Origin of the sequence: Aeromonas molluscorum (genome assembly GCF_051376105.1) — a bacterium.
GTDB lineage: Bacteria > Pseudomonadota > Gammaproteobacteria > Enterobacterales > Aeromonadaceae > Aeromonas > Aeromonas molluscorum.
This window is the reverse complement of the sequence record NZ_JBPQCY010000001.1, coordinates 171,967-229,637: the sequence shown is the minus strand read 5'-3', so window position 1 is coordinate 229,637 and position 57,671 is coordinate 171,967. Positions and strand designations below refer to the sequence as shown.

The 57,671-nt window shown below is 57.8% G+C and carries 54 protein-coding genes (2 of these 54 only partly in view); 16 read left to right on the top strand and 38 right to left on the bottom strand.

What is annotated here, in order from left to right:
• Both prpC and prpB read right to left on the bottom strand, forming a co-directional pair.
• Positions 1-747 carry the 5' portion of a bifunctional 2-methylcitrate synthase/citrate synthase gene (gene prpC / locus ACSMDR_RS01010; RefSeq protein ID WP_436466720.1) on the bottom strand. Its footprint begins 402 nt before the window's first position, so 747 of the gene's 1,149 nt are visible here — the first part of the coding sequence; its start codon is at positions 745-747; its stop codon lies beyond the left edge, outside the window.
• Between the two features lie 10 nt (positions 748-757).
• Positions 758-1,645 (bottom strand): methylisocitrate lyase, encoded by an 888-nt coding sequence (gene prpB, locus ACSMDR_RS01005; RefSeq protein WP_436466719.1) that lies wholly within the window; start codon positions 1,643-1,645, stop codon positions 758-760.
• A gap of 148 nt (positions 1,646-1,793) precedes the next feature.
• Between prpB and ACSMDR_RS01000 the strand changes: the two genes are divergently transcribed.
• From ACSMDR_RS01000 to rsmF, 4 genes are all read left to right on the top strand, one after another.
• A complete protein-coding gene (locus ACSMDR_RS01000; protein WP_005907333.1) occupies positions 1,794-2,432 on the top strand; it encodes a paraquat-inducible protein A in 639 nt (212 codons plus the stop codon).
• 48 nt (positions 2,433-2,480) lie between these two features.
• Positions 2,481-3,083 carry a paraquat-inducible protein A gene (locus ACSMDR_RS00995; protein WP_436466718.1) on the top strand — a complete coding sequence of 201 codons (603 nt, stop codon included), beginning with the start codon at positions 2,481-2,483 and terminating at the stop codon, positions 3,081-3,083.
• Positions 3,084-3,135: 52 nt separating this feature from the next.
• Complete coding sequence (locus ACSMDR_RS00990) at positions 3,136-5,688, top strand: PqiB family protein (protein ID WP_436466717.1); 2,553 nt, start codon at positions 3,136-3,138, stop codon at positions 5,686-5,688.
• A gap of 167 nt (positions 5,689-5,855) precedes the next feature.
• Positions 5,856-7,292 carry a 16S rRNA (cytosine(1407)-C(5))-methyltransferase RsmF gene (rsmF, locus tag ACSMDR_RS00985; protein ID WP_436466716.1) on the top strand — a complete coding sequence of 479 codons (1,437 nt, stop codon included), beginning with the start codon at positions 5,856-5,858 and terminating at the stop codon, positions 7,290-7,292.
• Positions 7,293-7,475: 183 nt separating this feature from the next.
• Here rsmF and ACSMDR_RS00980 read toward each other — a convergent pair whose 3' ends face one another.
• The 15 genes from ACSMDR_RS00980 to yceD form a co-directional block, all read right to left on the bottom strand.
• Positions 7,476-7,748, bottom strand: a complete 273-nt coding sequence (locus ACSMDR_RS00980) for a RepB family protein (protein ID WP_436468165.1) — start codon at positions 7,746-7,748, stop codon at positions 7,476-7,478.
• Positions 7,749-8,040: 292 nt separating this feature from the next.
• Positions 8,041-8,982, bottom strand: a complete 942-nt coding sequence (locus ACSMDR_RS00975; RefSeq protein ID WP_436468164.1) for a tyrosine-type recombinase/integrase — start codon at positions 8,980-8,982, stop codon at positions 8,041-8,043.
• 417 nt (positions 8,983-9,399) lie between these two features.
• Positions 9,400-10,179: a TatD family hydrolase gene (locus ACSMDR_RS00970; protein WP_436466715.1), complete on the bottom strand. Its 780-nt coding sequence runs from the start codon at positions 10,177-10,179 to the stop codon at positions 9,400-9,402.
• 16 nt (positions 10,180-10,195) lie between these two features.
• A complete protein-coding gene (gene holB, locus ACSMDR_RS00965; RefSeq protein WP_436466714.1) occupies positions 10,196-11,143 on the bottom strand; it encodes a DNA polymerase III subunit delta' in 948 nt (315 codons plus the stop codon).
• A complete protein-coding gene (gene tmk, locus ACSMDR_RS00960) occupies positions 11,128-11,754 on the bottom strand; it encodes a dTMP kinase (protein WP_436466713.1) in 627 nt (208 codons plus the stop codon). The genes holB and tmk overlap by 16 nt, the downstream gene beginning before the upstream one ends.
• Positions 11,754-12,755 (bottom strand): endolytic transglycosylase MltG, encoded by a 1,002-nt coding sequence (gene mltG / locus ACSMDR_RS00955; protein WP_436466712.1) that lies wholly within the window; start codon positions 12,753-12,755, stop codon positions 11,754-11,756. Before mltG ends, tmk begins: the two co-directional genes overlap by 1 nt.
• Positions 12,745-13,551, bottom strand: coding sequence for an aminodeoxychorismate lyase (pabC, locus tag ACSMDR_RS00950; RefSeq protein WP_436466710.1), 807 nt, complete (start codon positions 13,549-13,551; stop codon positions 12,745-12,747). Before pabC ends, mltG begins: the two co-directional genes overlap by 11 nt.
• Positions 13,552-13,623: 72 nt before the next feature.
• Positions 13,624-14,865, bottom strand: a complete 1,242-nt coding sequence (fabF, locus tag ACSMDR_RS00945) for a beta-ketoacyl-ACP synthase II (protein ID WP_436466709.1) — start codon at positions 14,863-14,865, stop codon at positions 13,624-13,626.
• A 79-nt stretch (positions 14,866-14,944) separates the two neighbouring features.
• Entirely contained in the window at positions 14,945-15,181 is a 237-nt protein-coding gene (gene acpP / locus ACSMDR_RS00940) for an acyl carrier protein (RefSeq protein WP_042042492.1), read from the bottom strand.
• A gap of 157 nt (positions 15,182-15,338) precedes the next feature.
• Complete coding sequence (gene fabG, locus ACSMDR_RS00935; protein ID WP_436466708.1) at positions 15,339-16,073, bottom strand: 3-oxoacyl-ACP reductase FabG; 735 nt, start codon at positions 16,071-16,073, stop codon at positions 15,339-15,341.
• 13 nt (positions 16,074-16,086) lie between these two features.
• Positions 16,087-17,022 (bottom strand): ACP S-malonyltransferase, encoded by a 936-nt coding sequence (gene fabD / locus ACSMDR_RS00930; RefSeq protein ID WP_436468163.1) that lies wholly within the window; start codon positions 17,020-17,022, stop codon positions 16,087-16,089.
• Positions 17,023-17,102: 80 nt separating this feature from the next.
• Complete coding sequence (locus ACSMDR_RS00925) at positions 17,103-18,062, bottom strand: beta-ketoacyl-ACP synthase III (RefSeq protein ID WP_005908721.1); 960 nt, start codon at positions 18,060-18,062, stop codon at positions 17,103-17,105.
• Positions 18,063-18,069: 7 nt separating this feature from the next.
• Positions 18,070-19,089 carry a phosphate acyltransferase PlsX gene (gene plsX, locus ACSMDR_RS00920; RefSeq protein WP_436466707.1) on the bottom strand — a complete coding sequence of 340 codons (1,020 nt, stop codon included), beginning with the start codon at positions 19,087-19,089 and terminating at the stop codon, positions 18,070-18,072.
• A gap of 9 nt (positions 19,090-19,098) precedes the next feature.
• On the bottom strand, positions 19,099-19,266 hold the full coding sequence (gene rpmF, locus ACSMDR_RS00915) for a 50S ribosomal protein L32 (RefSeq protein WP_005908717.1): 168 nt from the start codon (positions 19,264-19,266) through the stop codon (positions 19,099-19,101).
• Positions 19,267-19,285: 19 nt separating this feature from the next.
• Complete coding sequence (gene yceD, locus ACSMDR_RS00910; protein WP_005908715.1) at positions 19,286-19,807, bottom strand: 23S rRNA accumulation protein YceD; 522 nt, start codon at positions 19,805-19,807, stop codon at positions 19,286-19,288.
• Between the two features lie 118 nt (positions 19,808-19,925).
• On the opposite strand from yceD, the gene ACSMDR_RS00905 reads away from it, so the two are divergent.
• Positions 19,926-20,507, top strand: a complete 582-nt coding sequence (locus tag ACSMDR_RS00905) for a Maf family protein (RefSeq protein ID WP_436466706.1) — start codon at positions 19,926-19,928, stop codon at positions 20,505-20,507.
• A gap of 205 nt (positions 20,508-20,712) precedes the next feature.
• Here the strand turns inward: ACSMDR_RS00905 and ACSMDR_RS00900 are convergent, their stop codons facing one another.
• A complete protein-coding gene (locus ACSMDR_RS00900) occupies positions 20,713-21,360 on the bottom strand; it encodes an HAD family hydrolase (RefSeq protein ID WP_436468162.1) in 648 nt (215 codons plus the stop codon).
• Complete coding sequence (gene rluC / locus ACSMDR_RS00895) at positions 21,357-22,301, bottom strand: 23S rRNA pseudouridine(955/2504/2580) synthase RluC (protein ID WP_436466705.1); 945 nt, start codon at positions 22,299-22,301, stop codon at positions 21,357-21,359. The genes ACSMDR_RS00900 and rluC overlap by 4 nt, the downstream gene beginning before the upstream one ends.
• A gap of 413 nt (positions 22,302-22,714) precedes the next feature.
• Here rluC and rne point away from each other — a divergent pair, with 413 nt between their 5' ends.
• Positions 22,715-25,978 carry a ribonuclease E gene (gene rne / locus ACSMDR_RS00890; RefSeq protein WP_436466704.1) on the top strand — a complete coding sequence of 1,088 codons (3,264 nt, stop codon included), beginning with the start codon at positions 22,715-22,717 and terminating at the stop codon, positions 25,976-25,978.
• Positions 25,979-26,252: 274 nt separating this feature from the next.
• Here rne and ACSMDR_RS00885 read toward each other — a convergent pair whose 3' ends face one another.
• A complete protein-coding gene (locus ACSMDR_RS00885) occupies positions 26,253-26,708 on the bottom strand; it encodes a YcgN family cysteine cluster protein (RefSeq protein ID WP_436466703.1) in 456 nt (151 codons plus the stop codon).
• A gap of 1,002 nt (positions 26,709-27,710) precedes the next feature.
• On the opposite strand from ACSMDR_RS00885, the gene ACSMDR_RS00880 reads away from it, so the two are divergent.
• Entirely contained in the window at positions 27,711-28,409 is a 699-nt protein-coding gene (locus ACSMDR_RS00880) for a TetR/AcrR family transcriptional regulator (RefSeq protein ID WP_436466702.1), read from the top strand.
• 70 nt (positions 28,410-28,479) lie between these two features.
• Here ACSMDR_RS00880 and sucD read toward each other — a convergent pair whose 3' ends face one another.
• The 8 genes from sucD to sdhC form a co-directional block, all read right to left on the bottom strand.
• Positions 28,480-29,352 carry a succinate--CoA ligase subunit alpha gene (sucD, locus tag ACSMDR_RS00875; protein ID WP_005896873.1) on the bottom strand — a complete coding sequence of 291 codons (873 nt, stop codon included), beginning with the start codon at positions 29,350-29,352 and terminating at the stop codon, positions 28,480-28,482.
• Entirely contained in the window at positions 29,352-30,518 is a 1,167-nt protein-coding gene (gene sucC / locus ACSMDR_RS00870; RefSeq protein ID WP_005896879.1) for an ADP-forming succinate--CoA ligase subunit beta, read from the bottom strand. The genes sucD and sucC overlap by 1 nt, the downstream gene beginning before the upstream one ends.
• 92 nt (positions 30,519-30,610) lie before the next feature.
• Positions 30,611-31,795 carry a 2-oxoglutarate dehydrogenase complex dihydrolipoyllysine-residue succinyltransferase gene (gene odhB / locus ACSMDR_RS00865; RefSeq protein ID WP_436466701.1) on the bottom strand — a complete coding sequence of 395 codons (1,185 nt, stop codon included), beginning with the start codon at positions 31,793-31,795 and terminating at the stop codon, positions 30,611-30,613.
• A gap of 33 nt (positions 31,796-31,828) precedes the next feature.
• Positions 31,829-34,639 (bottom strand): 2-oxoglutarate dehydrogenase E1 component, encoded by a 2,811-nt coding sequence (gene sucA / locus ACSMDR_RS00860; RefSeq protein WP_005896883.1) that lies wholly within the window; start codon positions 34,637-34,639, stop codon positions 31,829-31,831.
• A gap of 127 nt (positions 34,640-34,766) precedes the next feature.
• Positions 34,767-35,483, bottom strand: coding sequence for a succinate dehydrogenase iron-sulfur subunit (locus tag ACSMDR_RS00855; protein ID WP_436466700.1), 717 nt, complete (start codon positions 35,481-35,483; stop codon positions 34,767-34,769).
• Between the two features lie 170 nt (positions 35,484-35,653).
• Positions 35,654-37,420, bottom strand: a complete 1,767-nt coding sequence (gene sdhA, locus ACSMDR_RS00850; RefSeq protein ID WP_040318970.1) for a succinate dehydrogenase flavoprotein subunit — start codon at positions 37,418-37,420, stop codon at positions 35,654-35,656.
• A 1-nt stretch (position 37,421) separates the two neighbouring features.
• Positions 37,422-37,766: a succinate dehydrogenase, hydrophobic membrane anchor protein gene (sdhD, locus tag ACSMDR_RS00845; protein WP_005896890.1), complete on the bottom strand. Its 345-nt coding sequence runs from the start codon at positions 37,764-37,766 to the stop codon at positions 37,422-37,424.
• Positions 37,760-38,149 (bottom strand): succinate dehydrogenase cytochrome b556 subunit, encoded by a 390-nt coding sequence (gene sdhC / locus ACSMDR_RS00840; protein ID WP_005896892.1) that lies wholly within the window; start codon positions 38,147-38,149, stop codon positions 37,760-37,762. Before sdhC ends, sdhD begins: the two co-directional genes overlap by 7 nt.
• Before the next feature lie 434 nt (positions 38,150-38,583).
• Between sdhC and ACSMDR_RS00835 the strand changes: the two genes are divergently transcribed.
• Together ACSMDR_RS00835 and ACSMDR_RS00830 are read left to right on the top strand one after the other, a co-directional pair.
• The gene (locus tag ACSMDR_RS00835; RefSeq protein WP_005896894.1) at positions 38,584-39,870 is read left to right on the top strand and encodes a citrate synthase; all 1,287 of its coding nucleotides are present in this window, start codon (positions 38,584-38,586) and stop codon (positions 39,868-39,870) included.
• A gap of 99 nt (positions 39,871-39,969) precedes the next feature.
• Entirely contained in the window at positions 39,970-40,287 is a 318-nt protein-coding gene (locus ACSMDR_RS00830; protein ID WP_436466699.1) for a DUF4377 domain-containing protein, read from the top strand.
• A 66-nt stretch (positions 40,288-40,353) separates the two neighbouring features.
• On the opposite strand, the gene fbp is transcribed toward ACSMDR_RS00830, so the two are convergent.
• A complete protein-coding gene (fbp, locus tag ACSMDR_RS00825; protein WP_040318971.1) occupies positions 40,354-41,382 on the bottom strand; it encodes a class 1 fructose-bisphosphatase in 1,029 nt (342 codons plus the stop codon).
• A 424-nt stretch (positions 41,383-41,806) separates the two neighbouring features.
• Between fbp and ACSMDR_RS00820 the strand changes: the two genes are divergently transcribed.
• The gene (locus tag ACSMDR_RS00820) at positions 41,807-43,423 is read left to right on the top strand and encodes a peptide ABC transporter substrate-binding protein (RefSeq protein ID WP_436466698.1); all 1,617 of its coding nucleotides are present in this window, start codon (positions 41,807-41,809) and stop codon (positions 43,421-43,423) included.
• Positions 43,424-43,495: 72 nt separating this feature from the next.
• On the opposite strand, the gene ACSMDR_RS00815 is transcribed toward ACSMDR_RS00820, so the two are convergent.
• The 3 genes from ACSMDR_RS00815 to sixA form a co-directional block, all read right to left on the bottom strand.
• Positions 43,496-44,398: a DMT family transporter gene (locus tag ACSMDR_RS00815; RefSeq protein ID WP_436466697.1), complete on the bottom strand. Its 903-nt coding sequence runs from the start codon at positions 44,396-44,398 to the stop codon at positions 43,496-43,498.
• Between the two features lie 215 nt (positions 44,399-44,613).
• Positions 44,614-44,820, bottom strand: coding sequence for a DUF1107 domain-containing protein (locus ACSMDR_RS00810; RefSeq protein ID WP_005896903.1), 207 nt, complete (start codon positions 44,818-44,820; stop codon positions 44,614-44,616).
• Positions 44,821-44,937: 117 nt separating this feature from the next.
• Complete coding sequence (sixA, locus tag ACSMDR_RS00805) at positions 44,938-45,417, bottom strand: phosphohistidine phosphatase SixA (protein WP_436466695.1); 480 nt, start codon at positions 45,415-45,417, stop codon at positions 44,938-44,940.
• Positions 45,418-45,579: 162 nt separating this feature from the next.
• On the opposite strand from sixA, the gene ACSMDR_RS00800 reads away from it, so the two are divergent.
• Positions 45,580-48,354: an insulinase family protein gene (locus ACSMDR_RS00800; RefSeq protein ID WP_436466694.1), complete on the top strand. Its 2,775-nt coding sequence runs from the start codon at positions 45,580-45,582 to the stop codon at positions 48,352-48,354.
• Positions 48,355-48,664: 310 nt separating this feature from the next.
• On the opposite strand, the gene ACSMDR_RS00795 is transcribed toward ACSMDR_RS00800, so the two are convergent.
• Together ACSMDR_RS00795 and ACSMDR_RS00790 are read right to left on the bottom strand one after the other, a co-directional pair.
• Positions 48,665-49,312: a thiopurine S-methyltransferase gene (locus ACSMDR_RS00795; protein ID WP_436466693.1), complete on the bottom strand. Its 648-nt coding sequence runs from the start codon at positions 49,310-49,312 to the stop codon at positions 48,665-48,667.
• Between the two features lie 206 nt (positions 49,313-49,518).
• Positions 49,519-50,871, bottom strand: a complete 1,353-nt coding sequence (locus ACSMDR_RS00790) for a protein kinase (protein ID WP_436466692.1) — start codon at positions 50,869-50,871, stop codon at positions 49,519-49,521.
• A 257-nt stretch (positions 50,872-51,128) separates the two neighbouring features.
• Here ACSMDR_RS00790 and ACSMDR_RS00785 point away from each other — a divergent pair, with 257 nt between their 5' ends.
• The 5 genes from ACSMDR_RS00785 (at position 51,129) to ACSMDR_RS00765 (ending at position 54,853) form a co-directional block, all read left to right on the top strand.
• The gene (locus ACSMDR_RS00785) at positions 51,129-51,659 is read left to right on the top strand and encodes a MarR family winged helix-turn-helix transcriptional regulator (protein ID WP_436466691.1); all 531 of its coding nucleotides are present in this window, start codon (positions 51,129-51,131) and stop codon (positions 51,657-51,659) included.
• Positions 51,656-52,438: a HEAT repeat domain-containing protein gene (locus tag ACSMDR_RS00780; protein WP_436466690.1), complete on the top strand. Its 783-nt coding sequence runs from the start codon at positions 51,656-51,658 to the stop codon at positions 52,436-52,438. The genes ACSMDR_RS00785 and ACSMDR_RS00780 overlap by 4 nt, the downstream gene beginning before the upstream one ends.
• Positions 52,435-52,806, top strand: a complete 372-nt coding sequence (locus tag ACSMDR_RS00775; protein WP_436466689.1) for a DUF6616 family protein — start codon at positions 52,435-52,437, stop codon at positions 52,804-52,806. The genes ACSMDR_RS00780 and ACSMDR_RS00775 overlap by 4 nt, the downstream gene beginning before the upstream one ends.
• 403 nt (positions 52,807-53,209) lie before the next feature.
• Positions 53,210-53,974 (top strand): SDR family oxidoreductase, encoded by a 765-nt coding sequence (locus ACSMDR_RS00770; protein WP_436466688.1) that lies wholly within the window; start codon positions 53,210-53,212, stop codon positions 53,972-53,974.
• Between the two features lie 51 nt (positions 53,975-54,025).
• Positions 54,026-54,853: a bifunctional transcriptional activator/DNA repair enzyme AdaA gene (locus tag ACSMDR_RS00765; protein ID WP_436466687.1), complete on the top strand. Its 828-nt coding sequence runs from the start codon at positions 54,026-54,028 to the stop codon at positions 54,851-54,853.
• Between the two features lie 432 nt (positions 54,854-55,285).
• On the opposite strand, the gene ACSMDR_RS00760 is transcribed toward ACSMDR_RS00765, so the two are convergent.
• From ACSMDR_RS00760 to ACSMDR_RS00745, 4 genes are all read right to left on the bottom strand, one after another.
• Positions 55,286-56,077, bottom strand: coding sequence for an AbiTii domain-containing protein (locus tag ACSMDR_RS00760; protein ID WP_436466686.1), 792 nt, complete (start codon positions 56,075-56,077; stop codon positions 55,286-55,288).
• A 65-nt stretch (positions 56,078-56,142) separates the two neighbouring features.
• Positions 56,143-56,811: a hypothetical protein gene (locus ACSMDR_RS00755; RefSeq protein WP_436466685.1), complete on the bottom strand. Its 669-nt coding sequence runs from the start codon at positions 56,809-56,811 to the stop codon at positions 56,143-56,145.
• A gap of 72 nt (positions 56,812-56,883) precedes the next feature.
• Positions 56,884-57,303 carry a YkgJ family cysteine cluster protein gene (locus ACSMDR_RS00750; RefSeq protein ID WP_436466684.1) on the bottom strand — a complete coding sequence of 140 codons (420 nt, stop codon included), beginning with the start codon at positions 57,301-57,303 and terminating at the stop codon, positions 56,884-56,886.
• Between the two features lie 316 nt (positions 57,304-57,619).
• Positions 57,620-57,671, bottom strand: partial view of a hypothetical protein gene (locus ACSMDR_RS00745; protein WP_436466683.1) — the end only. Its footprint extends 230 nt past the window's final position; 52 of the gene's 282 nt are visible here — the last part of the coding sequence; its start codon lies off the right edge, out of view — the gene reads right to left on this strand; its stop codon occupies positions 57,620-57,622.

Here is a 57,671-nt window from a genome sequence, read left to right as displayed (position 1 = left end):
GGCCTGCGCCTCGTCTTGCCAGGGGTCAATCATGGCCATGGCGGCCTCGTTGGCGCCCCCGTGCAGCGGACCGCGCAAGGTGCCGATGGCGGCGGTGACACAGGAGAACATGTCAGACAGGGTCGAGGCACAGACCCTGGCGGCGAAAGTCGAGGCATTGAACTCATGCTCGGCGTAGAGAATGAGGGAGACATGCATGACCCGGCGTGCCAGCTCGCTTGGCGTCTCTTGATGCAACAGGGCGAGGAAATGCCCGCCCAGGCAAGCCTCTTTGGTCTCTGTGTCGATGCGCAGCCCCTCGTGGCTGAACTTGTACCAATAGAGCAATATTCCCGGAAAGGCGGCCAGCAGCCGATCGGCAACGTGGTGCTCGTGCTCGAAGCCATCTTCTGGCTCGAGATCGCCTAGCATGGAACAGCCGGTGCGCAGCACATCCATGGGGTGAGCATCGGCGGGTATCAGCTCCAGCACCTCAAGCAGGGCGTGCGGCAAGGTGCGCATGGCACGCAGCTGTGCCTTGTAGGCCTCGAGTTCGGCGCTATTGGGCAGTGAGCCTTTGAGCAGCAGATGGGCCACCTCCTCGAACTCGGCCCCCCTGGCCAGCGCCTGAATGTCATAACCGCGGTAGGTGAGCCCGGTGCCACTCTTGCCGACGGTGCAGATGCTGGTTTCCCCCGCGCTCTGACCCCGCAGGCCAGCGCCGCCCAGGGGTTTGTTCTCCCCGCGATCTTTTGCTACTTGTCCCATGACAGGCCTCCTAATCCTTGGATGTGAACAGACGATCCAGGGTCTGCTCGTAATGGTGGTAACCGAGGAAGTCATAGAGCGCCTCCCTCGTCTGCATTGTGTCAATGACGGCGCGCTGGTGACCGTCCGTGCGCAGCTGCTGATAAACATTGAGCGCCGCCTGATTGGCCGCGCGACTGGCGCTAAGCGGATAGAGCACCATGGCGACCCCATGGTCAGCCAGCGCCTGCTTGTCAAACAGTTCGGTTTTACCAAACTCGGTCATGTTGGCGAGAATGGGAACGCCTGCCGCCTTGGCGAACAGGTCGTATTGGCCTAAGTCCGTGACCGCTTCGGCGAAGATCATGTCGGCGCCAGCAGCCACATAGGCAGCCACCCGCTCCAGGGCTTGTCCTATTCCCTCGACGGCCAGGGCATCGGTACGGGCCATGATGACGAAGTCATCATCCAGCCTTGCATCAACGGCAGCCTTGATCCTGTCCACCATCTCACTCTGGCTTACCACCGCCTTGTTGGGTCGGTGGCCACAGCGTTTCTGGGCAACCTGATCCTCCATGTGGACGGCCGCGACCCCGGCTCGCTCGAAGGCGCGCACGGTGCGGGCTATGTTGAACGCACCGCCCCAGCCGGTATCTATGTCTACCAGCAGCGGTACTTGCGTGGCAGCCGTGATGCGCTCGGCATCGATCAACACATCATTCATCGAGGTCATGCCAAGATCCGGCAGGCCGTAGGAGGCATTGGCCACCCCGGCGCCTGACAGGTAGATGGCACGAAAACCACTGCGTTCTGCCATGAGCGCCATATAGGCATTGATGGTCCCCACTATCTGCAGGGGGGCTTCCTGAATGAGGGCGTCGCGAAAGCGGCGACCGGCCGAAGGGATGGGGCTGGACATCATGACTCCTTTCATTTGTCGGGTCAGACTATCTAATCATTACCTTTACGTTAACGTCAATTATACTTTCGTGGCACTGTTGTGACAGGCAAGACAGAACCTCGGTTTTAGGGTAAATTTCACCAACTCCTTCAACAGGTTAAAACGTATGTCGGATCCCAATAACCTGATCGTCTGTCCGGCCTGTGACTTGCTGATCGAACGTAAGTTATTGCCTCTGCGTCGTCACGCCCACTGTCCCCGTTGTCATCAGCATCTATATGGCCGCTATGCGTTCCGTCCTTCCCAGTTGATGGCGCTCACCATCACCGGCTTGCTGCTGCTGCCCTCGGCATTTTTCGAACCCCTGCTCTACTTGCGACTGGCTGGTGAAAGCTCACAGGCGACCCTGTTGCGCGGTATCCACATGCTCTGGCAAGCCAATGAATACCTGGTCGCACTCCTGGTATTCTGGTGCGCAGTCTTGGCGCCGACGGGACTGCTGGTTGGCATCTTTGCCCTCGCCTCTGGCCTGGCGACCCGGCTTGGCCTCATCTCCCCCATCCTCAAGGCGGTGGAGGTGTTTCGCCACTGGGCGATGTTGGAGGTCTATCTGGTCAGCCTGCTGGTTGCGCTGTTCAAGCTTATCGACATCGCGGATATCCGGTTGGGCGGGGGCTTGCTGAGCCTGTTTATCCTGATGCTGCTTAACATGACGCTGCTGATCTTGTTCAATCCCGCCCCTTATTGGGAAAAAGTGGCACTGGATCAGCCCCGCACTGAGGTCAAGCATGACGCGCAGCCTTGAACCCGGGAGCGAACTGATGCCAAGCACTGCGCTGCCAAAGGAGGCGAGATGACCAGCGCCCGTGAACTTGGCATGTGCCGCTGCCACCACTGTGGGCTCTTGGTGCGTTTCGAGGCGGGCCATATCTGCCCCCGCTGTCACAGTACCTTGCATGTACGCACCCCGAATTCCCTGCTCTGGTCATGGGGGTTACTGGCGCTGGCGACCTTCATGCTGTTGCCGGCCAACCTCCTGCCCATTACCCACTTCTACAACAAAGGGTTGTTGCAATCGGATACCATTTTTAGCGGTATCATGGCCCTCTATCGCAGTAAGATGTCAGGCATTGCCACCATAGTGCTGACCGCCAGTATCGTCGTGCCCATCATGAAGATCCTGGGATTAGGCTGGATCTGCTGGCAACTGCAACGCAAGAAGCCGGTGCGCCGCCGTCGTCAGTTGGTGATGTATCGCATCATAGATTTCATTGGTCGCTGGTCCATGTTGGACCTGTTTGTCATCTCGCTCATGGTTGCCCTGGTTGACCGCGGCGTGCTGCTCAATGTGCGGGCAGGCCCGGGGGCTACCGCCTTTGCCTGTGTCGTCTTGCTCACCATGTTGTCGGCCCGCATGCTGGATACCCGGTTGTTGTGGGACAAGGCGGCACGCTAAATGGGTCACTTTTTCGTTGTCTGGTCGCCCGCGCGGCCCATAAGGAGTCGGTATGATCGGGGCTGAACCCGTCATCAAGAAACATCGCTGGCTATCGCCGGTCTGGTTGCTGCCCTGCATCGCGCTCTTGCTGGCGGTGGGGTTTCTCTATCAGCAGTATCAGAGCACCGGCCAGCTGGTTCGCATCAACTTTGAGCAGGGCAACGGTATCTTGCCGGGCAAGACTCAGCTGCGTTACCAAGGGGTGGCCATCGGCGTGGTGCAAGAGCTGGCCCTGGCCGAGGATGGCCGCAAGATAACGGTGCTTGCCAAAATCGACAGCCGGGCACGGGAACTGATGCGCAAAGGCACCGGCTTCTGGCTGGTGAGCCCCAAGGCGTCGCTGACCGAGATCTCGGGACTCGATACCCTGGTATCGGGCAACTACATCAATGTCATGCCGGGCAAGGAGAGCAATCCTCCCGATGACGAGTTCGATGCCCTCGACGGCCCTCCCCCGGGCTATCAGGCTCAGGGGCGGACCCTGCATCTGAGCGCCGACTCGCTCGGCTCGGTCGGTATTGGGGCCAAACTCTATTTCCGCGGTCTGGAAGTGGGCAGCGTCATCAATACCCGCCTCGATGAGGGAGACAAGCAGGTTGTCCTGGATGTGGTCATAGAGCCGCGCTTCGAGCACCTGATCAAGGCCGACACCCGTTTCTGGAACATCAGCGGCATCAAGGGCAATTTCAGCCTGGCTGGCGTCAGTGTCGAGACGGGCAGTCTCTCCTCCATCCTGAGTGGTGGCATCGCCTTTGACTCTCCCCCGGACTCCCCCCAGGCCGAGCGCGGTCAGACATTCAGTCTCTACAAGGGATTGGCCGAGGCGGCCCGGGGCGAGCGCATTAGTTTGAAGGTGGGCGATCTGCCGGTCAAAGAGGGGATGCCCATCCTCTATGAAGGCATTGAAATAGGCCGAGTCGATCCCATTCGCCTGACCGACCATGGGCGGGAGGTCAGCGCCCTGATAAGCCCAGAGCAGGCGTTTCGCATCACTCAGTCAAGCCGGCTGATATGGGAGAGTGTCAACTTGTCGCTGGCCGGGCTTAAACATGGCGATCGCCTGCTGGCTGGACCGGCCATCCGTCTCGATTATGTGCCTGGCGTCAGAGCCAAAACCTTGCTATTGAGCGCCGAAAAGGCAGCAACCGGCCAGGCACTGACGCTCAACACCGAGGATCTGTCCGGTTTGAGCGAAGGGGCTCCCGTCTGGTACAAGGGGCTGACGGTGGGCAGCATTCGCACCCTTTCCCTGGATGCCAGCGGTAATGCCCAGATCAAGCTGACTATTGAAGATCAATACAAGGGACTGCTCAATCGTGCCCGTTTCTATCGCGCCGCCCCTTTGCAGATCCAGGCCGATCTCAGCGGCATCAAGGTGGAAACCAGCCCGGCTGCCAGCTGGCTCGCGGGCGGTATCAAGCTGGTACAGGCCCGTCAGGGGCCGCGTATCGACCTGCTCTATCCCGATGAACAACTGGCACTGCTTGGTTCGCCCAAGGCCAAGCCCAAGACCTGGTGGCTGACGGCAAGCCAGGCCGACGGCATCTCGCTTGGCACACCAGTGCTCTATCTCGGGCTGCAAGCGGGCAAGGTGAGCCAGCTCAGGGTAGGTCAGGGCGAGGTGCGGATCGGCCTTGAGATAGATGCCATCTATGCCCCCCTCATCGGCAATCAGACCCAGTTCTGGAAGAAGGCGGCCATCGATACTCATATCGGTCTGGACGGGGTACGCATCAAGGCGGGCAATTTGGCTACCCTGCTGCGTGGCGGCATCGAGTTTGCCAACTCCCCCACCAGTCATGGCAATGGCAAACTGTTTGAAGACAGGGAGCAGGCCCAGGCGCTGGTGCGTCCCCTTGCCCTTATCGCAGATCGCAATCCCGGGCTCGGGGCTGGCTCCGTTATCCGTTATCGCGGGGTCAACATCGGCAAGATTGCCTCGGTCAAACTGGACCCAGCCCTGGGAAAGGTGATCTTCCAGGCTCAGCTCGAGGCGCAATATGCCGAGCGTTTCCTGCAATCCGGGGCCAGCTTTACCCTGGTGCAGGCCAAGTTGGGCTTTGGTGGCGTGGCTAATCTCGATACTCTGGTGAAGGGATCCTTTATCGAGGCGGCGCCGGGCCAGGGGGCGAGCAAGCATAGCTTCCCCTTGAGCGAGTCACTGCAATCCGGTCTGATACTGACCCTCAAGAGCCCCGCCCTCAACGGCTTGGCGGTCGGCAGCCCGCTGCTGTTTCGCAAGATGGTGGTCGGCAGCGTAAGCCAAGTCGCCTTGGCTCCCGATGGTGGCGAGGTCAGGGTCAAGGTGCAGGTCGAACAGGAGTATGCCTATCTGGTGCGGGAGAACAGCCGTTTCTGGAATGTGTCCGGGGTCAAGGCAGACATAGGGCTGACCGGCGGCACTATACAGGTCGAGACCCTGCAGAGCCTGGTGGCGGGCGGTATTGCCTTCACGACCCCCGAACAGAACGTTGGGGCTCGCGTGCGCAGCGGCCAGAGCTTCCCTCTCTATGAAAAGGCCGATGAAGAGTGGCTCGGTTGGAGTCCTCGCCTCGTACCCTGATCTGGTATCAAGCGTCAAGCCCGGCCCCGTGCCGGGCTTTTTATTGGCGGTCTGCGGGTAGCTCTGATCGCCGAGGTGATGGCATCGCCGTCATGGCGCTGCCGTTCGGTTGCAGCCACGACTTGTGCTATGATGTCGCCCCTGTTTTTGGGCCAGCGAGATGCCAAGTGCACGACAATACCCTACTTCCTGACGCGTTTTTGACTCATATTGCCGCCATCATGCCCGAACATCTCTCTATGGATGAGTTCGTGGCGAGCTGCCGCCGACCACTGCGGCGCAGCATTCGGGTCAATACCCTCAAGATCACGGTAGATGCCTTCCTTACCCGCATGCAAGGCCGTGGCTGGCAGCTGGATCCCGTGCCCTGGTGCGAGACAGGCTTCTGGCTGACCCGCCCCGATGAAGACCAGGTGCCCCTGGGCAACACGGCCGAACACTTGCTCGGACTCTTCTACATTCAGGAGGCGAGCTCCATGTTGCCGGTAACGGCACTCTTTGCGGCGGCCGGTGTGAAGGAGGCGGAGTTGCTGCTCGACGCAGCGGCGGCCCCCGGCTCCAAGAGCACCCAGATATCGGCGCTGATGGAGAACCGGGGCATGTTGGTGGCCAATGAGTTTTCCAGCAGCCGGGTCAAGGTGCTGGCCGCCAATGTTCAGCGCTGCGGGGTGAGCAACATAGGGCTTAGCCACTTCGATGCCAAGGTTTTCGGTCAATGGTTGCCGGAGACCTTCGACGCCATCTTGCTCGATGCTCCCTGCTCGGGTGAAGGGACTGTGCGCAAGGACGATCAGGCGTTTCGCAACTGGAGTCTGGCCAGCATCAACGAGATAGCCGAGGTACAGCGGACTCTGCTCGAGAGCGCCTTCCATGCCCTCAAACCAGGTGGTGTCATCGTCTACTCCACCTGCACCCTTAGCCATGAAGAGAACCAGAATATCTGTCGGTTCATGAGTGAGCGCTTTGGCAATGCCCTGAGTTTTGAATCGCTGGCGGATCTTTTTCCTGGTGCAGAGCAAGCCACCACTGCCGAGGGCTATCTACATGTCTGGCCACAAATATATGATAGTGAAGGATTTTTCGTTGCAAGATTGCGCAAGCATCACTCGGTTGCCAATCCCATGTTCAAGCCAGGCCGCCTGGGCAAGTTCCCGTTCACACCCATGGACAGTCGGGATGCGGAGGTGTTGATCGCCGAACTGGACCGCGATTATGGTCTTGTCCCGCAAGGGAGTCTGTTCGTTCGCGATGACGAGATATGGCTGTTCCCCCTGCCCTTCGCCCCCCGGCTGATGAACAAGATCAGACTGGATCGCATTGGTCTCAAGCTGGCACAGACTCATAAGAAGGGATACAGGCTGACTCACGAATGGGCCCTGGCCCAGGGACATCTGGCCAGCAAGGGCTGGGTCGAACTCGACAGTGAACAGGCGCGGGAGTTTATGATGGGCCGGGATCTGCATCCACAAGGCGAGAGTGGCCAGGGTGAGGTGATCCTGAGGTATCAGGGCTATGCCCTCGGCTTGGGCAAGTGGGTCGGTAGCCGCATCAAGAATGCCCTGCCCCGGGACTTGGTTCGTGATGCTAACCTGTTTGAGTCTTAAAAACCCACACACTGGTTGAAAATTTTTCCAGATCTTGCAAAGCCATCGCCCTTGGCTACGCTTTATTTTATCTGTGACCAGTTAGCGCACGGCTCTGCAAAGAGCCAATTCCCCTATGCCAGGTACAAGGAATTCGTACCTGGCTCTTTTTATTCCGCTCCCCGTATTTTTCCCAAGCTCTCTTCACGCTGATTCGGTTTCACTTTCGATCAGAGGGAGAGCTATCATCCCAACCGACTTTGGGGCGGACTCATGCTGATAGAGCAGATCGATCGCCTGCTCTATCAGTGAGGCTTGGTTGTCTTCGAGGAGTACACCGAGTTCGGCCAAGCGATGAGCATGACGCTGACTGATCCAGCATTGCAACCGGCTATGGGTCTCTTGCTTTCGTTTCACATGTTGGCGCTGACGCTGGGCATTATCCATGGGCGCTACATGCTGCTCCTGGCGATTCATCGGTGTGATCATCGGTAGGTTGAAACTCCAAAAAAAGAAATGTTATCTCTCACTGTTTGACTAGTACCAGTCATCGTCTTGAACTGGCGCCAGTTGATGAGGTGTAGTCAACTGGGGATCATCCATGTCTCTGCATGGGGTTTAAATAGTAACGGCTATAGGCATCAGAAAAAAGTATGTTGGGGAAATGAGAGATGTGGCTTGGAGCTCCCCGCCAGACTTGGACTCCAGTCGCTTGCAGCTACAACATATTTAACATAATAAAATCCCTGACGCAGTATGGCATCTGCGATCAGAGCAGCCCTTGCAGGGCATGGTCTGAAAACTTGTTGGCATCATCGAAGTACTCTTGCAGGGTACGCATGTCCTTGTGCCTGGTTACCTCGATGATCTTGTTCATGGGTTTGCCTGCCGTGACCGCAGACGTGATGAAGCCCCGTCTCAGACTGTGGCCACTGACATAGAGATCATCGATGGCCATACCGGTGCGGCGCTTGATCATCAGATTGATACCTTGTGGTCCAAGCGATTCCTGAGTGAGTTGCCCCCAGCGCGTCATGCGCCTAAAGAGCGGCCCTTGCTGGATGCCACTCATCACCAACCAGTGGCGCAAGGCACCGACGGGGCAATGATGCTGGCCCGGGATCAGGGCAATCTCCGTTTCATGGAGCTGATGTTTGCTGGGTTTGAGCCGTAGCCTCACCCCTTGGCCGATGAAATCGAGATCTTCCACATCGATCCTGGCCGCTTCCGAGCGGCGCAGAGCCCCACTGAACATCAACAGCAACAGGGTGTGATCCCGCAAGCCGGCCAGGGTATCTGTATCGATGGCATCGAGTACTTGCACCAGGGGTTGCAAGGTCAAGGCCCCCGTCTTGCGTTTGCGGGTATCACCGAGACGAACTATGCCGCGCATCATCTCCTTGATTTCAGTGTGCTCGGTCGGCATGGGATCAATCCCCTTCTGGCGAAAGGCGTAGCGTATGCCAGCCAATCGGCGTACCAAAGTAGCCGGTTTTCTGGGTTCGCCATTGCGCAACTCTCCCCTGCCCCGTTTTTGATCGAGCCAGACCCAGTGCGCCAATATGCCATCGGCCTGATCGGCCAGGAAATTCATGATGTCCAGATGGGTTGTCGTCAGGGGATCCAAACCTTGCAGCTGGCACCAGTGTACGAAGATCCGGGTGTCAGCCTGATAGGCATTGAGGGTGGTCTCTGCCTTGGCGCTACGCAGGAAGCGCCTGGCCCGGCTGTTGAGCCGAGAGTCGAAGACGGTTTGCAGCCCTTGTGACTGGATGGCGGGAACTAAAGGGGAAGTCACTGTTAACCGTATGATTTTATATGGAGTTTCAGGGATCTTACAGGATCCGTCAGCATCATCAAGTATCGATAATGAATATTATCGATACTTATAGCAGCTTGGAAAATGATGCAAATCCCGAGTCACCTCGAAAGCACTCCTTATCTTCCCATCAAGGTTTTCAATAGTTAAGAGTTAAGTAATAGGAGCTTGGGTTGAAGAGATTCAGGATAATGATGGCAAGGCACTGCAACAACCAGTGAGAGATAACGACTGCCTCGTTTGAGTTGAACGAGGTGATTGTCCCTGCTGATTTAAAGCTAGAGCCCCAGGTTATGGGGCTCATTTGTCTCAGGGTTTGGCCAAGGGAAACAGCGTGAAAAAGTTGCGACTGGTTGCCTCAGCAAGCGTCGCCAGGGAGATCTGGCGCAGGTCGGCAATGAACTGCGCGACCTCGACCACGAAGGCGGGTTCATTCTCTCTCCCCCTGTATGGTACGGGAGCCAGATAGGGGGCGTCGGTTTCAACCAGCAACCGCTCGAGAGGCAATGCCTTGACCACCTCTTGCAGGGCGGTCGCACTCTTGAAGGTCACTATGCCGGAGATGGAAATGTAAAAGCCCATGGCCATGGCGGCCTTAGCCATGTCGAGGGATTCGGTAAAGCAGTGCAGCACGCCGCCCACCTGTTCGGCGCCCTCTTCGGCCATGATGCGCAGTGTATCTTCCTGGGCATCCCGGGTATGGATGATCAGCGGTTTATTAAGGGCTAGCGCTACCCGGATATGCTCCCGGAAGGAGGCCTGCTGTACCTCTTTGTTCTCAGGACTGTAAAAGTAATCCAAACCGGTCTCGCCGATAGCGACCACCCGGGGATCCCTGGCCTGCTCAAGCAGCAAGGGGGCATCGACACCAGGATCCTGATTGAGGGGATGCACGCCGCAAGAGGCAAATACCTGGGAATGGGGAGCAATCGCCAGCAACATGTCCGGAAACTGCTGTTGGGTCACGCTCACACATAAAAAATATCCCACCTGGCGCGCCGCCGCCTTGGCCAGCACATCGGCCAAGTCTGTCTGCTTGCTGCCATAGCTCAACCGATCGAGGTGGCAATGGGAATCTACGAGTAACATCAGTACTTTCCTCTGTTCACAGCCAGTGGCTGAGCCAGTTCATCAAATGAATGGTTGGGTTGGAGAGCTGGCCAGGCTGGCAGGCAGCCTTGAGGCTAACCAGTCGCTGCTCGGCATCGAGCAGTTGTTCGCAGGAGTGTCGCTCGGCCAGCTCGTGGCTGAAAGCAGCCAGATCCGGCATCGCCAATTGTTGATGGCCACAGCCCCCCTGGGTCTTGAGCGCATCACAAAGCAAAAGCTGCAGCCAGTGCAACCTGACGTGGGTATCTTGGCTCAGCTGGGTGCAGAGCCCGCTTATTCTGGTCGGTGTCTGTGCCAGTTGCACGAAACCGCCGAGCAACTCATGACGTGCCTTATCCTGATCCTGCTCCAGGTAATTGAGTACCCGCAACGGGGCGCCCTGGCAGATCCGCACTTGGGCCAAGGTCCCCTGATGGCCTTGCTCGGCCAGCCAACTGAGGGTATCGGCTTCCGAGGGGATGTGGCAGACATGCTTGTGGCAACGGCTGCGAATGGTCGGCAACAGGCGGGAGATCTGCGAGGCAATCAACAGCAGCAAACTGTCGCCGGCTGGCTCTTCAAGGGTTTTTAGCAAGGCGTTGGCCGCCGCTTCCGTCATCCGTTCGGCATCGGGAATGATCACCACCTTGCCATGGCCGAGCTGGGCCGAGCGTTGCAAGCGCGCGGTCAACTCCCGTATCACATCCACTCCAATGGTCTTGGTATCGGTTGGCAACACGCCCAAATCCGGGTGATTGCCCTTGTCAATCAGCTGGCAGGCATGGCAATGGCCACAGGGCTCGCCTCTCTGGGGCTGATGACACAAATGCAGGCGTGCCAGACGCTCGGCCAGCTGCTCCTTGCCAAGACCCGCTTCTCCTTGCAGCAACCAGGCGTGGCCGAGTCGCCCGGCCTGGGCACTCTGGCTCAGGGCCTGCCAATCGGGGATCAGCCAGGGATACATAAGTGGCTATCCAGGGCCGCACCAATGGCGACCTTCACCTTGTCCGGGCTCTGGCTTGCATCAATCACCAGTATGCTGGGATCTTCTGCAGCCAGCTCGAGATAACGAGTCCGGGTTCGTTCAAAGAAACCGATCTGCTCAAGCTCGATGCGATCCAGCTCGCCGCGATGGCGGGCCCGCTGCAGCCCCAAGGCCGGGTCAATGTCGAGGTAAAGGGTAAGATCGGGTTTGAAGTCCCCAAGCACGGCCTGCTTGATGGCTTTGATGAGGGAGGCCGCTATGCCGCGCCCTCCCCCTTGATATGCCTGGGATGAGAGATCGTGTCTGTCTCCCACCACCCAGATCCCTGCGGCCAGGGCCGGTTTGATGCGAGTCTCGACCAGTTGCACCCGTGAGGCATACATGAGCAGCAGCTCGGCTTCTATGGTGAGTCGCTCGTCATGGACTTCCTTGACGATGGCCCGCATCCGCTCGGCCAGCGGCGTGCCGCCAGGTTCCCGGGTACATTCGATATGCCCTACTCCGTGGGTCTTGAGGTAGTCGGTCACATATTGGACGGCGGAGCTTTTACCCGCCCCTTCCAGACCTTCGATCACGATAAATTTGGACATCAGGATTTCTTCAAAATGTATTGGCGAACCGCTCGGTTGTGCTCTTCGAGGGTCTTGGAGAAATAGTGGGCACCGCCCCCCTTGGCAACAAAATAGAGAAAGTCGCTCGTCTTGGGATTGAGGGCCGCCTCGATGGAGGCCTTGCCCGGCATGGCGATGGGAGTCGGTGGCAGACCGTCGATGACATAGGTGTTGTAGGGATTTATGTCGGTGAGATCGCTGCGGCGAATGTTGCCATCATAGCGATCCTTGACCCCGTAAATCACGGTCGGATCCGTCTGCAATTTCATGCCTAGACGCAGCCGGTTGACAAAGACGCCGGCTATCTCGGCCCGCTCCTCCGGTACCCCGGTCTCTTTTTCGATGATGGAAGCCATGATCAAGGCCTCGTAAGGCGTCTTGTAAGGCAAGTCCGGCTGGCGCTTCTCCCAGGCAGCTTGCAAGACAGCTTCCATGTCCTGGTGCGCGCGGCGCAGCACCGAGAGATCGCTGGCATGAACCGTATAGGCATAGGTTTCCGGCAGGAACCACCCCTCCAGCTTGCCATTCTCGATGCCGAGTTCATGGGCAAGCTCGGTTTCATCCTGCTCCAGGGTAACCCGCTCCAGATAAAGAGCGCTGGCGAGTTGCTTCTGCCAATCCTGAAAGCGGGATCCTTCGACGAAAGTCAGGCTTAAGTGAAACTCCTTGCCCGAGGCGAAGAGGGAGAGGGTCTCCTTGAGGGACTCCCCTTCCTTGATCTCATAAGTACCGGACTTGATGGCAACCAGCTCAGGGTGACCACGCAGCCAGAGCCGCAATGCCCAGGGAGTGACCTCCCCCTCGGCCAGCTCGGTGATGAGACCGGCAGCATGGGAACCTTTCTCGACGGTATACAGCCGGGTTGGCCCCTTGTTAGTCAGGGTCTCCACCTGCTGCCATTTGTAATAGACATAACCGCCAGCACATGCGGCGGTCAACGCTGCTCCTGCGATCAGGGTGTAAAGCCGCTTAAACTTCAATTAGCAAACGCTCCTGTAAACGGCGCACCAACAGCTGTGCGCTGTACTCTTTGTGTTCAATTTGGGTGATGGGTACCACGCCCATCAGGGTGTTGGTCAGCCAGACCTCTTCTGCCTGCCAGAGGGATTCCAGTGGTGCTTCGACGATGCGCAGCTCAATGCCCATCTTGCGCAGGGTCGCCATCACCTGGCGACGCATGATGCCATCGACACCCCCATGGCTGAGATCGGGCGTGAACACCGTCATGTCACGGCGCCAGAACAGATTTGCACTGACCCCCTCAACCAGAAATCCCCGGCAATTCAATACTATTCCTTCGACCGCGCCTTGCTGGGCAAGTTCGCCCTTGAGCAAAACTTGTTCCAGACGGTTAAGGGTCTTGAGCCCTGCCAACATGGGGCTGTCACCGATCCGCTGCTGGCAGACGCCGATGGCGATACCTTGCTGTTGCCAGCCAACATAGTGGCCAGGATAGGGGGACAGCGAGATAATTCGGTTGGTCTGATGACAGGCTGTGCCATCGTAGCCCCGCCCACCTACACCCCGAGTCAGCACTATCTTGGCGACCCCAAGGGCTTGATCGGCAATCAGGATGTCGAGTTCTGCCGCAACATGGCGCCAATCCGGGGCAGCGATGGCTAGCCGCTCACAACCTTGCTGCAACCGGGCCAGGTGTTGCGGCCAAGCCAGCGCCTTGCCCTCTCGCACCAGCAGGGTGGTGAAATGACCATCGCCGTAGGCCAGCCCCCGATCCAGGGCGGATATAGCACTCTCTGACACTCCATTGATGAGCAAGCGGGATCCCTCCGATAAAAAAGGCCCGATACGAGATCGTATCGGGCCTATTGAACATTGCCCTGGCGCGAATTATACGCGTTTGAAGATCAGGGAGCCATTAGTGCCGCCAAATCCAAAGGAGTTGGACAAGGCGTACTCGAACTGGCCTGGCTTGGCCACGTGGGGAACCAGATCCAGATCGCACTCATCATCCGGGTTATCCAGGTTGATGGTGGGTGGCGCAATCTGGTCACGCAGCGCCAGCACGGTAATGATGGCTTCGATGGCACCAGCCGCACCCAGCAGATGACCCGTCATCGATTTGGTTGAGCTGATCATCAGGGATTTGGCATGCTCACCAAACACCTGCTTCATGCCGCGCAGCTCGGCCACATCACCCAGCGGGGTGGAGGTTCCGTGCGCATTGATGTAACCGATCGCCTCGGGGGCTATGCCGGCATCCTTGATGGCGTTGGTCATGGCGCGAGCGCCACCGTTGCCATCGGCAGGAGGAGCCGTCATGTGGTAAGCATCACCACTCATGCCAAACCCAGCCAGCTCGGCATAGATTTTGGCACCACGCGCCAGGGCGTGCTCGTACTCTTCCAGCACCAGTACTCCAGCGCCATCACCCAGCACGAAACCATCGCGATCCTTGTCCCAGGGGCGGCTCGCCTTCTGGGGTTCGTCATTGCGATTGGAGAGCGCCTTGGCCGCCGCAAAGCCACCCATTCCCATCGGAGTAGAGGCTTTCTCGGTACCGCCCACGACCATGACATCCGCATCGCCGTAAGCAATCATCCGGCCACCAAAACCAATGGCATGGGTGCCCGTGGTGCAGGCGGTGGTAATGGCGATATTGGGGCCACGCAGCCCGCGCATGATAGAAAGATGACCGGACACCATATTGATGATGGTGGAAGGCACGAAGAAGGGGCTCAACTTGCGTGGGCCGCCAGCAATCAGGCTGTTGTGGTTCTGTTCGATAAGACCCAGGCCACCGATGCCAGACCCAATGGCCACGCCAATGCGCTCGGCATTCTGCTCATTGATCTCGAGACCCGCATCGTCCAGCGCCTGCATGCCGGCTGCGACACCATACTGGATAAAGAGATCCATCTTGCGCGCTTCTTTGCGATTGATGCCGTACTGTTCCGGGTCGAACTCTTTGACGAGACCTGCGAAACGGGTGGCATAATCGGTAGCATCGAAGTGATCGATGTGAGTGATGCCACTCTGCCCTTGAAGCAGGGCTTGCCAGCTGGATTCGGCGGTGTTACCCACCGGGGAAAGCATCCCCAAGCCGGTCACCACGACTCTGCGTTTAGACACTGAGGTAGTCTCCGAGGTGTTTTTAGGAGGGTAGATATAAAAGAAGCGGCCCTTGGGCCGCTTCTTTTAGTTCAGGAACTTATTCCTGATTAGCGGTGATGTAATCGATAGCCGCTTGAACAGTGGTGATCTTCTCGGCTTCTTCATCCGGGATTTCGGTATCGAATTCTTCTTCCAGCGCCATTACCAGTTCAACGGTATCCAAAGAGTCTGCGCCCAGGTCGTCGACGAAAGAGGCAGCGTTCTTGACGTCGTCTTCTTTAACACCCAGTTGTTCGATGATGATTTTCTTTACGCGTTCTTCGATGTTGCTCATGACCTGAATTTTCCTTTAAAAATACGCTATTGCGTCTGGTTGGGGTAGTTTATGCAATTGACGTTAGTTTGCAAGTAGCTTGCTGCTGGTCAAACCACGAAAAGTGCCAAACTTCGGCGTATTATCGCAAATTTGAGCAGAACTGACGACAAATTGATTACACCATGTACATCCCGCCATTAACATGCAGGGTTTCGCCAGTGATATAAGCGGCGTCATCAGATGCCAAGAATACCACAGCGGCGGCAATTTCTTTCGGATCGCCCAAACGGGCGGCAGGCACCTGGCTCATGATACCGGCGCGCTGTTCTTCATTGAGGGCTCGGGTCATATCGGTCTCGATAAATCCCGGAGCCACGGCATTCACCGTGATGCCACGGGAGCCCACTTCACGGGCAAGGGCCTTGGTAAAACCAACCAGACCCGCCTTGGCGGCGGCATAGTTGACCTGACCTGCGTTACCCATAGTGCCTACGACTGAGCCGATACTGATGATACGACCATGGCGTTTCTTCATCATGGCCCGCAGCACCGGCTTGCTCAGACGATAGAGGGAAGTGAGGTTGGTGTCGATGATCTCGTTCCACTCATCATCCTTCATTCGCATCAGCAGATTATCACGGGTGATACCGGCATTGTTGATCAGGATGTCGATGTCGCCAAAACGCGCCTTGATGGCGGCAAAGACGGCCTCGATGGATTCGGGGCTGGTCACATCCAGCGCCAGACCGCAGCCATGCTCACCCAGATAGCCACTGATGGCCTCGGCACCACGCTCGCTGGTCGCAGTCCCTACCACTTTAGCGCCACGGGCCACGAATGTTTCAGCAATGGCACGGCCAATGCCACGACTGGCACCTGTCACCAACACAACCTTATCGGTAAAACTCATGCTCTACTCCTGTTTACTTGGACTGGGCCAGCGCCTGCTCGAATGAGGCAGCATCATTGGCATGAATGCCTTCTACGCGCTTGTCGATACGCTTGGCGAGGCCGGTCAGCACTTTGCCCGGACCCATTTCGATCTCGAGGGTGACACCATCGTTGGCCATCCGCTCTACTGTCTCGCTCCAACGTACCGGGCTGAACAGCTGACGCACCAGCGCCTGCTTGATGGCCGCCGGATCCTGTTCACAGGTAACGTCGACATTATTAATGACGGCGATACTTGGAACCTTGATCTCGATCCCATCCAGCGCAGTGGCCAGCTTCTCGGCAGCCGGTTTCATCAAGGCGCAGTGTGAAGGTACAGAAACGGGCAGCGGCAGTGCTCGCTTGGCACCGGACTCTTTCATCAGAATATTGGCGCGTTCAACCGCCTCTTTGTGACCGGCGATCACGACCTGGCCCGGGGAGTTGAAGTTGACCGGTGAGACCACCTGGCCTTGAGCGGCCAGTTCGCAGTTGGCGGCAATGGCCTCGTTATCCAGACCTATGATGGCCGCCATGGCGCCCGTACCTTCCGGCACGGCCTCCTGCATGGCCAGGCCGCGCAGTTCAACCAGCTTGACCGCATCCTTGAAACCCAAGGCTCCGCTGCACACCAGGGCGGAATACTCCCCCAGGCTGTGACCGGCCATGACGGAGGGGGTCGCCCCACCCTGTTGCAGCCACAGACGCCACAGCGCAACTGACGCCGTCAACAGAGCGGGCTGTGTCTTCCAGGTTTTGCCCAGCTCTTCGACCGGTCCCTGCAGAACCAGCTCGAGCAAGTCATAACCGAGTACCTGACTCGCCTCGGCGAAGGTCTCTTTAATGACGGCATGTTGCTCGGCCAGCTCGGCCAGCATGCCGACGGTCTGGGAGCCTTGTCCCGGGAAAGCGATGGCAAATTGGGTCATCATGAATTCCTTAACGCGAAAACATCAATCGGGCGCGATCCGTTCATAAGCCGGTATCGCGCCCTGCTCTTGCAAGAAAATTAGAAACGGACCAGCGCCGAACCCCAGGCAAAACCGCCACCAAAGGCTTCGAGCAGTACCAGCTGACCACGCTGAATGCGGCCATCTCTCACCCCTTCATCGAAGGCGATAGGCACGGAAGCGGCCGAGGTATTACCGTGGCGATCCAGGGTCAGTATGACTTTGTCCAGCCCCATGCCAAGCTTCTTGGCGGTAGCGCTGATGATACGGAAGTTGGCTTGATGAGGCACCAGCCAGTCCAGCTTGCTGGGCTCAATGTCGTTGGCCGCCAAGGTCTCGGTCACGATCTCGCTCAGGCGAGTGACGGCCACCTTGAAGACATCATTGCCCTTCATGTACATGTAGGCTTCGAGCTCTGCGCCCGTCAGGCCACGGCGGGGGTGCGGCAGCTTGAGCAGATCGCCGTAACGGCCATCGGCATGAAGATGGGTGGAGAGAATGCCAGGAGACTCGCTCGCTCCGACCACCACGGCCCCTGCCCCATCCCCAAAGAGGATGATGGTGCCGCGATCTTGCGGATCGCACATGCGCGACAGCACATCGGCGCCCACAACCAGCACATGACGAGCCGCCCCTGACTTGATGAACTGATCGGCGACCGCCAGGGCATAGGTAAAGCCTGCGCAGGCGGCGGCGATGTCAAACGCCGGGATCCCCGGGACGTCCAACAGATTTTGCAGCTCGCAGGCGGCGGCCGGGAAGGCGTTTTCGGCACTGGTGGTGGCCAGCACTATCATGTCCAGATCCGCGGCCTGAATGCCTGCGGCTTCCAGTGCGCGCAGCGCAGCTTGATGTGAGAGGGTCGCGACCGTTTCGCCTTCACCCGCGATACGACGCTCATGGATGCCAGTGCGTGCCACGATCCACTCATCACTGGTCTCAACCATCTGCTCAAGATCGGCGTTGGTACGCACTGAACTTGGCAGATAGCTGCCAGTACCCAGAATTTTGCTATGCATAGAGTTCTTATAGATCCCTGTCGGAAAAGACAGATTCAAGGCGATCTGCTATTTGCAATGGAAGTTGATGCTTGGCCTCTTGTGCGGCCAGCAGGATCGCAGTACAGAGGGCGCGACGTTCGGCCCGCCCATGACTTTTTACCACAATGCCGCGCAATCCTAACAGACTTGCGCCGTTATACTGGTCGGGGTTCAGGTAAGAAAAACGCCGTTTGAGCATAAAGCCAGCTATCAAGCCAAGAAAAGAGCGCTTTTTACGTGGATACCCGGCCAATTGCCCCATCATGCGTACCACCCCCTCCGCCGTCTTGAGCGCTACATTGCCCACGAAACCATCGCAGACGATGACGTCCGCCTGGCCGGTGAACAGGCAGTCGCCCTCGATAAAGCCGGTAAAGTTGATGGCCGGACACTGACGCAGCAATTCGGCACTGTGACGAACCAGATCGTTACCTTTGATCTCCTCCTCCCCCACGTTGAGCAGCGCGACACGAGGCGTCGCTATGCCCTCCACCAATTCAGCCACCACGGACCCCATGACCGCAAACTGCAGCAAGGTATCTGCATCGCAGCTCACATTGGCTCCCAGATCCAGCATGACGGTGCGCTTGCCCGCCACGGTTGGCAACGCCTTGATCAGTGCCGGTCTATCCACCCCGGGTAGGGATTTGAGCACACACTTGGCCATGGCCATGAGGGCGCCGGTATTACCGGCACTGACGCAGGCATCGGCGGCGCCACTCTTGACCAGATCCAGCACGACCCGCATGGAAGAATCTTTGAGGGTACGCAACGCCACGATCGGTTTATCGCCCATCCCAACGACTTGGGAGGCATGCACGAAACGAGCGCGAGGATGATTAAGCAGGCTATGTTGGCGTAGGAGCGGAGTAACGCAGGTCTGATTGCCAACCAGGATCAGATTGAGCTGTGGCAGAAGAGACAGTGCCTGCACGGCGGCAGGCACTGTTTCAGAGGGGCCAAAATCTCCCCCCATTATGTCTAGCGCGACATTGAGCGTAGACAAAGGCAATCCTTAAGCGATTACCTTTTTACCGCGGTAGAAACCATCGGCAGTCACGTGGTGACGACGATGAATTTCACCACTGGTCTGATCAACAGTCAGTGCTGCGCTGGTCAATGCATCGTGGGAACGACGCATGCCACGACGGGAACGGGTTTTACGGTTCTGTTGTACGGCCATGGTAGGCTAACTCCTAGATTCACTTACGTTTAAGCTCTTCAAGAACTGCAAAGGGATTTGGCCGCTCATCAGCAGGTTCGATATCACCCCATGTCATGTCCATGTTCCCTCTGGGACAAGCATCCATCGGATGCATGGCGACCTGAGGCAACGAGAGGATAAGTTCATCCTCAAGGATTTTATGAAGATCTATCTCGCCGTTTTCGTCCAACTCAATGGGCTCATAAGCTTCCGGCAGTTCTTCCTCGTTTGTTTTTTCAAACAGCGGAGTGTAGATAAATTCAGCTTCACAAAGGTGTTGAAATGTATCTCCACAACGCTGGCAAACCAGGTCAACCTCGGCATGGGCAGTGCCTTCCATAACGGTCAACTTCTGGACATCTTTGCCAAAGTGCAGTGTTACATTCACATCACTTCGCAAGCCTGCGGTTGATGCTTCCAATCTGGGCATCTGCGACTTTTCCACTATTCCGACATAGTCGAGTAGCTTCAAGGCATTACGGACTGGATCAACCTTAACGGGCAACTTCACCTTTTGCATAGGGCGCGAATATTATAGGTCCAACAAGGGATAGTCAAAGGAAAAAGTCCTTACCACCGATGATTTTAACGACAGAAGTCCTTAACATGGCAGAACTCATCCCCACCGGCTGCGGATTATGACACAAAAGCTGATACTCGCCTCTACTTCTCGCTATCGGCAGGCTCTGCTCGCCAAGCTAGGCCTCCCTTTCGACTGCCAGGCCCCCGAGGTCGATGAGACTCCTCTCCCCGGGGAATCGGCCAGGCAACTGGTGCTGCGCCTGGCCATCGCTAAGGCCTGGGCAGTTGCCAATCAACATGATCAGGGTCTGATCATAGGGTCGGATCAAGTGTGCGTCTGCCAGAATGAGATCCTCGGTAAGCCCGGCACAGTCGAGCGTGCCGTGGCGCAACTGCTGGCAGCCCAGGGTCAAAGCGTGACCTTCTATACGGGCCTGGCGGTAGTCGATGCGGCCACCGGCCAGTGCCACAGCCTAGTTGAACCCTTCACCGTGCATTTTCGCTCTCTCGATGAGGCGGCAATCCGCCGTTACGTCGAGGCTGAACAGCCACTGGATTGCGCCGGAAGCTTCAAGTGTGAAGGGCTCGGCATAGTGCTGTTCAAAGCGTTAGAGGGACGCGATCCCAATTCGCTGATCGGCTTGCCGTTGATCGGTCTGGTTGAGATGCTGGCCTGCCATGGTCACCCTGTTCCCTGATCCATCATCACGGCAGCCCTGATCAGGTATTTTCAGTTGCTTGATCACCGAGACATCCCAACCTTGATCATGTCGACCGACATTGACCCAAACTGCGTTATCAGCAGAGACAAGGCGGTGTAAATGACAAAAGAGCGCCAAAGCGCTCTCTTGTCAGGTGTTATTACAGACGCATCACCCTTGCGTGAAACATCACGGGATAAACCTAATCGAAGGCCCCGCGCAGCTGCGCCATGGTGTCGGCCATCAGTACTGGCTCGAACTCGGCCAGACGTGCCTTGTCATGGACACCCCAGGTCACTGCGATACTCGCCATACCAAGCGCCTTTGCCATGCCGAGATCGTGGATCGAGTCCCCTATCATCACCGCCTCGTTGACGGGCACCTTGAGCTCATCGAGTAACTGCCTGAGCATCAGGGGATCGGGTTTGGAGTTCGCCTCGTCTGCGCCGCGACTGGCAGCAAACAAGGGTCTCAATCCTGTCTCGTTCAGCACTCTGTCCAGACCTCGCCGTGACTTGCCTGTGGCCACCGCCAGCAATACGCCACGCCCATGCCAGTCATGGAGCAATTCGGTGACGCCATCAAACAAGGGGCTGGGGGTATTATCATGGAGGTAATGGTACCGATAACGATCAACCAGGCGATCGCAGGATTCACTCCCCTCCTCCAGCCCAAACAGCCCCGCCAGCCCAACGCCCAGACTCAAGCCAATGATCTGCTGAGTTTGCTGCTGCGTCGGCATCGGCAGGCCGCAGTCGCTGGCAGCCAGCTCGACGCAGGTGACGATACGCCCGATGGAGTCCATCAGGGTGCCATCCCAGTCAAAGATTGCGAGCCGGATAGCCATCAGCGTGCCAGCTTGTTGAGGAAGCTGTCGAGCTCAGGCGCCAGCGGCGCCTCGATCAATACCTCACGGCCATCGACCGGATGGGTAAAGGTGAGCTTCCAGGCATGCAAGAACAGACGTTTTAGCCCTTGGCTGCGCATTTTCTCGTCAAAGGCCGCTTCACCATATTTGTCATCGCACGCGATGGGGTGGCCCGCATGCTGGGTATGCACCCGGATCTGGTGAGTTCGGCCGGTGATCGGGCTGCACTCGATCAGAGTTGCCTCGGCAAATTGGCGCGCGATCCTAAAGCGTGTCTCCGATGGCTTGCCATCGGCCGTGACTCGCACTACCCGTTCGCCAGATTGCAGGTCGTTTTTACGCAGCGGCGCATTGACCACCTTGACATGAGACTGCCATTTGCCACGCACCAGTGCCAGATACTGCTTGCGCATGGTCTTGATGCGCAGCTGCTCGTGCAGGCTGCGCAGGGCGCTGCGTTTCTTGGCAACCAGCAGCACGCCTGAAGTGTCGCGATCGAGGCGATGTACCAGCTCCAGGAAGCGGGCTTCCGGGCGCAGGGCCCTCAGCCCTTCAATAACACCAAAGCTCAAGCCACTGCCGCCGTGCACAGCCATGCCGGACGGCTTGTTGAGCACTATCATGGCGTCATCTTCAAACAGGATCTGGCTCTCCAGGCGCTGGATGCTGCCAAGGTTGGCCGAGGGCAGTTCGTTCTTCTCGGCAACGCGTACGGGAGGTACCCGCACCTCGTCACCGCAGATGAGTTTGTATTCAGGTTTGATGCGCTTTTTGTTGACGCGCACCTCCCCTTTGCGAAGGATGCGATAGATCAGGCTCTTGGGGACGCCCTTTAACTGAGTCTTGAGAAAATTGTCGATGCGCTGCCCTTCATGCTCAGCTTCGATGGTGAGCAGCTGCACTTGCTGTTGTATCTGTGTCATGGCGCGGATTTTAACACCCCGCGGGCCCCTTGGCTGCATGCTTTGTTGAAAAATGGCACCTTGCTATAAAAGTGGTTTAAATGGGATAATAAACAAGGTTTTGTCATTGTGTTCAAGCCTTGTACTAAGTGGCCAAAAATTATGCCACCCAATCCCGAAACACCGTGTCTACAAGAACATGACGGTCCCCGGGTGCGAGGTACAGCGTATGGAGAACGCAAACAAAATCGGCTATTTGTCTCCACACCGGCATCCCTTATTCATCTCTTCTCGAGAAGGTTGAACCAGAGCGCCCTTAGTTTGCGCCTCATGCGTACCCCAACCGGGAGGTTGCCCAAGTATGCTGAAGACCCGAGGCCGGCGCCGGCGGGATCCTGTGGAGGAAATCAAAATGACAAAATAATGAGAACTCAATGAAAAGAATGCTAATCAACGCGACTCAGGAAGAGGAGTTGCGCGTAGCGCTGGTTGACGGACAACAGCTCTATGATTTGGATATTGAAAGTCCGGGACACGAGCAGAAAAAAGCGAACATCTACAAGGGCCGTATCACCCGCGTAGAACCCAGTCTCGAAGCTGCTTTTGTCGACTACGGCGCCGAGCGCCACGGTTTCCTGCCGTTAAAGGAGATCGCCCGCAATTATTTCCCCTCCGGTTACTCCTATCAGGGTCGTCCCAACATCAAAGAAGTGGTCCGCGAAGGCCAGGAAGTGATCGTTCAGATCGATAAAGAAGAGCGTGGTACCAAAGGTGCAGCCCTCACTACCTTTATCAGTCTGGCCGGCAGCTATCTGGTACTGATGCCGAACAACCCCCGCGCCGGTGGCATCTCGCGCCGTATCGAGGGTGATGAGCGCACCGAACTGAAAGAGGCCCTGTCGGGTCTGACTGTGCCGGAAGGCATGGGCCTGATCGTGCGTACCGCCGGTGTTGGTAAATCCCCCGAGGAACTCTCCTGGGATCTGAACGTCCTGCTCAACCACTGGGATTCCATCCACAAGGCCTCCTTGCAACGCAACGCTCCCGTGCTCATCCATCAGGAAAGCAACGTGATCGTGCGTGCCATTCGTGACTATTTGCGTCGCGATGTCGGCGAGATCCTGATCGATAACCCCGTCATCTTCGAGCGTGCCAAGGCACATATCGAACTGGTTCGCCCCGATTTCCTCAATCGCGTGAAGCTGTACCAGGGTGACGTGGCGCTGTTCAACCACTTCCAGATTGAGAGCCAGATTGAGTCTGCCTTCCAGCGTGAAGTGCGTCTGCCTTCCGGCGGCAGCATCGTCATCGATCCGACCGAGGCCCTGACCTCCATCGATATCAACTCCTCCCGGGCAACCAAGGGTGGCGATATCGAAGAGACGGCGCTGCAAACCAACCTGGAAGCGGCCGACGAGATTGCTCGCCAACTGCGCCTGCGTGACCTGGGTGGTCTGATCGTCATCGACTTCATCGACATGACCCCGGTTCGCCATCAGCGCGAAGTGGAAAACCGTCTGCGTGAAGCCGTGCATCAAGACAGAGCCCGTATCCAGCTCGGCCGTATCTCCCGATTCGGTCTGCTGGAGATGTCCCGCCAGCGTCTGCGCCCCTCCCTCAACGAATCCAGCAGTCATATCTGCCCTCGTTGCCAGGGTCAGGGTGTGATCCGTGACAACGAATCACTGGCCCTCTCTATCCTGCGTCTTATCGAAGAAGAGGCGCTCAAGGACAATACCGAACAGGTTCATGCCCAGGTGCCGGTGGATGTTGCCGCCTACCTGCTCAACGAGAAACGCAGCTCCATCGCCAGCCTCGAGCAGCGTAACGAGGTTCGCCTCTACATCATCCCCAATCAGCATCTGGAAACCCCTCACTACGAAGTGACCCGCATTCGCAAGAATGAGATCGCCGAAGCGGTGAGCTATGAGCTGAAAACCGAAGTCGCCAAGCCGGTCTATCAACCCAAGCAGACCCAGGTGGTCGAGCGGGAGCAGCCGCTGCTGCAGGGCTTCATCCAGCCAGCTCAACCAGCCCCTGCGGCCGTAGCCCCTCAGGCTGCCGCCCCTGTTGCGGCACCCGCCGTGGCCGAAGCAGGTCTGGTGAGCAAGCTGTTCAAAGCCATCGCCGGCCTCTTCGCCAGCAGCCCGGCAGCCACCGACGCCAAACCAGCGGCACCGGCTCAAACCGAAGCCCGCAAGGAAGAGCCTCATCGTCATCAACGTGATGAGCGCCGCCCCCGCCAAGGCCAGGGCAACCGCAATCGCAACGACAACAATGAGCAGCGCCGTGACGCCAAGAGTGGCGAGCAGGGTGACAATCGTGCCCGTCGTCCGCGTAAAGAGCGTGAACCGCGTCCGGAGCAAGCTGCCCGCACAGAGCGCGAACCCCGTGCCGAGCGTGAGCCACGTCAGGATCGCGAACCGCGTCAGGAACGTGAACCTCGCCAGCCGCGCGAGCCCCGTGCCGAGCGTGAACCACGTCAGGATCGCGAAGCCCGGGTCGAGCGTGAACCTCGCCAACCCCGTGAGCCGCGTCAACCTCGCGAGCCTCGTGGTGAGCGTGAACCTCGCCAGCCTCGTGAACCCCGTGCCGAGCTTGAGGTTCAGGCCATCGCCGCGGAACCGCTGCAGACCCCGGTTGATACTCAACAAGAGATCCACCAGGAGAAGGAGCTGATCGTCGCCGAACGCCGTGAACGTCGCCAACTGCGCAAGCAGATCCGGGTCGATGGGCCTCAGGCCGAACTGCCAGTTGAGCCGGTAGAAGCTGCCGAAGGGAGTGATGCCGAGCAGGGTGATGAGCAGGACGGCCAGCGTCGCTCCCGCCGTAACCCCCGTGGCTCGCGGAGCGAAGGTCAGCGTCGCAAGCGCATCAACGAAGATGCTCGCAGCCAGCGCGAAGAGGAACAGCCCCAGGTCCAGAGCAATGAGCCCCTGACCCAGCTTGCTCCCCTGAGCCATGATGCCGTTGCCGCCGCGACTCAGGCATCTGCCGCTCTGGTAGAACACGCCGTGATTGACAATGATCACCACTTGCCGGAAATGCCTTTCGTTGATACCAGTAAAGCGGTGGTCAGCGAGCCGGTCGCCCCTGTCGTCGCGCAGGCAGAGCCAGCTGCTGTCGTTCAGACTGCCCCGGTCGACATGGTCGAAGCCGCACCAGTGGTGACGGCAGCGCCAGCTCAGGTCGAGGTTGCTGAAACCGCAGCCCCTGTCGTCGCTGAGACTCAGGTTGAGACACCAATCGTGGCGCAAGCCTCTGCCGAGGTTCAGGTTCAGAGCGATGCTATCGTTGAGCCAGTAGCGCCGGCCGTGGTGGAAACCGTTCAGCCTGAAGTGAAGGTCGAAGCTGTTGAAGCCAAGGTGGAAGCCGCGCCAGTGGTTGCCCCTGTCGAAGTCGAACCCCCTGTGGTTGTGGCTGCGGTAGAAGAGCAAGAAGCCCCAGTGGCGGCGCCTGTCGCAGCTGCGGTGGCCAAGCCTGCTGCCACACCGGCTGTACGCTCCGCCGGTGGTCTGCTGGCCCAGGCCCGCAAGGCATCCGCCCCCATGGCCACTCCGGCCGAGGTGCCTGCCCTGCCGACCGCCGAGCCCGTCGATAGCCAGCCTCTGCAGCGCAATGACGTCGCCAGCTCTGGCCGTCACGCAGGCAGCACGGCTGCGGTCAACAAGGCCCATAGCCCGGCTGGCCGCCCATAAGGGATCCGACAGCCATTAAAAAGAGCCGCATCTGCGGCTCTTTTTTTATGCCCTAATCAGGCCCATTGTTCTGTTTCGCACTCCCCTCACCTTCCCATCTTGCCCTCCCCTTGCGGATCTCGCTCTCTTTGGAGAGTCCCCCGCCAGCCCCTAAAAGTTGCCAACCGAGCATCATCTTCGCCAACCTCCGAATCAAAGGGCCAGCAACGACAAGAGCCACCTGGGTGGCTCTTGGAGAGATGGGAGAATGGCTGGCTCAGCTGGCTCAGCTGGCTCAGTTGGCCCAGGTGATGATGTGATCTTCCCACTCACCGGCATCACGCTCATGGATGACCTTGCCGCGTACCGACTGGCCCGCCTGGTGCATGGCGGAACGGCTGCCGGTCAGCAGTGGATGCCACTCGGGCAGCGCTTGCCCCTCGGCCAGCAAGCGATAGGCACAGCTGGATGGCAGCCATTGGTACTCATCTATCTTGTCCACGGTGATCTGCAGACAGTCCGGCTCTTTCTTGAAGCGGTTGTGGTAGTCGGAGCATTGGCAGCTTTTGGTGTTGAGCAGGTTGCAGGCCACGTTGGTGAACACCAGTTCATCGGTATCGGCATCGATCAGCTTGTTGAGGCAGCACTTGCCGCAGCCGTCGCACAGAGACTCCCACTCGGCCATGGTCATCTGCTGCAGGGTCTTTTCCTGCCAAAAAGGAGTTGGCTGTATTTTCTCGACTTGCTGCATGGCGGGGCTCACTAAATAGACCAGGAAAGCGCGTGGTTATACCCTTAATGGCCAGATTTTTCAAGGTTGGCGGTCGAGGGCGGATATTATCAGCGGTAGCAACAGGATGATTTTGACGCATGGGCATAGCACGCTCAACATCCGAGTTGTCCGGGGTCATTTAATAGATGGCTTAGAGAGTGAATCACTCACTCTATCTGCTGGCTTCCCTTATCCAGAAGATGAATGTCCCATCCTCTTCACCCGCAAACCTCGATTCAAGGATCCACGTTGAGTGGGTCGTGCGGCAAGCGCCCGCTCGTCAGTATACTGATAAATCGCCCACGGCTACCTGTACAGTGTGTCGTGGGGCTCAGCTTGAGCGCGTCTTCTACGCCATCTCGCGGGAACCGCCTTATCACCTCGGCCCGCAATCTCGCAGCGATACGATGCCGGCCTAATCCAACCAGATCACACAGTGCCCCACGAGAGAGCAAGTAAGTCTCCGGATGATTCTGGTAACGAGATAACCGGATGTTCAGATGACGAGCAATTGCGTCCCCTACCCTGTAAGTTAATGCAGGGGGATGGCCCTTTTCCATCAAGTAGTTGTGAGCCCTCTGGCCTCCGCTGACGGCAAAGCAACACTCACATGGTGCAGGGTGATGCCCCTCTGTCAGGCCAATGTCATGCAAGATGGCGGCAGCAAACAGCAATGAAGGGTCATAGTGGATCTTTTGCTGAGTACCTATCAGTGCGCTGAACCAATAGGTACGCCAGCTGTGTCGCAGCAGTGGCAGAGAGTGGGTACGCTGTGCCAAGTCCAGGGCGTCTTCAACCAAGGCACCAGGTCTTGGCATCAGTGAGTCCAGCTCGATATCCGGCTGCTTGAGCAAGCATCCATGAAACAGGGCCGCTTCCATTACATCCTCCGACCGAGCCAATAGTAGATTGATGCAGATCTGCCCCTTTTCCATAAGACTCATCCTTCCCTGATCCACACCGCCCCATTCCAGACTGCCCATGACGTTCCTCATCAGTACCCCTTGTCTATTTTTTACCAATTGGTACATAATAAAGGCAAAGTATTTTTATGCAATAGGGTACAAAATGAATGTGCGACGTGGCAGGCCTCCTGCCTATCAAAAGGAACTGGCTTTATCCGCTTTGACTGAGACCTTTCGTTTAAATGGCTATGTGGCAACATCACTGGATGCGCTGGTCTCGGCCACCGGGATGAATAGACCCAGCCTATTTGCAGCCTTCGGCAACAAGCACAGTATGTATCTCGCCGCACTGGATCACTTTAGGGATACAGTGCGTAGCCGACTTCAACCTGAGTTGGAAGCGGGACGATCACTGTCTGAGGACATGACCGCATTCTACGAATGCGCCATTGAGCACTACTGTGAAGGGAATGCGCTCGGCTGCCTGCTGCTGTCAACGGCACTGAGTGATGCACCTAATGACAGCGAGGTGCGTGATCGCCTGCGACAATCGGTCAACGAGATAGAAGCAGCAATAGGACAGCGGGTAAAGCGGGCGCTCGCGAAAGAGTGTGATGAAGAGTCTCATCATTATCTGACCAAAATACTGTTGTCGCAGTTGATCGCCCTGAGCGCCCAAGCAAGGATGGGGATACCTGAGGAGCAACTACGTCATTCCATACGCTTGGTGCTCTCTGCCATCTTGCCCTCTGATGGCAGAACGCCATGCGGCTAACCAGTATCTGAATACCATAAAAAATGCCGCCCCAAGGGCGGCATTTTGCCATCAGAGATAACGGACTGACTTACCAGCCGGTCACTTCACGCAGGGCCTTGCCGATGTCGGCCAGGGAGCGCACGGTTTTCACGCCGGCATCTTCCAGGGCGGCAAACTTCTCGGCCGCAGTGCCCTTGCCGCCTGCGATGATGGCGCCAGCATGGCCCATACGTTTGCCCGGAGGCGCGGTCACGCCCGCGATGTAGGAGACCACCGGCTTGGTGACGTGGGCCTTGATGTAAGCTGCCGCTTCTTCTTCGGCACTGCCACCGATCTCGCCGATCATGACGATGGCTTCGGTCTTGGGATCGTTCTGGAACATTTCCAGGATGTCGATGAAGTTGGAGCCCGGGATGGGGTCACCACCGATGCCGACGCAGGTGGACTGGCCGAAGCCTTCGTCCGTGGTCTGCTTGACCGCTTCATAGGTCAGGGTGCCGGAGCGGGAGACGATGCCCACTTTGCCCGGTTTGTGGATGTGGCCCGGCATGATACCGATCTTGCACTCACCCGGGGTGATCACCCCTGGGCAGTTCGGGCCTATCATCCGCACGCCGGTTTCCTGCAGTTTCACCTTGACGTCCAGCATGTCCAGAGTCGGGATGCCTTCGGTGATGGTGACGATGAGCTGGATACCCGCATCAATCGCTTCGAGGATGGCATCTTTACAAAATGGTGCCGGTACATAGATGACGGAGGCAGTGGCGCCAGTGGCTTCCACGGCATCACGCACAGTGTTGAATACCGGCAGGCCCAGGTGAGTGGTCCCCCCCTTGCCTGGCGACACGCCGCCAACCATCTGGGTTCCGTAGGCAATCGCCTGCTCGGAGTGGAAAGTACCCTGGCCGCCGGTGAAGCCCTGGCAGATGACCTTGGTATCTTTGTTGATCAGAACGCTCATTATTTGGCCTCCGCTGCTTTAACCACTTGCTGCGCTGCGTCAGTCAGACTCTTGGCGGCGATGATGTTGAGGCCGCTTTCGGCCAGTTTCTGGGCACCCAGTTCGGCATTGTTGCCTTCCAGACGCACCACCACGGGCACCTTGACACCCACTTCCTTGACCGCGCCTATGATGCCTTCGGCAATCATGTCGCAGCGCACTATGCCGCCGAAGATATTGACCAGTACGGCCTGTACCTTGCTGTCAGACAGAATAATCTTGAACGCCTCGGTCACGCGCTCCTTGGTGGCGCCACCGCCGACATCGAGGAAGTTGGCCGGTGAGCCGCCGTGCAGGTTGACGATGTCCATGGTCCCCATGGCCAGGCCTGCGCCGTTGACCATGCAGCCGATGTTGCCATCGAGCGCCACATAGTTCAGCTCCCACTGGGCGGCGTGCGCTTCGCGGGGGTCATCCTGGGAGGGATCATGCATCTCGCGCAGCTTGGGCTGACGGTACATGGCGTTGGCATCGATGTTGATCTTGCCGTCCAGGCAATGCAGGTTGCCCTTGTCGGTGATCACCAGGGGATTGATTTCCAGCAGCGCGAAGTCGCAATCCTGGAACATCTTGCCCAGACCCATGAAGATCTTGGTGAACTGTTTGATCTGATCGCCGTTGAGGCCCAGCTTGAAAGCCAGCTCGCGCGCCTGATAAGCCTGTGGGCCGACCAGTGGATCGATGGCCGCCTTGTGAATGAGTTCCGGGGTTTCGTGAGCAATCTTCTCGATGTCCACGCCACCCTCGGTGGAGGCCATGAAGACCACGCGGCGGCTGCTGCGATCGACCACGGCGCCCAGGTAGAGCTCCTTGGCGATGTCGGTGCAGGACTCCACCAGGATCTTGGTCACCGGCTGACCATTGGCGTCAGTCTGGTAAGTGACCAGATTCTTGCCGAGCCAGTGTTGGGCGAAGGCACGGATCTCGTCCTTGCTCTTGGCCAGTTTCACGCCGCCCGCTTTACCGCGACCACCGGCGTGCACCTGGCACTTGACGACCCACATGTTGCCGCCAATCTTGTCGGCAGCTTCAGCCGCTTCCTGCGGGGTAGCGCAGGCATAACCTTCAGAGACCGGCAGGCCATATTTGGCAAACAGCTGTTTTGCCTGATATTCATGCAAATTCATGATGTTCTATCCGTGTTGTCGTTATATCCGTTGGGGTGTTTCTCAATGCCCCTGCGATAGGGGCCCGGACAGGCCCCTATATCCTTGTGCTATCAGACGTCCAGCAGCAGACGGGTCGGATCTTCCAGCAACTCCTTGATGGAGACCAGGAAGCCGACCGACTCGCGGCCGTCGACGATGCGGTGATCATAAGAGAGGGCCAGGTACATCATCGGCAGGATTTCCACCTGGCCGTTTACCGCCATGGGCCTGTCCTGGATCTTGTGCATCCCCAGGATGGCGCTCTGGGGCGGGTTGATGATCGGCGTGGACATCAGGGAACCGAACACACCGCCATTGGTGATGGTGAAGTTGCCACCGGTCAGCTCATCGACGGTCAGCTTGCCGTCACGGCCCTTGCCCGCCAGTTCCTTGATGGCCTTCTCGATGTCGGCCAGGCTCATGCTGTCGCAATCGCGCAGTACCGGCGTCACCAGACCACGGGGAGTGGAGACGGCGATGCTGACATCGAAGTAGTTGTGATAGACGACATCGTCACCGTCGAGCGCCGCATTCACTTCCGGGTAGCGCTTGAGGGATTCGACCACGGCCTTGACGTAGAAGGACATGAAGCCAAGCTTGACGCCGTGCTTCTTCTCGAAGATCTCGCCGTACTGCTTGCGCAGCTTCATGATGGGCGCCATGTTGATTTCGTTGAAGGTCGTCAGCATGGCGGTGGTGTTCTTGGCCTCCAGCAGACGCTCGGCGATGCGCTTGCGCAGGCGGGTCATGGGCACGCGCTTCTCGGTGCGCGCAGCCAAGGGAGCCACGGCGGCGACCGGGGCCGCAGCCACCGGCGCGGCAGCAGGCTTGTTGCCCACTTTGAGGAAGGCTTCCACATCTTCTTTGGTGATGCGCCCCCCCTTGCCGGTGCCGTTGAGTTTGGCGACGTCGATGGCGTGCTCGGCCACCAGACGGCGTACCGAGGGGCTCAGATCGTCACCTGCGGCGTCGGCTGCGACTTCTACCGGCTTGTCCTTGGTCTCTTCGCCTGCCACGGGGGCGGCCTTGAGCATGGCGATCAGCTGGCGGGAGAGCACAGTCGCGCCCTCAGCCTGCAGGATGTCACCCAGAATACCGGCTTCCGGTGCTGGGACTTCCAGGACGACCTTGTCGGTCTCGATGTCGACCAGTACTTCATCACGGGCAACCAGATCCCCAGGGCGTTTGTGCCAGGTGGCGATGGTGGCGTCGGCCACTGATTCCGGCAGGTCCGGTACCTTGATCTCGATAGTCATGTAATCAGTTCCTTGTTACTTCTTGTTCAGGGCTTAGGCCAGAGTAAGGGCGTCTTCCACCAAGGCTTTCTGCTGCTTGGCGTGGACAGACATGTAACCAACCGCGGGTGAGGCGGAGGCCGGACGACCGGCGTAACGCAGGGTGGCACCGGCATGCAGCACGCCATCATAGTGATGACGGGTGCTGTACCAGGCTCCCTGGTTTTGCGGCTCTTCCTGGCACCAGACGAAATCGGTGACGTGGGCGTAATCGGCGAGGATGGCGCGCACTTCTGCTTCCGGGAAGGGATAGAGCTGCTCGATGCGCACCAGCGCCACATCCTGCTGCTCGGCCTTGCGACGGGCATCGAGCAGGTCGTAGTAGACCTTGCCGGAGCAGAACACCACGCGTTTGACCCCTTTTGGATCCAGTGCATCGATCTCGCCGATGGCGTTCTGGAAGGTACCCTCTGCCAGCTCTTCGAGCTTGCTCACCGCCAGCGGGTGGCGCAGCAAGGACTTCGGCGACATCACGATCAGCGGGCGACGCATGGGTCGGATCACCTGGCGACGCAACATGTGATAGACCTGGGCTGGATTGGAGGGCACACAGACCTGCATGTTGTGCTCGGCGCACATCTGCAAGTAACGCTCCAGACGGGCGGAGGAGTGTTCCGGCCCCTGTCCCTCGTAACCGTGGGGCAGCAGCATGGTCAGGCCGCACATACGACCCCACTTCTGCTCACCGGAAGAGAGGAACTGGTCGATCACCACCTGGGCGCCGTTGGCGAAATCACCAAACTGCGCTTCCCAGATAGTCAGACCGGTCGGTTCGGTGGTGGCGTAACCATATTCGAACGCCAATACAGCCTCTTCGGACAGCACTGAGTCGAACACCTCAAACGGGCCTTGCTCGTCACTGATGTTGCACAGCGGGGTATAGGTGCTGGCATCTTTCTGGTTGTGCAGTACCGCATGGCGGTGGAAGAAGGTGCCACGACCGGAATCCTGCCCCGTGATACGGATGCGTGACCCCTTGTCCACCAGGCTGGCGTAGGCCAGGGTCTCGGCGAACCCCCAGTCCAGCAGCTTGTCGCCGGCGGCCATGGTGCGCCTGTCTTCATAAATCTTTTCGACCTGACGCTGCAATTGATGCGCAGCCGGATACTGGCTGACCCGCTCCCCCAAGGATTTGAGCTCATCGAGGGGCAGACCGGCGTCATAGGACATGGCCCAGTCGTGACCCAGGTAAGGGGTCCAGTCGACGGAGTGCAGCTCCATGGGGCGCCACTCTTTGACCACTCGCTCGCCCTTGTCCAGGGCATCACGGTACTCGTTGACCTGAGCGGTCGCCAGCTCAGCACCTATCACCCCTTCGGCAATCAGCTGATCGGCGTAGATCTTGCGCGGGGTCGGATGCTGTTTGATCTTCTGGTACATCAAAGGCTGAGTCGCGCTCGGCTCGTCGGCCTCGTTGTGGCCATGACGACGATAACAAACCAGCTCAATCACCACGTCGCGCTTGAAGGTGTTGCGGTAATCCAGCGCAATTTGGGTGACCAGCACCACGGCTTCCGGATCATCACCGTTGACGTGCAACACGGGCGCCTGCACTGCCTTGGCGATGTCGGTGCAATACTCGGTGGAGCGCACGTCACGCATGTTGGAGGTGGTAAAGCCCACCTGGTTGTTGATGACAATGCGCACAGTCCCGCCGACGCCATAGGCACGGGTCTGGGACATGTTGAAGGTTTCCGCCACCACACCTTGACCGGCGATGGCCGAGTCACCGTGAATGGTGATGGGCAAGACACTGGAGCCATCCTTGTCACCACGTCTGTCCATGCGGGCACGGACAGAGCCGATGACCACCGGGTTGACTATCTCGAGGTGAGAGGGGTTGAAGGCCAGCGCCAGATGCACGTTGCCACCTGGGGTCGCGAAATCGGACGAGAAGCCCATGTGGTACTTCACATCCCCTGTGCCCCAGGATTCGCCATGCTTGCCCGCGAACTCGTCAAACAGCTCCTGCGCACGCTTGCCGAGCACGTTGATGAGCACGTTGAGGCGACCACGGTGGGCCATGCCAATCACGGCCTCTTTGCAGCCCTGCTCACCGGCGCGACGGATCAGCTCCTTGAGCATGGGCACCATGGCATCGCCCCCTTCCAGGGAGAAACGCTTGGCACCGGGGAATTTGGCACCCAGGTATTTTTCCAGCCCTTCGGCGGCAGTCAGGTTCTCGAGGAGACGCGTCTTCTCTTCCTGGCTATAGCTCCCCTTCCCTTCGATGGATTCGAGGCGGTCTTGCAGCCAACGTTTCTCTTCGGTGGAGGTGAGGTGCATATAGTCGGCGCCTATGCTGCCGCAATAGGTTTTCTTCAGCGAGGCGTAGAGATCGGAGAGCACCATGGTCTCGCGACCGATGGCGTAGGAGCCCACATTGAAGGTGGCCTCCATGTCTGCGCCTTGCAGGTTATGGTAAGCCGGATCGAGCTCGGCAACGGTTTCCCGGGCCCAGAGACCGAGGGGATCCAGCTTGGCGTTCTGGTGACCACGGAAACGGAAGGCGTTGATCAGTTGCAGTACCCGCACCTGTTTGGCATCCACTTGCGGATCGGACACGGCGGCACTGAAACGGGAGGGGTCTTTGGCCAGACGACGGAAATAATCGCGGACCTGAGAGTGGGGTTGTTCGACCGCGTGACCATTGACTTGGGGCAGCGAAGCAAAAATGCTGCGCCACTCGTCGGCGACGGAATCGGGATCGTCCAGGAAGGATTCGTACAAATCCTCTATATAGCTTGCATTCGCACCAGCCAGGTGAGATGACTCCAACCAGGCCTTCATCACGCCGTTATGCATGTCTATCCCTTGTACTTCTTGTCACTGCCGTTTGGCAGTTTTTGTAGGGGTCAAACAGCCACCCTTCCAGGGGTTGAGTGGCCATCCAGAGGTCGGGCCCCTGCCCTTGCGGCGGGGCCCTGGCTTATTACACAGCCCGATTAAGCAACATCGACTTGATTTGACCTATGGCCTTGGTCGGGTTCAAGCCCTTGGGGCAGACGCTCACGCAGTTCATGATGCCGTGGCAACGGAAGACGCTGAAGGCATCATCCAGATTGCCCAGACGCTCGGTCGCTGCGCTGTCGCGGCTGTCGGCCAACCAGCGGTAGGCGGCGAGCAGGCCAGCGGGGCCGATGAACTTATCCGGGTTCCACCAGAAGGAGGGGCAAGAGGTCGAGCAGCAGGCACAGAGGATACATTCGTACAGGCCGTCGAGCTTGGCACGCTCTTCAGGGGATTGCAGGTGCTCACGCACGGGCGGCAATTTATCTTCGTTGATGAGGAAGGGCTTAACCTTCTCCCACTGGGTGTAGAACTGGGTCATGTCTATGACCAGATCCCGGATCACCGGCAGGCCAGGCAAGGGGCGAATCACCACCTTGCTACCCTTCTTCAGCAGATCCGAAAGTGGCGTGATACAGGCAAGACCGTTCTTGCCATTCATGTTGATCCCGTCCGATCCACAGACCCCTTCGCGGCAAGAGCGGCGGAAGGACAAGGTGGGATCCAGCTCTTTCAACTGGATCAGTGCATCGAGCACCATCATGTCGGAACCTTCAGGAATATCAAGACGATAATCCTTCATATGTGGGGCGTTATCAACGTCCGGGTTATAGCGATATACCGAGAATGTGACGTTCATTGTGCTTTGCTCCGCAATCAATATGTCCACGCCTTCGATGAGAGAGGGAATGCCTCCCACCTCTTTACAGACCGGCTAGGCGTGGCTCCGCAATCAGTAAGTCCACGCCTGCGATGAGAGATGGGAGAGCCTCCCACCTCTTCACAGACCGGCCAGGCCTGGCTCCGCAATCAGTAAGTTCGCACCTTGGGTGGGAATGCCTCGCGAGTTTTCGGAGACATATTGACCGCGCGACGAGTCATGGACTCAGTGTCCGGATGGTAGAGGCTGTGGCACAGCCAGCTGTCGTCGTCACGCTCCGGGAAGTCGAAGCGGCTATGGGCGCCCCGGCTCTCGGTACGGAAGTTGGCCGCCACCGCAGTGGCAAACGCCGTCTCCATCAGGTTGTCCAGCTCCAGGCACTCGATGCGCTGGGTGTTGAACTCCTTGGAGGTGTCATCCAGGCGGGCATTCTTGAGCCGCTCGCGGATGAGTTTCAGCTCGGCAAGCCCTTCGGCCATCGCATCCCCTTCGCGGAACACCGAGAAGTTGCGCTGCATGCAGTCCTGCAAGTCTTTGCGGATCTGGGCAGGATCTTCACCATCGCGGTTGTTTTCCCAACGATTGAAGCGGGCCAAGGCAGCCTCCAGCTCGGCGTCGGACGCCTCGCGGCCATGCTCCATCTCGCCCAAGGTGTTGACCAGGTGCATGCCAGCCGCGCGACCAAACACGATGAGATCCAGCAGGGAGTTGCCGCCCAGACGGTTGGCACCGTGTACGGAGACGCAGGCGATTTCACCCACGGCGAACAGACCGACCACAGGCACATCATTGCCATCTTTGTCTTGCGTCAGACATTGGCCGTTCACGCTGGTCGGCACGCCGCCCATCATGTAGTGGCAAGTCGGGATGACAGGGATAGGCTCGACGACCGGATCCACGTGAGCAAAGGTACGCGACAGCTCGCAGATACCCGGCAGACGAGATTCGAGCACCTCTTTGCCCAGGTGATCCAGCTTGAGCTTGACGTGCGGACCCCAGGGACCATCGCAACCACGGCCTTCGCGAATTTCGATCATGATGGAGCGGGCCACCACGTCACGACCAGCCAGGTCCTTGGCGTTGGGCGCATAACGCTCCATGAAGCGTTCGCCGTCTTTGTTTAGCAGGTAACCGCCTTCACCGCGGCACCCTTCAGTGACCAGCACCCCTGCCCCGGCAATGCCGGTCGGGTGGAATTGCCAGAACTCCATGTCCTGCACACCGACCCCGGCACGCAGCGCCATGCCAACGCCGTCACCGGTGTTGATGTGGGCATTGGTGGTGGATTGGTAGATGCGACCTGCGCCGCCGGTGGCCAGCACCGTGGCCTTGGCTTTGAAGTAGACGACTTCTCCGCTCTCCATGTCGATGGCGGTGCAGCCAACGATGTGGCCATCCTGGTTCTTGACCAAGTCCAGGGCGTACCACTCGGAGAAGACGGTGGTCTTGCTCTTCACGTTCTGTTGATAGAGGGTGTGCAACAGGGCATGGCCGGTACGGTCTGCCGCAGCCGCAGTACGTGCGGCCTGCTCACCACCGAAATTCTTGGACTGGCCGCCAAAAGGGCGCTGATAGACACGGCCATTGTCGAAGCGGGAGAAGGGCAAGCCCATGTTCTCCAGCTCATAGACAGCTTCCGGGCCTGTCTTGCACATGTATTCGATGGCTTCCTGATCACCGATGTAATCGGAGCCTTTGACCGTGTCATACATGTGCCACTGCCAGTTGTCATCGTGGGCGTTACCCAGTGCAACCGTGATACCGCCCTGGGCGGATACGGTATGAGAGCGGGTCGGAAACACCTTGGACAACAGTGCACAGCTCTTGCCGGATTGGGCGATCTGCAGCGCGGCGCGCATGCCGGCGCCACCTGCGCCAATCACCACGGCATCAAATTCACGAGTTGGAATAGTCACCTTATACACCCCACAGCACGACGAAAGCCGTCATCAGATAGACAAACAAGACCACTACCAGGGCAAATTGCAGCGCGCCCCGTAGACCTACCGGCTTGATATAGTCGGTCAGCACCTGCCACAGACCAATCCAGGCATGGATCAGCACGGAGAAGAGGGCCAACAGGGTGAACACCTTGGTGAAGGTGCTGGCAAAGAAGCCGACCCAGACGTCATAGGTGATGTCGTTGAAGGCGACGAATCCCACCAGATAAAGGGTGTAAAACGTCATGATGAGAGCGGTGGCGCGGATCAGGATGTAATCGTGAACGCCGCTGCGCCCGAAGGTTGCAGAATTGGTTACCATACCAGTACCCCCGCCAATACCGCCAAAACGCCGGTGATCACGAAGGCCACACGGGCGCTCTGTGAGCCGGATTCCAACTCTTCCCAATAACCCATGTCCATGATCAGGTGACGAATACCAAGCACGATATGGTAGGCGAGCGCCGTCAGGATCCCCCAGAACACGAGCTTGACCAGGAAGTTGTCCAGGATGGACATGACTGTGTCAAAACCCTCGGGAGAGGAAAGGGAAGTACCAAGCATCCACAGCAAGATGGAAAGCGCCACAAAGGTGATCACCCCTGAGACACGATGCAAGATGGAAGCGATGGCGGTGACAGGAAAGCTGATAGTCTGTAGGTCGAGGTTTACAGGTCTCTGTTTATTTTTCACGGCTTTGCCCACTCAGCTCCATTGAGCACGTTAGTTATTGTTTTCACAAACTATTGAGGGCACGGAGTGGCATTTGTTAGGTTTTTGTTACCAAAACAACTCGGAAAAGCCAAAAATAACATTTTCATTATCACATCTGGCTTTGCGAAAGCGTTTCAAACACCGACAGCCATCACCCACGAGGCGCAGTATATCGGCGGGCTTAACCAATGACAATCAAATAGCTACAAAGAAAACCCAAAACCGTAAACCAGATCTCACATCCTGTTTAACAAGGCATTAATGATCATTCAGCAAAATTGACAAGGGGGGTGATCTCTGGTTCAAATAAGGCGCTCCAGCCGCCCCCCGGGGAAGAAAAGGGTGAGAAACCTTTTTGCCTGAGTCATCAATCTCGTAATAGAGTACGACTGGAACTAATTATAAAAGAGCAAAGGAGACGTGCTATGGCTGATAAAATAGCCACCCTACACTTACCCGGAAAAGAGCCGGTAGAACTGCCGATCCTGTCCGGAACTCTTGGACCCGATGTCATTGACGTCAGAAAACTGGGCGCCCAGGGTTATTTCACCTTCGACCCCGGCTTTATGGCCACAGGTTCTTGTAAATCCTCCATTACTTACATCGATGGCGATCAGGGTGTCTTGCTGCACCGTGGTTACCCCATTGCCCAGTTGGCTACCCAAGCTAGCTATCTGGAAGTCTGCTACATACTGCTGTACGGCGAAGCGCCTACCAAGGCCCAGTACGCCGAGTTCGAACGTATGGTCATGCGTCATACCATGGTCCATGAACAGATCGTTTACTTCTTCCGCGGCTTCCGCCGTGATGCCCACCCCATGGCCATCATGTGTGGTGTAGTCGGTGCCCTGTCCGCCTTCTATCATGACGCGCTGGACATCAACAACGAGCAGCACCGCGAGATCTGCGCCTTCCGCCTGCTCTCCAAGATGCCTACGCTGGCGGCCATGAGTTACAAATACTCGGTCGGTCAGCCCTTCATGCATCCGCGCAACGGCCTCTCCTATGCAGGCAACTTCCTGCATATGATGTTTGGTGTGCCGACCGAAGAGTACAAGGTTAACCCCATCGTCGAGCGCGCCATGGATCGCATCTTTACTCTGCATGCGGATCATGAGCAGAACGCCTCTACCTCTACCGTGCGACTGGCAGGCTCCTCCGGTGCCAACCCCTTCGCCTGTATCTCCGCCGGGATCGCTTCCCTGTGGGGACCGGCTCATGGTGGAGCCAACGAAGCCTGTCTCAAGATGCTCGAGGAGATCGGCTCTGTGGATCGCATCCCCGAGTTCATCGAGAAGGCCAAGGACAAGAACGATCCCTTCCGCCTCATGGGTTTTGGCCATCGCGTCTACAAAAACCACGATCCCCGTGCCCAGGTCATGCGTCAGACCTGCCACGAGGTACTCGAAGAGCTGCAGATCAAGGATCCGCTGCTGGCCGTGGCCATGGAGCTGGAACGCATTGCACTGTCCGACGCCTACTTCATCGAGAAGAAGCTCTACCCGAACGTGGACTTCTACTCCGGCATCATCATGAAGGCTATCGGTATCCCGATCAGCATGTTCACCGTGATCTTCGCCATGTCCCGTACCATCGGCTGGATTGCCCACTGGAACGAAATGCTGTCGGATCCGGATCAGAAGATTGGCCGCCCGCGCCAGCTCTATATCGGCGCTTCAGAGCGAGAATTCACCCCCCTGGAACAGCGCTGATCGGCGCTTTTCATGCAAGGTGATCAGGAAGGCGGTCATTGACCGCCTTTTTTTTTCGCGTTTTAATCCCCGCTTGAATTTGCCAACGAGACCATGCCCATGAAATTCCCCCTACTTGCCGCCGCCCTGATGCTGGCTGGCTGCCAACAGGTCACTGCCCCAGAGGGGGAGACCCTCTTCGTCAATGCCGCACTGGTGCCCTGCATCGGGGTCGGTCCCATGCAGTGCATGCAGGTCAAAGAGAGCAAGGAGCAGGACTGGACGCTGTTTTACAATCATATTCAAGGCTTTACATTCGAGCCTGGTTATCTGTACGAGCTGAAGATTGCCAAATTCAAGGTGGACAATCCCCCCGCCGATGCCCCCAACATACGCTACGAGCTGTTACAGCTGGTGAGTAAACAGGCTGCTAACTGAGCCGCAGGCACAATGAAAAAGGCCGCTTTCGCGGCCTTTTTCATTGTGGCATCCAGGTGGTTTGACTCAGCACTTGGTCTCTTCGTGGGCGGAATACTCTGCCATGAGCGCTTCGGCTCGCTCGACCATTTGTGTCGAACCCACAAAATAAGGGGTGCGCTGATGCAGGGCTGTCGGTTGTATGTCCATGATGCGACGGAAACCGTCTGAGGCCTTGCCACCCGCCTGTTCTACCAGGAAAGCAAGGGGGTTGCACTCATAGAGCAGACGCAGTTTGCCATTGGGTGAGTTGGTGCCGGACGGATAGATGTAGATCCCCCCCTTGAGCAGATTGCGGTGAAAATCCGATACCAAGGAGCCGATATAACGGGCGGTATAGGGTCGGTGAGTCGCCTCGTCCAGTTCCTGACAATATTTGAGGTACTTCTTCACCCCGTCCGGGAACTTGATGTAGTTGCCCTCGTTGATCGAGTAGATCTTGCCCTCTTGAGGAACCCGCATGTTCTCATGGGAGAGGCAGAAACAGCCGATGGAGGGATCATAGGTAAAACCGTTGACTCCGAACCCGGTGGTGTAAACCAGCATGGTGGAGGAACCATAGACCACATAACCTGCGGCAACCTGTTGATGGCCCGGCTGCAGGAAGTCATTCAGCTCCACGGGAGTGCCCGGCTCGCTGACGCGACGGTAGATGGAGAAGATGGTCCCGACCGAGACGTTGACGTCTATGTTGGAGGAGCCATCCAGGGGATCAATCAGTACCACATATTTGGAGTGCGCCGAGAGAGCCGAATCGAAGGCGACGAAGTCCTCTTCCTCCTCAGAGGCCATGCCACACACTTCCCCCCTCGCTTCCAGCGCTGCCTTGAAGCGCTCGTTGGCGTAGACATCCAGCTTCTGCTGCTCTTCACCCTGCACGTTCGAGGATCCCACCGAGCCCATGATATCGGCCAGTCCCGCTTTGTTGATCTCCCGGTTGACCACCTTGGCTGCGAGGCGAATGGAGCTGAGCAAGGAGCTGAGTTCGCCGGTCGCGGTCGGATAGTCCGCCTGTTTTTTGACGATGTACTCACCCAGGGTGATCATGTTCTTCATTATGTTTCCTTTGAGCGTTTCCGTTGGCGGTGAAAACGTTTGCAGGGCGGCACAAAAAAAGTGCCGAGCCCGGCATCGTTATTATGTAACCTAATGTAACGTTGAAATTTTGTTTTTGCAGCGAATTAACTCGTTGAATTTATGTTCAAAAATGCTTGCCGCACTAGGGTAAACCCCAGCTGAGTTGTTCATTTCAGGGCGATTTCTCCAAGTTAATTCGCTGTGATATATCTGGCGATCCTGATGACGCCCCTCTCCTGCCATCAAGCCGGCCTATGCGCTATCCCCTCCCCCTGCTCGGTTGTCAAACTGCCCGCAATTCCCGGATGTTGACGCCATGGGCCCCCGCTCACCTCTTGAGCTTTAACCATGGATATCGCACACTGGGACCGCTTTGGAAGCATTAAAAACATAAGGATATTCAATGAAGAAGACCCTAATCGCAGGTGCAGTGCTTGCCCTGTTCTCGCTGCCCGCTCTGGCGGCTCAGGTGCCGGCTGGCACCAAGCTGCTCCCCCCCGACCAGCAGACCTTCGTGCGCAATATTGGCGCTGAGCCAGCCTCCATCGATCCTCAGTTGGTGGAAGAAAGTTCAGGCAGCGAGATCGTCAACGACCTGTTTGAAGGCCTTTATACCGTGAACGGGGATGGCAAGCTCACACCGGCTGGCGCCCTGAGCTATGACGTGGATGCCAGCGGCACCGTCTATACCTTCAAACTCAGGCCCGATGCCAAGTGGTCCAACGGTGAGCCAGTGACGGCGGCAGACTATGTCTATGGCTGGCAGCGGGCCGCAGATCCCAAGACGGCCTCCAACTACGCCTGGTTTATCGAGCTGACCGGTGTGATCGGCGCCAGCGAGGTGCTGGCAGGCAAGCAAAGCCCGGATACCCTTGGCATCGAGGCCATCGATGCGCATACCCTGCGGATCCGCCTCAAGGCCCCGGTGCCCTTCTTCCTCAAGACACTCTCACACTACACCACCTTCCCGGCGCCACGGGCGACCATCGCCAAATTTGGCCAGGAGTGGGTCAAACCGGGCAATATCGTCTCCAACGGTGCCTACGTGCTCAAGGAGTGGACCCCCAACGAGCGGCTGGTGGCCGAGCGCAATCCCCATTACTGGGACAATGCCAACACGGTGATCAACAAGGTGCTCTATCTGGAGATAGTGGCCGACACCGCCGCCTACAATCGCTATCGGGCTGGCAGCCTGCACTACACCAGCTATCCCCTTGAGCAGTATCCCATATTGAAGAAATCGACCCCGGGCGAGCTGCTCAACGTGCCTCTCCTGGCCAGCTATTACTATGTGTTCAACACCCAGCGCAAACCCTTTGACGATCCTCGGGTGCGCAAGGCGCTCTCCTTGGCCATAGATCGCGATACCATCACCGGCAAGATCCTGGGTCAGGGACAGATCTCGGCCTACAGCTTCACTCCACCCATCGTCGACGGCTTCGAGCTAAAACAACCCCTCAGTCAGCAGATGAGCAAGGAAGAGCGGGTCAAGGAGGCCAAAGCCCTGCTGGCAGAGGCCGGTTATGGCCCGGACAATCCATTGGATGTGGATATTCTCTACAACACCAACGAAGGCCACAAGAAGATAGCCCTGGCCATCTCCTCCATGTGGAAACACAACCTGGGGGTCAAATCCGAGCTCAACAACATGGAGTGGAAGACCATGGTCTCCGCCCTCAACGAGGGGGATTTCGGGGTGAGTCGCTACTCCTGGAATGGCGACTACAACGATGCCTCCACCTTCCTCGATATCATGACCTCCACCAGCTCGGCCAACAGCGGCAAATGGGTCAACAAGCAATATGATGCCCTGCTCGCCCAGGCCCATGATTCACAAGATCCGGCCGAGCGCAACCAACTCTACCAGCAGGCCGAGGTGATCCTCGACAAGGAGGCACCCATCGCTCCCGTCTACTTCTATGTGAAGTCGCGTCTGCTCAAGCCCTTTGTGAAGGGCTATCCCTACCACAACCCGCAGGATCTGGTCTATTCCAAAGATATGTACCTGATAGCCCAGTAGTGACTCAAGCTTGAGTTGACCTGGATACGAAACAGCCCCGCACTGCGGGGCTGTTGCTTTTATTACTGCCCGTTAGCTCACGGGTACCGCCTTGCGACTGACGATGGGTTTGACCATCAACTGGGCAATCAGTACCCCAAACAGGGTGAGGCCGCCGCCTATCAGGTGATAAGGGGTGAGGGTCTCCCCCAGCAGACTGACCGCCAATACCGCCGTCATGATGGGTAACAAGTTCATGAAGATAGCCGTACGGTTGGCTCCCAGACGCGAGATGCCCTGCATCCAGAGCCAGGGGGAGAGAGCCGAGGTGGGGATGCCTGCGTAGAGGATGAGCCAGAGTGCACGGCTGTCGGGCAGCGTGCCATCGTTGAGCAAGAAGAAGGGGGTAAGAAACAACAAGCTGCACAGCACCTGGCCGTAGAGCATGGTCCAGCTGTCCAGTCCAAGCTGCCAGCGCTTGAGCAGCACGCTGTAGAGGGCATAGGTGAGTGCCGACATCAACATATAGAGAGAGCCTGCCTGAACGCCCTGCTGGAGTAACTGGGCGGGATTGCCCTGCCCCAGCAACACCAGCAGGCCAAGCAGGGAGATGAGTCCACCGAGCAGCGCGCCCCAACTGGGGCGCTCATGCAGCACCCAGGCGCTGAGCAATACCGTCAGCAACGGCGTCAAGCCCATCATCAAGCCAATCTCGGTAGCGCCAAGGGTGTGAGCCGCGTAATAGCCAAAGGTCTGGTTGAGCACCATGCCAAGCAGCGCCAGCATGGCAAGCTTGCCAAAACCCGCCCTGATCCGGACACGCTGCCGCCAGGCAGATCGGGCAAGAAAGGGGGTCAAAATGAGCGCGGCCACCAGCCAGCGGGACCAGGCCATGGCCGCCGGCGACAATAAACCGACCGACAACTTGCTGACGATACCGTTACCGGCCCAGATGGCCATGCAGGAGAAGGGAAAAAGCACCGCCAATGGAGGCATGATATGTGACACCCGAAGAAACAGGCGCTCATTTTAGGAAGCGCCGTCCTGGGTGCAAGCGCTATTTCATGAGGAATGAGGTGAGGCAGGGTGCAAGTGGCCGATCAGGATGGCGACGGTTCACCCCATGAGGATCCGGTCAGCCCAGGCAGAAACAATCAGACCCTCCGGGGAGGGTCTGGGCACGACGTCGCAAAAGCCGACTGATGACACTATCAAGCCGCGTCCATGTGCAGACGACCTATCATGGCATTGACTTCGACCACCGTCTGACGGTGAGGCAAGTCGGCCTGATTCGGCATCATTAACAGCCCGGACTGGAAGTCGAAGCGGCCACGGCCATGGATGTAAATGCGACCCTTGAAGAAGGTCTTGACGTGCTTTGCCACCATCAGCGGCAGGTATTTTTTAAATACTCTCATCGTTGCAACCTCTATGCAGTTGTACCCGTATGACAGCAGTTTCTGCGAAATGGTTCCCTGAAAATTGGATATTCATCCATGAACAACAATCCGAAACACTGAAAAAACCAAATGTTATCAAATTGTTTCGAGAGGTATTGTATGAGGTCCTGACAACCAGAGCAAGTCACCTTTGCCTTCTTTCCATTCGATGCAAGCGAGCCCTGAGGTAGCAAACATCGGCGCCCCTGCCGCCGGGCTCAACATCTGTACCAGATAGCCAACCAGGGGCAGATGGCTGACCATGAGGATGCTGTCATGCTGCTCGGCCAGGGCGGTGAGATAGCTGGCCACCAGCGCCGGATCGCCGTAAGGGGTGATGTCGCCACTCTCCTCGACGCTGGCCGGTACTGGCAGCACCTGGCTGATTGCCTGCCAGGTCTGACGCGCCCGCAGGTAGTTGCTGTGAATAGCCAACCCGAGACCATTGTCCAATTGAGGGGCCAACCAGCGCGCCATGTGCAGTGACTCGGCAACCCCTTGTTCAGTCAGGGGGCGCTGTTCATCGGTTTTCGCATTCATGCCAGCCTGGCCATGACGCATGATATAAATCTTCATTACAACCTCACCCTGTCGGGCCTGTTTTAACGGCGGGGGGATCTTACCCCGCCCCGCATGGGGAAACAATTGCGCTACCTCTCAGAAAAGGGTTTGCCCATCCTCTATCCGAGGTCGATAATCATCTTTAAATTCAAATAAATCCAACATGAGTCAGCGCCGATGAGCCCCTACGCCAGCCCGAATGACCACAGGCAATATCACTATCTGGAGCTGGCCAACCGGCTCAAGGTACTTCTCATTTGCGACCCTGAGACCGATAAGTCTGCGGCCTCGCTGGCGGTCAATACCGGTCATTTCGACGATCCGAGCGATCGTCAGGGCATGGCCCATTTCCTCGAGCATATGCTGTTTCTCGGCACTGACACCTATCCCAAACCCGGTGAATACCAGCAGTTCATGAATCGCCACGGGGGCAGCAACAACGCCTGGACCGGCACCGAGTTCACCAACTTCTTCTTCGACATAGACAATGACTATTTCGAGCAGGGGTTGGCGCGCTTCTCCCAGTTCTTCATCTGTCCCACCTTCTCGCCCGAATGGGTCGACAAGGAGCGTAACGCGGTCGACTCCGAATACCGGCTCAAGTTGATGGATGACGTGCGTCGCAGCTATCAGGTACACAAAGAGACCGTCAACCCGGCACACCCGTTTTCCAAATTCTCGGTCGGCAATCTCGACACCCTGGCAGATCTACCGGGGCGCAGTTTGCACAGCGACCTGCTGAGGTTCTACGAACAGCACTACAGCGCGGATCGCATGGCCCTGGTGATGCTCTCTCCGGAGTCTATCGCCAACCAATTAACCTGGTGTGAACACTTCTTTGGCCCCATTCTGGACCGTAATCTGGGGATCCCGACCGTGGAGGCCCCCCTCTATCGACTCGAGGATCTGGGGCTCTGCATTGAACAGACGCCGGTCAAAGAGAGTCGCCGTCTGAGCCTCAACTTCCCGCTGCCGCCGGTCGATGCCTATTACGACAAAAAACCACTGACCTTCCTGAGCCATCTCATCGGCTATGAGGGCGATGGCAGCCTGCTCTCCCTGCTCAAGGAGAAAGGCTGGGTCAACCAGTTGGCCGCCGGTGGTGGCGTGAGTGGCAGCAATTTCAAGGACTTTGGCATCAATTTCGGCCTGACCCCGATGGGGATGGACCATGTGGACGACATCATCACACTGCTGTTTGGCTACCTCAAACTCGTCAAGCAGGAGGGGCTGGCCCCCTGGCGGTACGAGGAGAAACAACGGGTGCTGGAGTCGGCGTTCCGCTTCCAGGAGCGCGGCAAGGCGCAAGACACCGTTTCTGGTCTGGTGCTAAATCTCTTCATCTATCAGCCACAAGACTTGCTCTACGGCGACTACATGATGCGCGAGTATGATGAAGAGCTGCTAGCCCGCCTGCTCGCCAAGCTGACCCCTCATAACCTGAGGATCACCCTGACCGCCCCCGGACTGAGTACGGACCGACTGGCCCGCTGGTATCAGACCCCCTACAAGGTGAGCCACATACCGGAGGCAGACAAGATCCGCTGGCAACAGAGCGAGCCTGATGCTGCCCTGCGCTTACCCGACCCCAATCCCTTCATCGCCACGCGCCTGGAGCCCAGGTCGCCGGAACTGGCCACCGACTTGCCTGTCTGCCTGATTGACAGACCAGGTTTTCGGCTATGGCATCTTCATGAGCACCAGTTCAGCGTGCCCAAGGGCAACCTCTACATCGCCATCGACAGTGAACATGCGGTCAAGAGCCCGCGCCACATTGCCATGGCGCGGCTGGCCGTCGAGCTACTGTGCGATCACCTCAACGCCCTCACCTACCCGGCAGAGCTGGCGGGGCTGGGTTACCAGATGTATGCCCATCAGGGCGGCTTCACCATTACCCTGAGTGGTTTTTCCGACAAGCAGGCTCTGCTGCTCGATATGATCCTCGCCAATCGCACCCTGGGCTATCCGGATCCGGCCCGCTTTGCCGCCATCAAGCAGCAACTCATTCGCAACTGGGAGAATCAGGCCAAGACCAGGCCCATCAATCAGCTGTTCAACCAGCTCACCAGCCTGCTGCAACCCAACAATCCGCCCTTCGAACAGTTGCTGCGTCACCTGCGCGAGGTGGAACTCGCTGAGATGCCAGCCTTCGTGCAGCAGTTGTTCAGCCAGGTTCACGTCGAAACCCTGGTACACGGCGACTGGCAAGAGAGCGAAGCCCTGGCCCTGGCGGCCTTGCTCGAGCGCCATCTTGCGCCCTATAGCCAACCGAGCGCAGAGACCCGGCGCCCTCTCATCTCGATCCAGGACAGGGGCACGCTCATCCGCGAACACGGCTGCGAACACGAAGACTCGGCGCTGCTGGTCTACTACCAGTCCCGCACCACCCGGGCCCGGGATCTGGCCTGTTTCACCCTGGCCAATCACATCATGTCGTCCACCTTCTTCCACGAGTTGCGCACCCGCCAGCAACTCGGCTACGTGGTGGGCGCCGGCAACCTGCCCCTCAATCGCCACCCCGGCCTCATCTTCTATATACAGTCGCCAGTGGCCGGGCCCCAGGTGCTGCTCGATGCGGTGGAAGAGTTCATCGACCTCTTCCCGCTAGCCATGCTCGAATTTAGCGAGCAACAGTGGCAAGAGAGCAAGCGCGGCCTGCAGGCCCAGCTGTCCGAGCGCGACGCCAATCTGCGCAGCCGTGGCCAGCGCCTCTGGGTCAGCATAGGCAACAAGGATCTCGGCTTCGATCAGCGCGAGCACGTCTGCGAGGAGGTGGGCAAGCTCAGCCGCGCCGACCTGGTGCGTTTCATCATGGCACTACGCTCACGCACCTCGGACAGATTGATCCTCTGCAGCTATGGCCAAGGGCACGAGCACGATGAGCGCATCACCGGCCAGTTCATCGAAGACCCTAGCCTCTTTCGCCTCAATGCCCTGACCTTCGATGCTTGATCGCTCGCAAACGGTGGCCTGCCCACAAAGAAAAAGCCGACCCAAAAGGGTCGGCTGGAAATACCACCATAAAGACGACTTGCGCCGCCAAACGTGAACATGAGCGTGAAAATCAGGCACTGAGGCGAGTCGGCTTGAGCCATTGCCAGCAGTGATTGAGAAACAGGATCATCTTACTCACAACCCATATCCCCCCGTTGATCTACATCAAAGGAGGTAAAAAAGAGGGGACATGGTCCAAGACCTTGCCCCCTCTTCTCTTCAATCTGCCTGCCGGATCACAAAACCATTCGCTCGGCGCTGACTTGACTCAACCACGGCGGGTGAGTCGATATGCCACTTCATCGAAATAGGAAAGCTGACCGGCAATGACCCTAGGGTGCTCCTGCTCACTGCGCCTGCCCAGTACCTCGACCCTGAAGCTCCTTTCAAACAGGGCGCGCACCGCCAGCTCCCCCACCGAGAAAGGGGGTTGCGCTTGCTGTTCGGGTTGATATTCCAGAGTGATGAGCAGCACCTCCCCCCCCGCCACCATCAGGCGTGCCATCAAGTCGGCGTAATCCTGGCGCATGGCGGTTGGCAAGGCGATGAGTGCAGCCCTGTCATAGGCGAGCTGATAACCGTGGCCAAGCTCTGCGGCGGCGAAGAAGTCGCCTTGATGAAGGGCAATTTCGCCACTCAGATGACGCCGGTAAGGGCCCAGCACATCTTGCTGCACACAGAGCTCCTGCTCTTCAAAAAACTGGCTGACGGCAAGTTCCGAGAGCTCGAAGCCATGTACGGCATTGCCTTGGCGGCTAAGCCAGACCATATCGGCAGACTTGCCACAGAGGGGCACCAACACCGGCCCCTGCTCGGGACGGCCCTGCCAGCAATCTGGCAGAAAGGGATTCACATCAGCCTGATGGAATCCGATCCGGTTCTCTTCCCAACGCTTGTGCCAAAATGCGGCTTCCATCGTCATACCCCTTTATCTAAAGATGTCTCAATATCACAACTTAGCCGCCGCCGTGCAACCCCTGCCCTCCCGCCATAGGCTATTTCTGCCAGACAAAGGATTGCAAAACCAAACGAGATCGCAAGGCCAGGTATATGCCGGTTGATGACACTGCATTGATGACACGGGAAGCGGCGCACTGCTCATCAAGGCAAGCCCGTCTCGGATCAATTGGCCAAGTCATGGGTTGCCTGGATGCCAAGGAGCAGAAGGTGGATCCGCGCGAAGGTGGGCCTTGCGCCTGGCTCCTCCCCCAAACAGGCGGCGCTCAGTCGATGCAGGTCAGCATAGGCCTCACCGTTTGCATCACAGTGCATCAGCAGCTCTTCCAGCAGGCAGCCAAAAGCGCGCACCTCCAGCCGCTCCAAGCCAGCAGCCAGCCCGTGATTGGCGCGATCATAGAGGGAGGCTGCGCCAAAATCCCCGAGCAGGGCGTGGGCCGGTTGGGAAGATCGGCGGGCGAAGAGAATATTGTGACCGTAGAGATCCCCGTGCATGACCCCGGCACCATGCAGATGCTGCGCCGCCGAGGCGATGCCCCGGGCCATCGCCATCACGTCGGGCAGGCTCATACGCAGCCCAGCGGGATAGACGTCCCGGGTGCAGGAGACAAGGCTCGGCGGCTCCGCCAGGTTGGCAAACGCCGGATCTATCCGCTCCATCACCAGCGCCGGCATGCCGGAGGGGTGATCATTGACCCGCCCCATCAGCTTGATGAGGTTGGGGTGGATACCGGATGCCAAGGAAGCCGCCATCTCGCAGCCGGGCAAACCATCGCTGGTCACCGCCCCCTTGAATAGTTTGACCGCCACGGTCTCACCAGGCTGTCCGTCACCAGCCACGCGGGTCGCACTGTGGATCATGCCAGAGGCCCCCTGCCCCAGCAGTTCGCCCACGCTCAGCTCACCCCAGCCAAGGGTGGCGACATGAGCGTCATTCATGGCCCGCGCCTCTTGCCCATCGCTAAAAGGATTGCCGGCGCAGGCAAGCCAACTCAGGCGCGGCAAGGAGAGCAGCCACCTCGGAAAGACCTCAATCCGGTTGGCGGCGATGCGCAGCAGCTCGAGCCGACGGCAGTTGGCGAGACTCGCGGGCAGTTCGCGCAGGCGGTTGCCCGCCAGCATCAGCTTTTGCAGGGCGTCGCACTGGCCAAGCGTGCCGGGCAGACGCTCAATGGCATTGTCGGTCAGGATCAGCCAGCGCAAGCCAGCGGGCAGCGACGCTGCGGGGACTGTGACGATCTGGTTGGCCTTGAAGCCCACCATGGTGAGCGCTGGGCAGCGCCCCAGCACTTCGGGCAACTCGGTGAAGCGGTTCTCGGAGCAGAAGATGATGCGCAGCTTGGTGCACTGCGCCAACTCGTCCGGCAGGTCGCTCAGCTGGTTGCCGGTGAGATCCAGCACCTCCAGCGTCCCCTTGAGAGTCAGGATCTCGGGAGGGAAAACCGCGAGGTTTTCAGCAAGTTTGAGGTGGCGGGCGCCGCATAGTTCGCCTGCACGCAGCTGTTCCAGGGTATGCATGGGATCGTCTCTATCAAGATTCGGGCTTGCGGCGGCTCACTGCGGGGCACTCCCCAGGAGCACAAAGGAGGGGCATTATAGGGAATCACGGCCAAAGATGGCCGATTTTCTTGCAAGGCCTCTTCTTGCAAAGTCACCCACCGCCACACTCCTGCTCCTCGTTGCCATGAACCATCCCGGTCGGCTCTTGTATGGTTGATCATTTGGTTGGCGCCATATAGTATGGCGCCATACAAAGTCATTCGAGACTCACCATCATGATCACGCTGGAACAGAAACACCTCGCCCTGCTCGAGGATGCAGAGCGCCGCGGACAAGCGGACACCGAAAACATACGTGTCTGCTTTGAGGTGTTGACCCTCGCCGCTGCCATCGATCAGGCGTGCGCGGCGCGCCTGGCCCCTCACCGCCTCTCCGAAGGCAAGTTCGTGCTGCTGTTTTTGCTGCGCGACCTGTCACAAGGGCTGGCCCCCCACGAGCTTGCCGTCAAGGCGGGGGTCACACGGGCCACCATCACCGGCCTGCTCGACGGGCTGCAACGGGACGGCCTGCTGGCTCGCCACAGCGACAGCCAGGACAGGCGAAAGATCTCGGTGCGCCTGACAGAGCAGGGCCAGGCCCTGGCGCAGCACCTGCTCGATGAGCACAGCCAGTGGATAGGCTCCCTGTTTGCCGGGTTCGATCAGGCAGAGCGGGAGACCCTGAGCGCCCTGCTCAAGAGGGCCTGGCTCAATGTCATCTCATCCCGGGCAGGCTGCACTGAGGCCGCCACAGAGGAGCACTCATGACACGCAGCCGCATCACGGATATCGCCCCCTCACGCCTCGCCCAGCTCAACCTGGGAGAGAGCGAGACAAGCAACCTGACCGAATGCCTGGCGGTGGATTTTGCCGCCCTGATGCAGTGCACCCTGCCTGCACTCGGGCCCAATGCGCTGGCGTCGATGCAAGCCGCATCAGCGGACGGCATTACCCGGCGCATGGCGCTGGCCGCGCGTCTCATCCTTGAACATGGCGGCATGGCGGCCCTGGACGCGCTCAGCCGCCATCCCTCGGATACCGTGCGGGGCTGGGCCTGTTTCATGGTGGGCGCGAGCGAGGGGCTGTCGCTAGGGGAGCGCCTGGCCCTCATTCGCCCCCTCGCCGATGACCCTCACTTCGGGGTGCGCGAGTGGGCCTGGCTCGCAATGCGCTCGACCATTGCCGCGCAGCTGGAGGAGGCCATTGCCGCCCTGGTGCCCTGGACGGCGGAGCCGTCCGAGCGGCTGCGACGCTTTGCCAGCGAGGCGACTCGGCCCCGCGGCGTCTGGTGTACCCATCTTGCGTCCTTGCGACAAGCGCCGGAGCAGGCCCTGGTGCTGCTCGAGCCCCTCAAGGCCGATCCCGCCCCCTATGTGCAGGACTCCGTCGCCAACTGGCTGAACGATGCGAGCAAAGACAGGCCACAGTGGGTCACTGATCTCTGCGCGCGCTGGTCTCGCGAAAGCCCCTGCCCCGCGACAACCCGGATTTGTCAACGCGCCTTGCGCACCTTGCGCAAGGGCCAACTCCCGAAGGAACCCCTATGACCCACTATCTGGCAGAGCTCTACACCCCCACTCCCGCCTGGCTGGCATTGAGCCAGGCGGCCCGTCAGCAGCTCTTCGAGGCCATTGGCGCAGGCATGGCCAGCCTCGCCGCCCTCGGGGTGGAGCCCATCGCCCTGGGCGAGACCCATGCCGCCACCCTCCATGGCGCAACCCAACCCTTCTTCGCCATCTGGCGCGGGCCGGATGCCGCAGCCATCGAGGCCCTCGTCCAGGGGATAGCCGCATCGGGCTGGCACGACTACTTCGAGACAGTCAACGCCACCGGCGCCGGTGTCTCCCTGGGCGAGCACCTCGCACAGTTGGCCGCCCTGCCCTGCGCCGCCACATCCAGCCCCCCCCTGGCCTGATAACCCCTAAAAGAGCGTTATCCCACCAGGCCTTGCGTCAGTGCCGCCGACTCCGGTGGCACTGTTTTCCATGCCCTGCCCTTGCAAACCCATGACACCACCATATGGGAAAGCGGCGCCACAGCCCCGCTCCCTTCCCACTTCTTTCCCACTCCCTTCAAAAAACGCTGATATCTCCCGATGCCGTGATGGCCCATCGCCGATGGGACAAGTGAGCAAGATCCGGGTCGTCGTGACGAAGGCTCGCAGCCATAGTGCTTTCAAACCAAAAGTGCTTTCGCCCCCCCCAAGGGGTTGAACCAAAGGAGGTTTGAACCAGGAGGGGTTGAACCCATCCACTTGTCTGCCAATCCTGCATGGGCGCCGCCACCTGGCGCCATGCACATCTCGCGAGGGAACTGCCATGTCACAACTGTCCAACAAGGTCGCCATCATCACGGGAGCCAGCTCCGGCATCGGTCGCGCCAGCGCCATCCTGTTTGCACGGGAGGGGGCCAGGGTCGTGCTGGGGGCCCGCCGCCAGCCCGAACTGGATCTGCTGGTGGAGGAGATCAGGGAATTCGGGGGCCAGGCGGTGAGCCTGGCGGGGGATGTGAAAAGCGAATCTTACGCCCGCGCCCTGGTGGAGCTGGCGGTGGGGCGTTTCGGGGGGCTCGATATCGCCTTCAACAACGCCGGCACCACGGGGACGCCGGGCAGCGTGCAGGAGATGGCACTGGCCCAGTGGCATGAGACCCTGGATACCAACCTCACCAGCGCCTTCGTGGGGGCCAAGCACCAGATCCCCGCCATGCTGGCGCGCGGGGGCGGCTCCCTTATCTTTACCTCCACCTTCGTCGGCCATACCCTGGGGCTGCCCGGCATGGCGGCCTATGCCGCGAGCAAAGCCGGCCTCATCGGCCTGACCCAGGTGCTGGCTGCGGAGTTCGGGGCACAAGGGGTGCGGGTCAACGCCCTGCTGCCGGGGGGCACCGACACCCCCATGGGACGGGCCTTTACCGATACGCCGGAAAGCCTCGCCTTTGTGCAGCATATGCATGCCCTCAAACGGCTGGCCCAACCGGAGGAGATCGCCCGCTCGGCCCTTTATCTCGCGTCCGATGCATCGAGCTTTACCACCGGCATTGCCCTGCTGGCCGATGGTGGGGTATCTATTTATCGCACATGACCTTGTCGCATCCAAGATCCTGCGGCTGCAAACCTATCGTGAGAGCGCCTTATGTCTGATTACGCCCGCATCAGTGATGCCATCCGTTTTATCGCAAGCCAGGTGGCGCGCCAGCCCACCCTGGACGAGATAGCGGCACACGTTCACTTAAGCCCCTTTCACTTCCAGCGGCTGTTCAGCCGCTGGGCCGGAGTGACACCCAAACGCTATCTGCAGGTACTGACCCTGGAGCGTGCCAAGGCGCTGCTGCAGGAGTCACGCCCGCTGCTGGAGGTGGCCGATACCCTGGGCCTTAGCAGCGGCTCGCGGCTCTACGATCACTTCGTGCAGCTCGAGGCCGTCACGCCGGGGGAGTACAAGCAACGCGGGGCCGGGCTGGTTATCGATCACGGGGTGCATGACACCCCCTTCGGCCAGGCGTTTGTCGCCCTCACCCCGCGGGGGGTATGCAACTTCTCGTTTCTCGATGACCAGGCCCCAGAGACGCCGCTGGCCGCCCTCGCCCATAACTGGCCCGAGGCGAAGCTGCGGGAGGCGCCATCACGCACCCAAGAGGTCATCCACACCATGTTCGATGGCAGCAAGATGCCGGATCGCCCCATCTCCTTGCACGTGAGCGGCACCAATTTCCAGATCAGCGTCTGGCGGGCCCTGCTCGAGATCCCGCCCGCCAGGGTGGTGAGCTACGCCCAGGTGGCGAGCGCCATCGGCAACCCCAAGGCTGCCCGCGCCGTGGGGCTGGCGGTGGGCGCCAACCCCGTCGCCTTGATGATCCCCTGCCACAGAGTCATCCAGCAAAATGGCAAACTCGGCGGCTATCACTGGGGCGAGACCCGCAAACAGGCGATACACGCCTGGGAGGCGGCGAGGTATGAGTGAGGTGGGGACTGTGATGCTCTGCCTGACAAGGGAAATACAGAGCCTGCTGGTCATAAGGCGATTGCCCATCAGATATCGCCGGACAGTCGTCCGGCGATATCAAGGGAGAGCATGATAGAGAAATGGAGGAGGAGAACGCTTCCTATGACTTAAATGACGGCACGTAGGGCCGTCCTGTTTCAGGTTTTTGTTATGCCTGTGCCGGACTTGTTTCTCTGCTCAATTTTAAAGTGATTAAATCGCCAACAACCATGTATGTATAAACGACATAGCGATCTGCTTCTTCTTTTGACACAATTTCAGCATGAGAACCTTTTTGAGCCGCTTGAAAAATAGCATCTAATCGTTCACCAAGGTATTTGATGTGAGATCCGACGATTTCTTGAAATCGTTCGGATTGGGTGTTTCCTTCTACATAAGCAATTATTCTATTTATATACGCATCTGGGCCAAGCTTTCAATGCGATCTTTACCACCAATGTTTTTGGTTATATCTGCTCTCGAAGGATATAAAACATCAGCTAAATCTTGTAAAACACGACGACAACTATGAACGGCATTAGCCCAATCCTCAGTATTGTCAGAGTCTAAATTGTCATAAATAGCAGTAAATTTCTTAACTGCATTTGGAGTTAGATTCGCAATATTGATGTCTACTACAGACCTTATTCTTGAAAAACTATCTTCTGTGATCGATGAATAACGCAATTCATAATAAACATCACTCAGGTATTGATATATATATGCTCTGCGCTGTCCTATCATTTTAGCTGTTTCACTGATTGAGCTAATTGTTTTTGTTCGCTCGATGCCATTGCCAACCACAGGTGATATAAATTGATTTGGATTACTCGAGCTAATGGATATGTTTGGATCAACAGCAGAACGCAGACGTTCTTTAGCTGCTTGGTTTTCACTTTCTAGCTGTTCAATAGATTTCAATATGGCATATTCGTTTATTTTTTCTTCCTTTTTTTCTTTTGCTACTCTCTTCGCTTTAACTGCTAATGACCATATTTCAGGCTGAACGCCAGTTGGTTCAGAAGGATAACCGCCAGCTTCAAAGAGCATTATTTGTTGCATATCAAAATCACCTGTTATTCTAGCAATCCGGCTTGCTTTCAATGCAATTGACGTTAAAGATGCTTCTGATAACTCAAGTTCCCGGAGTGCTTCTGATGCAATCAATAAAGCTTCTTTTAATATTTCAGACTTTGTTGCCATGATTTGGTCTCGTTGAGTTATCCATCTTTTATGACATAACGTCCCTTGGACGCGCAGTGTTAGGGCTACTTGATGACACCTGTAACCACACCTATTACAAAAAATGCCACGTAGATTACTACCACCGTCAGAAACAAGACAGGGTGCTCTTTAATGAACCGCCTTTGAATTGTAAGTATGCGGATAAATGGTTCTGCTTCCATCGGCAGTCTTGAGACTTTCTCTTCTAGTTCATCTAAGACTTTATTTGACTTCTGCATGTCTTGGCTTTCAATTGATTGTCTTAAGTCCAGAAAAATTGACTCGTAACGTCTAGGGATGACGCGCGTACCTGCTGCTTGGGATTGTTTTATTGATTCCACAAGATCAAGAAGTGTTTTTGAGTAGGCATCTTTCTGTGTTGCATCAAGATGCTTGCTTCTTTGAAAGCGAAGCGATACATCTTCAAAAAGTCTTTCAAGGTCGTACTCTGAGTCAATGCTTGTTTCGACCTCTCTTTCAACAGCATTAAACAGTTGCTTTAGCTTTGCCGTTGTAACTGCTTCCTGAGAAACAAGCATGCCTTCGATTAAATCGATAAGCATTTCTTTTGCTTTTCGAATTCGTTCTCTTCTAATCTTGCGGCCCGAAAACCAAACCCCAATAGGTCCCAAGACAAAGAAAACGAGTCCAACGCCAAGCGAAACCATGATGTTGGAATAGTTGTCATTCCAAAACTTTGCTACTTCTTCCAATCTTTCCCCCTTTGTGCCCTAACGCCCCTATTCAACGACGAGGAGCTTTTCCGAGTCCGTTGCAACGGTTTGTTAACTGAAAAAATCTCGAATATCAGCAACAGGCCTATTTTCATTGAGTCTTTCTGTATACTTCTTAAACTGGAATACTATTGGTATACCTTTTCCGCCTTGCAAACCGTAAAGCTGATGATGTTCATGGGTACTACAGTATTTGGGATCATCCAAAGTATGAAGAGTTCGACAGTTAAATGGCCTAGTTTCGTAAATTGAACATGAATTATCCTTTAAGAAAGGACAGTCACTATTATGACTATTGCTAGGTCGCCTTACGTTTTTAGCCTTTTTCCCAGATACTTTTTCTATATATTTGGCTTCCAAAGTGGTAATTTGAACATCGTTTTTGCAGCACGCGCTACAATGATTGCTACAAACACTAAATGATTTTGCGAATAGACTGAATTTGTTTAAAAACTCGTATACATACTTCAACTTTTCTAACGGTTCATAGGCGACTCCAAAGAGGCCATATCCAGACGACTATCCTAGCGAGCGTGAGAGACAAGAAAAAGCGGAAGGTAGGCGTTTCCCAAGCCAGATCAGAAATTACCCCATCTTGGGGGGCGCATCAGCAGCTCGCATCACCCTCTGGCATCAATATGGGGCATCCAAGCAGAGGGCATCCGGATCAATTGCCCGCATGGCACCTGACGGGCAGGAGTTGCTCCCCCTACCCTGCCCGGATAAACCACAGTCTGCCGCCCTATGTGGACGCGATGGATGAGGCTCTGCCGATCGACCCAAGCACTCAGCACGACAACGTTGGCAACAGGGCCCTCACCCCCTTCGCCAGGGGCAAA

Coding starts and splice junctions, on each gene's coding strand:
- prpB (WP_436466719.1), bottom strand. CDS start 1,645: ATGTCCAGCCCCATCCCTTCGGCCGGTCGCCGCTTTCGCGACGCCCTC.
- ACSMDR_RS01000 (WP_005907333.1), top strand. CDS start 1,794: ATGTCGGATCCCAATAACCTGATCGTCTGTCCGGCCTGTGACTTGCTG.
- ACSMDR_RS00995 (WP_436466718.1), top strand. CDS start 2,481: ATGACCAGCGCCCGTGAACTTGGCATGTGCCGCTGCCACCACTGTGGG.
- ACSMDR_RS00990 (WP_436466717.1), top strand. CDS start 3,136: ATGATCGGGGCTGAACCCGTCATCAAGAAACATCGCTGGCTATCGCCG.
- ACSMDR_RS00980 (WP_436468165.1), bottom strand. CDS start 7,748: ATGAATCGCCAGGAGCAGCATGTAGCGCCCATGGATAATGCCCAGCGT.
- ACSMDR_RS00970 (WP_436466715.1), bottom strand. CDS start 10,179: ATGTTACTCGTAGATTCCCATTGCCACCTCGATCGGTTGAGCTATGGC.
- holB (WP_436466714.1), bottom strand. CDS start 11,143: ATGTATCCCTGGCTGATCCCCGATTGGCAGGCCCTGAGCCAGAGTGCC.
- tmk (WP_436466713.1), bottom strand. CDS start 11,754: ATGTCCAAATTTATCGTGATCGAAGGTCTGGAAGGGGCGGGTAAAAGC.
- acpP (WP_042042492.1), bottom strand. CDS start 15,181: ATGAGCAACATCGAAGAACGCGTAAAGAAAATCATCATCGAACAACTG.
- fabG (WP_436466708.1), bottom strand. CDS start 16,073: ATGAGTTTTACCGATAAGGTTGTGTTGGTGACAGGTGCCAGTCGTGGC.
- fabD (WP_436468163.1), bottom strand. CDS start 17,022: ATGACCCAATTTGCCATCGCTTTCCCGGGACAAGGCTCCCAGACCGTC.
- ACSMDR_RS00925 (WP_005908721.1), bottom strand. CDS start 18,062: ATGCATAGCAAAATTCTGGGTACTGGCAGCTATCTGCCAAGTTCAGTG.
- rpmF (WP_005908717.1), bottom strand. CDS start 19,266: ATGGCCGTACAACAGAACCGTAAAACCCGTTCCCGTCGTGGCATGCGT.
- yceD (WP_005908715.1), bottom strand. CDS start 19,807: ATGCAAAAGGTGAAGTTGCCCGTTAAGGTTGATCCAGTCCGTAATGCC.
- ACSMDR_RS00905 (WP_436466706.1), top strand. CDS start 19,926: ATGACACAAAAGCTGATACTCGCCTCTACTTCTCGCTATCGGCAGGCT.
- rluC (WP_436466705.1), bottom strand. CDS start 22,301: ATGACACAGATACAACAGCAAGTGCAGCTGCTCACCATCGAAGCTGAG.
- rne (WP_436466704.1), top strand. CDS start 22,715: ATGAAAAGAATGCTAATCAACGCGACTCAGGAAGAGGAGTTGCGCGTA.
- ACSMDR_RS00885 (WP_436466703.1), bottom strand. CDS start 26,708: ATGCAGCAAGTCGAGAAAATACAGCCAACTCCTTTTTGGCAGGAAAAG.
- ACSMDR_RS00880 (WP_436466702.1), top strand. CDS start 27,711: ATGACGTTCCTCATCAGTACCCCTTGTCTATTTTTTACCAATTGGTAC.
- sucD (WP_005896873.1), bottom strand. CDS start 29,352: ATGAGCGTTCTGATCAACAAAGATACCAAGGTCATCTGCCAGGGCTTC.
- sucC (WP_005896879.1), bottom strand. CDS start 30,518: ATGAATTTGCATGAATATCAGGCAAAACAGCTGTTTGCCAAATATGGC.
- odhB (WP_436466701.1), bottom strand. CDS start 31,795: ATGACTATCGAGATCAAGGTACCGGACCTGCCGGAATCAGTGGCCGAC.
- sucA (WP_005896883.1), bottom strand. CDS start 34,639: ATGCATAACGGCGTGATGAAGGCCTGGTTGGAGTCATCTCACCTGGCT.
- ACSMDR_RS00855 (WP_436466700.1), bottom strand. CDS start 35,483: ATGAACGTCACATTCTCGGTATATCGCTATAACCCGGACGTTGATAAC.
- sdhD (WP_005896890.1), bottom strand. CDS start 37,766: ATGGTAACCAATTCTGCAACCTTCGGGCGCAGCGGCGTTCACGATTAC.
- ACSMDR_RS00835 (WP_005896894.1), top strand. CDS start 38,584: ATGGCTGATAAAATAGCCACCCTACACTTACCCGGAAAAGAGCCGGTA.
- ACSMDR_RS00830 (WP_436466699.1), top strand. CDS start 39,970: ATGAAATTCCCCCTACTTGCCGCCGCCCTGATGCTGGCTGGCTGCCAA.
- fbp (WP_040318971.1), bottom strand. CDS start 41,382: ATGAAGAACATGATCACCCTGGGTGAGTACATCGTCAAAAAACAGGCG.
- ACSMDR_RS00820 (WP_436466698.1), top strand. CDS start 41,807: ATGAAGAAGACCCTAATCGCAGGTGCAGTGCTTGCCCTGTTCTCGCTG.
- ACSMDR_RS00815 (WP_436466697.1), bottom strand. CDS start 44,398: ATGCCTCCATTGGCGGTGCTTTTTCCCTTCTCCTGCATGGCCATCTGG.
- ACSMDR_RS00810 (WP_005896903.1), bottom strand. CDS start 44,820: ATGAGAGTATTTAAAAAATACCTGCCGCTGATGGTGGCAAAGCACGTC.
- sixA (WP_436466695.1), bottom strand. CDS start 45,417: ATGAAGATTTATATCATGCGTCATGGCCAGGCTGGCATGAATGCGAAA.
- ACSMDR_RS00800 (WP_436466694.1), top strand. CDS start 45,580: ATGAGCCCCTACGCCAGCCCGAATGACCACAGGCAATATCACTATCTG.
- ACSMDR_RS00795 (WP_436466693.1), bottom strand. CDS start 49,312: ATGGAAGCCGCATTTTGGCACAAGCGTTGGGAAGAGAACCGGATCGGA.
- ACSMDR_RS00790 (WP_436466692.1), bottom strand. CDS start 50,871: ATGCATACCCTGGAACAGCTGCGTGCAGGCGAACTATGCGGCGCCCGC.
- ACSMDR_RS00785 (WP_436466691.1), top strand. CDS start 51,129: ATGATCACGCTGGAACAGAAACACCTCGCCCTGCTCGAGGATGCAGAG.
- ACSMDR_RS00780 (WP_436466690.1), top strand. CDS start 51,656: ATGACACGCAGCCGCATCACGGATATCGCCCCCTCACGCCTCGCCCAG.
- ACSMDR_RS00775 (WP_436466689.1), top strand. CDS start 52,435: ATGACCCACTATCTGGCAGAGCTCTACACCCCCACTCCCGCCTGGCTG.
- ACSMDR_RS00770 (WP_436466688.1), top strand. CDS start 53,210: ATGTCACAACTGTCCAACAAGGTCGCCATCATCACGGGAGCCAGCTCC.
- ACSMDR_RS00765 (WP_436466687.1), top strand. CDS start 54,026: ATGTCTGATTACGCCCGCATCAGTGATGCCATCCGTTTTATCGCAAGC.
- ACSMDR_RS00760 (WP_436466686.1), bottom strand. CDS start 56,077: ATGGCAACAAAGTCTGAAATATTAAAAGAAGCTTTATTGATTGCATCA.